The 51617-nt window shown below is 59.0% G+C and carries 49 protein-coding genes; 25 read left to right on the forward strand and 24 right to left on the reverse strand.

The features are described 5' to 3' along the window. Positions 1–172 precede the first annotated feature (172 nt). Positions 173–1198, forward strand: a complete 1026-nt coding sequence (gene tsaD, locus ACIQU2_RS11840) for a tRNA (adenosine(37)-N6)-threonylcarbamoyltransferase complex transferase subunit TsaD (protein ID WP_046045367.1) — start codon at positions 173–175, stop codon at positions 1196–1198. Positions 1199–1221: 23 nt separating this feature from the next. Here tsaD and plsY read toward each other — a convergent pair whose 3' ends face one another. Beyond that, positions 1222–1791 carry a glycerol-3-phosphate 1-O-acyltransferase PlsY gene (gene plsY, locus ACIQU2_RS11845; RefSeq protein ID WP_403140735.1) on the reverse strand — a complete coding sequence of 190 codons (570 nt, stop codon included), beginning with the start codon at positions 1789–1791 and terminating at the stop codon, positions 1222–1224. A gap of 74 nt (positions 1792–1865) precedes the next feature. Here plsY and folB point away from each other — a divergent pair, with 74 nt between their 5' ends. Then, positions 1866–2222 carry a dihydroneopterin aldolase gene (gene folB, locus ACIQU2_RS11850; protein ID WP_008008297.1) on the forward strand — a complete coding sequence of 119 codons (357 nt, stop codon included), beginning with the start codon at positions 1866–1868 and terminating at the stop codon, positions 2220–2222. Next, complete coding sequence (gene folK, locus ACIQU2_RS11855) at positions 2213–2731, forward strand: 2-amino-4-hydroxy-6-hydroxymethyldihydropteridine diphosphokinase (RefSeq protein ID WP_282481823.1); 519 nt, start codon at positions 2213–2215, stop codon at positions 2729–2731. Before folB ends, folK begins: the two co-directional genes overlap by 10 nt. Before the next feature lie 108 nt (positions 2732–2839). Here the strand turns inward: folK and ACIQU2_RS11860 are convergent, their stop codons facing one another. From ACIQU2_RS11860 to ACIQU2_RS11910, 11 genes are all read right to left on the reverse strand, one after another. Continuing rightward, on the reverse strand, positions 2840–4069 hold the full coding sequence (locus ACIQU2_RS11860) for a multifunctional CCA addition/repair protein (protein ID WP_347803165.1): 1230 nt from the start codon (positions 4067–4069) through the stop codon (positions 2840–2842). A gap of 63 nt (positions 4070–4132) precedes the next feature. Next, on the reverse strand, positions 4133–5695 hold the full coding sequence (locus ACIQU2_RS11865) for a SpoVR family protein (RefSeq protein WP_347803164.1): 1563 nt from the start codon (positions 5693–5695) through the stop codon (positions 4133–4135). Further along, on the reverse strand, positions 5692–6963 hold the full coding sequence (locus ACIQU2_RS11870; RefSeq protein ID WP_095127215.1) for a YeaH/YhbH family protein: 1272 nt from the start codon (positions 6961–6963) through the stop codon (positions 5692–5694). The genes ACIQU2_RS11865 and ACIQU2_RS11870 overlap by 4 nt, the downstream gene beginning before the upstream one ends. 202 nt (positions 6964–7165) lie before the next feature. Then, a complete protein-coding gene (locus ACIQU2_RS11875) occupies positions 7166–9088 on the reverse strand; it encodes a PrkA family serine protein kinase (protein WP_033056218.1) in 1923 nt (640 codons plus the stop codon). Positions 9089–9384: 296 nt separating this feature from the next. Beyond that, entirely contained in the window at positions 9385–9714 is a 330-nt protein-coding gene (glpE, locus tag ACIQU2_RS11880) for a thiosulfate sulfurtransferase GlpE (protein ID WP_347803163.1), read from the reverse strand. 33 nt (positions 9715–9747) lie between these two features. Further along, positions 9748–10629 carry a symmetrical bis(5'-nucleosyl)-tetraphosphatase gene (locus ACIQU2_RS11885; protein WP_403140742.1) on the reverse strand — a complete coding sequence of 294 codons (882 nt, stop codon included), beginning with the start codon at positions 10627–10629 and terminating at the stop codon, positions 9748–9750. Continuing rightward, complete coding sequence (apaG, locus tag ACIQU2_RS11890) at positions 10629–11009, reverse strand: Co2+/Mg2+ efflux protein ApaG (RefSeq protein ID WP_008147202.1); 381 nt, start codon at positions 11007–11009, stop codon at positions 10629–10631. Before apaG ends, ACIQU2_RS11885 begins: the two co-directional genes overlap by 1 nt. A gap of 121 nt (positions 11010–11130) precedes the next feature. Continuing rightward, the gene (gene rsmA / locus ACIQU2_RS11895; RefSeq protein WP_347803160.1) at positions 11131–11949 is read right to left on the reverse strand and encodes a 16S rRNA (adenine(1518)-N(6)/adenine(1519)-N(6))-dimethyltransferase RsmA; all 819 of its coding nucleotides are present in this window, start codon (positions 11947–11949) and stop codon (positions 11131–11133) included. Further along, positions 11946–12935, reverse strand: coding sequence for a 4-hydroxythreonine-4-phosphate dehydrogenase PdxA (pdxA, locus tag ACIQU2_RS11900; protein ID WP_403140746.1), 990 nt, complete (start codon positions 12933–12935; stop codon positions 11946–11948). The genes rsmA and pdxA overlap by 4 nt, the downstream gene beginning before the upstream one ends. After that, a complete protein-coding gene (gene surA / locus ACIQU2_RS11905) occupies positions 12932–14248 on the reverse strand; it encodes a peptidylprolyl isomerase SurA (protein ID WP_403140747.1) in 1317 nt (438 codons plus the stop codon). Before surA ends, pdxA begins: the two co-directional genes overlap by 4 nt. After that, positions 14229–17030, reverse strand: a complete 2802-nt coding sequence (locus ACIQU2_RS11910; RefSeq protein ID WP_403140748.1) for an LPS-assembly protein LptD — start codon at positions 17028–17030, stop codon at positions 14229–14231. Before ACIQU2_RS11910 ends, surA begins: the two co-directional genes overlap by 20 nt. Positions 17031–17160: 130 nt before the next feature. Here ACIQU2_RS11910 and ACIQU2_RS11915 point away from each other — a divergent pair, with 130 nt between their 5' ends. Genes ACIQU2_RS11915 through ACIQU2_RS11925 form a run of 3 tightly spaced genes read left to right on the forward strand, consistent with a single transcriptional unit; the run spans position 17161 to position 19617 of the window. After that, positions 17161–18180 carry an aminoglycoside phosphotransferase family protein gene (locus ACIQU2_RS11915; protein WP_403140751.1) on the forward strand — a complete coding sequence of 340 codons (1020 nt, stop codon included), beginning with the start codon at positions 17161–17163 and terminating at the stop codon, positions 18178–18180. Then, positions 18177–18848 (forward strand): N-acetylmuramate alpha-1-phosphate uridylyltransferase MurU, encoded by a 672-nt coding sequence (gene murU, locus ACIQU2_RS11920; protein WP_403140754.1) that lies wholly within the window; start codon positions 18177–18179, stop codon positions 18846–18848. The genes ACIQU2_RS11915 and murU overlap by 4 nt, the downstream gene beginning before the upstream one ends. Position 18849: 1 nt before the next feature. Beyond that, the gene (locus ACIQU2_RS11925; RefSeq protein ID WP_347803154.1) at positions 18850–19617 is read left to right on the forward strand and encodes a TerB family tellurite resistance protein; all 768 of its coding nucleotides are present in this window, start codon (positions 18850–18852) and stop codon (positions 19615–19617) included. Between the two features lie 100 nt (positions 19618–19717). On the opposite strand, the gene ACIQU2_RS11930 is transcribed toward ACIQU2_RS11925, so the two are convergent. Continuing rightward, complete coding sequence (locus ACIQU2_RS11930; RefSeq protein ID WP_403140757.1) at positions 19718–20707, reverse strand: alpha/beta hydrolase family protein; 990 nt, start codon at positions 20705–20707, stop codon at positions 19718–19720. 73 nt (positions 20708–20780) lie between these two features. Between ACIQU2_RS11930 and ACIQU2_RS11935 the strand changes: the two genes are divergently transcribed. From ACIQU2_RS11935 to trpE, 10 genes are all read left to right on the forward strand, one after another. Further along, positions 20781–23180, forward strand: a complete 2400-nt coding sequence (locus ACIQU2_RS11935; RefSeq protein ID WP_403140760.1) for a PAS domain S-box protein — start codon at positions 20781–20783, stop codon at positions 23178–23180. Beyond that, positions 23181–23810: a response regulator transcription factor gene (locus ACIQU2_RS11940; RefSeq protein WP_003210977.1), complete on the forward strand. Its 630-nt coding sequence runs from the start codon at positions 23181–23183 to the stop codon at positions 23808–23810. Positions 23811–24149: 339 nt separating this feature from the next. Further along, complete coding sequence (locus tag ACIQU2_RS11945) at positions 24150–25274, forward strand: ABC transporter ATP-binding protein (protein WP_403140762.1); 1125 nt, start codon at positions 24150–24152, stop codon at positions 25272–25274. Positions 25275–25325: 51 nt separating this feature from the next. Beyond that, positions 25326–26369: an ABC transporter substrate-binding protein gene (locus ACIQU2_RS11950; RefSeq protein WP_347804980.1), complete on the forward strand. Its 1044-nt coding sequence runs from the start codon at positions 25326–25328 to the stop codon at positions 26367–26369. A 169-nt stretch (positions 26370–26538) separates the two neighbouring features. Next, positions 26539–27786, forward strand: a complete 1248-nt coding sequence (locus tag ACIQU2_RS11955) for an ABC transporter permease (RefSeq protein ID WP_347804979.1) — start codon at positions 26539–26541, stop codon at positions 27784–27786. A gap of 12 nt (positions 27787–27798) precedes the next feature. After that, positions 27799–28623 carry an ABC transporter permease gene (locus ACIQU2_RS11960; protein WP_347804978.1) on the forward strand — a complete coding sequence of 275 codons (825 nt, stop codon included), beginning with the start codon at positions 27799–27801 and terminating at the stop codon, positions 28621–28623. A 218-nt stretch (positions 28624–28841) separates the two neighbouring features. Continuing rightward, on the forward strand, positions 28842–29990 hold the full coding sequence (locus ACIQU2_RS11965; RefSeq protein WP_403140766.1) for an iron-containing alcohol dehydrogenase: 1149 nt from the start codon (positions 28842–28844) through the stop codon (positions 29988–29990). Between the two features lie 79 nt (positions 29991–30069). Then, the gene (rpe, locus tag ACIQU2_RS11970; protein WP_008027088.1) at positions 30070–30744 is read left to right on the forward strand and encodes a ribulose-phosphate 3-epimerase; all 675 of its coding nucleotides are present in this window, start codon (positions 30070–30072) and stop codon (positions 30742–30744) included. Beyond that, positions 30741–31559, forward strand: a complete 819-nt coding sequence (locus tag ACIQU2_RS11975) for a phosphoglycolate phosphatase (protein ID WP_347804976.1) — start codon at positions 30741–30743, stop codon at positions 31557–31559. The genes rpe and ACIQU2_RS11975 overlap by 4 nt, the downstream gene beginning before the upstream one ends. A gap of 71 nt (positions 31560–31630) precedes the next feature. Then, complete coding sequence (trpE, locus tag ACIQU2_RS11980) at positions 31631–33112, forward strand: anthranilate synthase component I (protein WP_403140770.1); 1482 nt, start codon at positions 31631–31633, stop codon at positions 33110–33112. Positions 33113–33193: 81 nt separating this feature from the next. Here the strand turns inward: trpE and estP are convergent, their stop codons facing one another. Both estP and ACIQU2_RS11990 read right to left on the reverse strand, forming a co-directional pair. Then, positions 33194–35101 carry an esterase EstP gene (gene estP, locus ACIQU2_RS11985; RefSeq protein WP_403140771.1) on the reverse strand — a complete coding sequence of 636 codons (1908 nt, stop codon included), beginning with the start codon at positions 35099–35101 and terminating at the stop codon, positions 33194–33196. Further along, entirely contained in the window at positions 35098–35460 is a 363-nt protein-coding gene (locus tag ACIQU2_RS11990; RefSeq protein WP_403140772.1) for a hypothetical protein, read from the reverse strand. The genes estP and ACIQU2_RS11990 overlap by 4 nt, the downstream gene beginning before the upstream one ends. A 46-nt stretch (positions 35461–35506) precedes the next feature. On the opposite strand from ACIQU2_RS11990, the gene ACIQU2_RS11995 reads away from it, so the two are divergent. The 4 genes from ACIQU2_RS11995 (at position 35507) to ACIQU2_RS12010 (ending at position 38792) form a co-directional block, all read left to right on the forward strand. Next, positions 35507–36100: an aminodeoxychorismate/anthranilate synthase component II gene (locus ACIQU2_RS11995; protein ID WP_033056198.1), complete on the forward strand. Its 594-nt coding sequence runs from the start codon at positions 35507–35509 to the stop codon at positions 36098–36100. Positions 36101–36109: 9 nt separating this feature from the next. Further along, positions 36110–37159 carry an anthranilate phosphoribosyltransferase gene (trpD, locus tag ACIQU2_RS12000; RefSeq protein WP_056741323.1) on the forward strand — a complete coding sequence of 350 codons (1050 nt, stop codon included), beginning with the start codon at positions 36110–36112 and terminating at the stop codon, positions 37157–37159. Next, positions 37156–37992: an indole-3-glycerol phosphate synthase TrpC gene (trpC, locus tag ACIQU2_RS12005; RefSeq protein ID WP_347804973.1), complete on the forward strand. Its 837-nt coding sequence runs from the start codon at positions 37156–37158 to the stop codon at positions 37990–37992. Before trpD ends, trpC begins: the two co-directional genes overlap by 4 nt. Before the next feature lie 98 nt (positions 37993–38090). Continuing rightward, positions 38091–38792, forward strand: a complete 702-nt coding sequence (locus ACIQU2_RS12010; RefSeq protein WP_347804972.1) for a lipoyl protein ligase domain-containing protein — start codon at positions 38091–38093, stop codon at positions 38790–38792. On the opposite strand, the gene crp is transcribed toward ACIQU2_RS12010, so the two are convergent. Next, complete coding sequence (crp, locus tag ACIQU2_RS12015; RefSeq protein WP_347804971.1) at positions 38789–39433, reverse strand: cAMP-activated global transcriptional regulator CRP; 645 nt, start codon at positions 39431–39433, stop codon at positions 38789–38791. The two genes, ACIQU2_RS12010 and crp, sit on opposite strands and share 4 nt — an antisense overlap. Before the next feature lie 231 nt (positions 39434–39664). Here crp and ACIQU2_RS12020 point away from each other — a divergent pair, with 231 nt between their 5' ends. Then, positions 39665–40087 carry an OsmC family protein gene (locus tag ACIQU2_RS12020; protein WP_007941657.1) on the forward strand — a complete coding sequence of 141 codons (423 nt, stop codon included), beginning with the start codon at positions 39665–39667 and terminating at the stop codon, positions 40085–40087. 237 nt (positions 40088–40324) lie between these two features. Then, on the forward strand, positions 40325–41119 hold the full coding sequence (gene speD, locus ACIQU2_RS12025; protein ID WP_347804970.1) for an adenosylmethionine decarboxylase: 795 nt from the start codon (positions 40325–40327) through the stop codon (positions 41117–41119). A gap of 73 nt (positions 41120–41192) precedes the next feature. Here speD and coq7 read toward each other — a convergent pair whose 3' ends face one another. The 6 genes from coq7 to hemJ all read right to left on the reverse strand — a co-directional run bounded on the left by coq7 (position 41193) and on the right by hemJ (position 45690). Then, positions 41193–41840: a 2-polyprenyl-3-methyl-6-methoxy-1,4-benzoquinone monooxygenase gene (gene coq7, locus ACIQU2_RS12030; protein WP_403140776.1), complete on the reverse strand. Its 648-nt coding sequence runs from the start codon at positions 41838–41840 to the stop codon at positions 41193–41195. A gap of 126 nt (positions 41841–41966) precedes the next feature. Further along, positions 41967–42305: a histidine triad nucleotide-binding protein gene (locus ACIQU2_RS12035; protein ID WP_008147240.1), complete on the reverse strand. Its 339-nt coding sequence runs from the start codon at positions 42303–42305 to the stop codon at positions 41967–41969. 81 nt (positions 42306–42386) lie between these two features. After that, entirely contained in the window at positions 42387–43175 is a 789-nt protein-coding gene (locus ACIQU2_RS12040; protein WP_403140780.1) for an SDR family NAD(P)-dependent oxidoreductase, read from the reverse strand. A 62-nt stretch (positions 43176–43237) separates the two neighbouring features. After that, a complete protein-coding gene (locus tag ACIQU2_RS12045; RefSeq protein ID WP_403140783.1) occupies positions 43238–44203 on the reverse strand; it encodes a DUF805 domain-containing protein in 966 nt (321 codons plus the stop codon). A 56-nt stretch (positions 44204–44259) separates the two neighbouring features. Next, a complete protein-coding gene (locus tag ACIQU2_RS12050) occupies positions 44260–45228 on the reverse strand; it encodes a nitronate monooxygenase family protein (RefSeq protein WP_347804968.1) in 969 nt (322 codons plus the stop codon). A 33-nt stretch (positions 45229–45261) separates the two neighbouring features. Continuing rightward, a complete protein-coding gene (gene hemJ / locus ACIQU2_RS12055; RefSeq protein WP_403140786.1) occupies positions 45262–45690 on the reverse strand; it encodes a protoporphyrinogen oxidase HemJ in 429 nt (142 codons plus the stop codon). 136 nt (positions 45691–45826) lie between these two features. Here hemJ and argC point away from each other — a divergent pair, with 136 nt between their 5' ends. Continuing rightward, complete coding sequence (gene argC, locus ACIQU2_RS12060; protein WP_403140789.1) at positions 45827–46861, forward strand: N-acetyl-gamma-glutamyl-phosphate reductase; 1035 nt, start codon at positions 45827–45829, stop codon at positions 46859–46861. A 168-nt stretch (positions 46862–47029) separates the two neighbouring features. Next, a complete protein-coding gene (erpA, locus tag ACIQU2_RS12065; protein ID WP_007947969.1) occupies positions 47030–47380 on the forward strand; it encodes an iron-sulfur cluster insertion protein ErpA in 351 nt (116 codons plus the stop codon). Positions 47381–47447: 67 nt separating this feature from the next. On the opposite strand, the gene ACIQU2_RS12070 is transcribed toward erpA, so the two are convergent. Together ACIQU2_RS12070 and ACIQU2_RS12075 are read right to left on the reverse strand one after the other, a co-directional pair. After that, positions 47448–48539 carry an anhydro-N-acetylmuramic acid kinase gene (locus ACIQU2_RS12070; protein ID WP_403140792.1) on the reverse strand — a complete coding sequence of 364 codons (1092 nt, stop codon included), beginning with the start codon at positions 48537–48539 and terminating at the stop codon, positions 47448–47450. Between the two features lie 3 nt (positions 48540–48542). Further along, positions 48543–49967, reverse strand: coding sequence for an OapA family protein (locus ACIQU2_RS12075; RefSeq protein ID WP_403140794.1), 1425 nt, complete (start codon positions 49965–49967; stop codon positions 48543–48545). Positions 49968–50179: 212 nt separating this feature from the next. On the opposite strand from ACIQU2_RS12075, the gene tyrS reads away from it, so the two are divergent. Then, a complete protein-coding gene (gene tyrS / locus ACIQU2_RS12080; RefSeq protein WP_056741332.1) occupies positions 50180–51379 on the forward strand; it encodes a tyrosine--tRNA ligase in 1200 nt (399 codons plus the stop codon). Positions 51380–51617: the final 238 nt, after the last annotated feature.

Genomic DNA, 51617 nt, shown 5'->3' on the forward strand with positions numbered 1-51617 from the left:
GTCAACATCCTCGTGGCCAAAGAGCCCTTGAAGACGTCGGTTTTTAAGGGTTGCGGATGTTAACCCCTCATCGCTCGGAATGCAAAGCCTCTGATCGAAAACCGCTGGTCGGGGCATCCCATGGCGACTATTATGCGCGCCTTCGAATTCAGCCTAAACAAGGCGCAAACCCATGCTAGTACTGGGATTAGAAACCTCCTGCGACGAAACCGGTGTCGCATTATATGACAGCGAACGCGGCCTGCTGGCCGACGCGCTGTTCAGCCAGATCGACCTGCACCGCGCCTATGGCGGGGTCGTGCCGGAGCTGGCCTCGCGTGACCACGTCAAACGCATGCTGCCCTTGATTCGTCAGGTGTTGGCCGAAGCTGACTGTGTGCCGACCGAGATCGACGCCATCGCTTATACCGCGGGTCCTGGCCTGGTCGGTGCCTTGCTGGTGGGCGCCTCTTGCGCTCAGGCGCTGGCCTTCGCCTGGGGGATTCCGGCGCTGGGTGTGCACCACATGGAAGGTCACCTGCTGGCGCCGATGCTGGAGTCGCAACCACCGGAATTCCCGTTCGTCGCTTTGTTGGTGTCTGGCGGTCATACGCAACTGGTTCAGGTCGACGGGATCGGTCAATACACGCTCTTGGGCGAGACCCTCGACGATGCCGCCGGTGAAGCTTTTGACAAGACCGCGAAGATGATGGGGCTCAATTATCCGGGTGGTCCGGAAATCGCTCGGCTGGCGGAGCAAGGAGTTGCAGGGCGTTTCACTTTCCCGCGCCCGATGTGCGACCGTCCAGGACTGGCTTTCAGTTTCAGTGGCTTGAAAACCTTCGCCCTGAACACCTGGCAGCAGAGCGTCAGCGCCGGGGACGACAGCGAGCAAGCCCGTTGCGACATCTCGCTGGCGTTCCAGCAGGCCGTGGTGGAGACTTTGACCATCAAGTGCAAGCGTGCCCTGAAACAGGCCGGTATGAAGCGTCTGGTGATCGCTGGCGGCGTCAGCGCCAACAAGGCACTGCGTACCTCACTGGAGAAGATGCTCGGCGACATGAAGGGCGATGTTTTTTATGCTCGTCCGGAGTTCTGCACCGACAACGGCGCGATGATTGCCTTTGCCGGCTGCCAGCGTTTGCAGGCCGGTCAGCATGAAAGCCTGGCGATCAGCGTGCAGGCGCGTTGGCCGATGGAGCAATTGTCGGCGCTGTGATGAGCGGCGCTCATGCCCGGTAATTAAAAATGCCGTTCGCGCCCGGCAAACAGGTCGCGTAGATTGCCCCGATGACGCCAGACAATCAGTCCCGTGAGTGCGCTCATGGGCAGCAGTGCCGCCGGTTCTTGCCAGGCCAGCAGCGGCAGGGTCAGGGGTGTGGCGATCAAGGCCGCCAGTGAGCTGGTGCGAGTAAGGTAGAACGTCAGCAGCCAGGTGCAGACCGCCAGCAGTGCGGCGGGCGGGTAGAGGCCCAGCAACATGCCGGCAGCAGTGGCGACACCCTTGCCACCGCGAAAGCGAAAGTACAGCGGGAACAGGTGACCGATAACGGCACAGACGCCGATCCAGGCCTGTTCTTGAGGCGAAAGGTCCGCAACGCCGGCGATCAGTACGGGTAGCAGGCCTTTGAAGAGGTCCCCGAGCAAGGTCAGGACGGCGAGTTTTTTGCCGGCCAGGCGCAACATGTTGGTGGCACCGGCATTGCCCGAGCCACTCATTCGCGGATCGGGGTTACCGGTCAGGCGGCTGAGCAAAATGGCGAAGGACAGAGAGCCGAGCAGGTAGGCGAGGGTCGCCAGTAACCAAAACATGCTAACTATTCCGGGCGAGGACGCCCTGATTCTAACGGCGCATTGCGCCCTTGTCGTGCAGCGGAGAAGAGTGCTTGGACAGAGTGTTTATCGAGGGCCTGGAAGTCGACACCGTGATTGGTGCCTACGACTGGGAGCGAGGCATCCGACAGTGCTTGCGTCTTGATCTGAGTTTCGCCTGGGATAATCGCCCGGCCGCCGCCGGTGATGACCTGACGCTGGCGCTCGATTACGCCAGTGTGTCGTCGCGTATCCAGGCTTTTGCCGAGCAGGCGCAGTTCCAGCTGGTCGAGACCTTCGCCGAGCGTCTGGCTGAAGTGCTGATGAGCGAATTCAACATCACCTGGATGCGGCTCAAGCTGACCAAGCCAGGCGCCATCCCGGCTGCCACGGGTGGTGTGGGCGTGGAGATCGAGCGCGGATGTCGCTGACTCAGGTGTTTCTCGGGCTCGGTAGCAATATTGAGCGCGAATCCCATTTGCAGGCTGGCCTGGAAGCCTTGGCAGGTTTTCTGGTGGATATACGCTGCTCGGCGGTGTTCGAAAGCCAGCCGGTGGGGATCAAGAGCGGGCCATTCTTCAATTTTGTGGTGTCGGCTTTTACCGATTTGCCGCTGATGGAGCTCGATCGCCGGCTGAAATTCATCGAGGCGGACAACGGCCGTTATGCGCCGGACCGCAAGGGTTTGCCGCTGGATATCGACGTGCTGCTGTTCGGCGATCTGGTAGGCAACTTCGATGGCTTGATTCTGCCGCGGGCAGAAATTCTGAAAAATGCCTTCGTGCTGTGGCCGTTGTCGCTGATTGCGCCGGATCGCGTGCATCCGGGTGTAGGCAAGAGCTTTGCGGCGTTGTGGCGCGAGGCGCAGATTGACCAGGTGTTGGCGCCGGTGGCGTTTGAATGGCGCGGTGAGCAGTTGACCCCTTCAAATTTATTGTGAAGCGGGTGACGCCATCGCGAGCAAGCTCGCTCCCACCCTGGATTGTGTGAGCACCAGAGATCCAATGTGGGAGCGAGCTTGCTCCGGGCGGCGATCCGACGATGCTTTTCAGGCAGGCGCAGCGTCTTTGTAGGCCTTCAGCGCCTTGAGCCGCTCACGCTTGATCGCCTCGCCCAGCTCCGGCCCTTTGAATCCCTTCTCCAGCAACGGCTGAACTGCCACGGTCCGAGCAGCATTCGCCGCCCCCCGCAAATAATCAGCCTGTGGATAACTTCGCTGTTCCAGGCCTTTACGTCCACGCGCGTCCATCTCGCACGCGGCGATAAATTCCTCGAACCGCTGCGGCCGACGGTAAACGTCGAAACTCTGCAGCAACTCTAGCAACGTCGACGGCTTCAGCTCCAGGGCGCGATGGCCGTGGGTGTGATATTCGCCCACCAGCAGAGCCAGTTCCTGACAGTCCTTCGGTGCCTTGAAGCGTTCGTTGACCGCTTTGATCAGCTTCAAGCCCTTGTGCTCGTGAGCAATGTGTCGCGGCCACTCCTCCTCGGGCGTCAGTCCCTTGCCGAGGTCGTGCAGCAGGCAGGCCCAGCGCACGGTGAGTGATTGTTTGTGCTGCGCCGCTTGCTCCAGCACGCTCAAGGTGTGCACGCCCGTGTCGATTTCCGGGTGGTGGGCCTCCGGTTGCGGTACGCCGAACAAGGCATCGACTTCCGGCATCAATACCTTGAGAGCGCCACACTCGCGCAGCACTTCGATGAACACCTGTGGCTGATCTTCCATCAGGGCGCGGGAAATTTCCTTCCAGCTGCGTTCGGCGGTCAAGGCTTCCAGCTCACCTGACTCGCTGAGTTGGCGCATCAGTTCCACTGTCTCTGGCGCAACGGTGAAACCAAGCCCCGCATAACGAGCAGCGAAGCGGGCAACACGCAAAACCCGGAGCGGATCTTCGGCGAACGCGGGGGAAACGTGACGAAGCAAGCGCGCCTCGAGATCGCGCTGGCCGTGGTAAGGATCGGTCAGGTTCTGCTGATCGTCTTCGGCCATGGCATTGATGGTCAGGTCACGACGGATCAGGTCTTCTTCGAGGGTAACTTCGGGGCTGGCGTGAAAGGTAAAGCCGCCGTAACCGCGTCCGCTTTTGCGCTCGGTGCGGGCGAGGGCGTATTCCTCACCGCTTTTGGGGTGAAGAAACACCGGGAAGTCCGCGCCCACCGGGCGAAAGCCCTTGGCGAGCATTTCTTCCGTGGTGGCGCCAACCACAACCCAGTCGATGTCGGTGACAGGCTTGCCCAGCAGGCGATCACGTACCGCGCCGCCGACTTTATAAATCTGCATAAAAAACCTCCGTTAGCCCGACAGAATAACCTTTGCGTCGAACCTCCGGAGGCAGAAACAGGATCAAAGATGGATGACAGCGAGGTCCAGTCGGCCGTAATCCCCCTCGCTGTGTTCACCTCTGGGTGGGACATGATGGACTTTCATCACCTGGTCCCCTTGCAGGGTTTCCAGATGAATATCGAAGCCCCAGAGGCGATGCAGGTGTTTGAGCACTTCCTCGGTGGACTCGCCCAGCGGTTTGCGGTCGTGTTGCTGGTGACGCAAGGTCAGCGAGCGGTCACCACGCCGGTCGATGCTGTAGATCTGCACGTTGGGTTCACGATTGCCGAGGTTGTATTGCGCCGCCAGGGTTTCACGGATGATGCGGTAGCCACCTTCGTCATGAATGGCCGGGACCAGCAGATCGTCCTTCTGGTCGTCATCAAGAATGCTGAACAACTTCAGGTCACGGATCACCTGGGGTGACAGGTACTGCAGGATGAAGCTCTCATCCTTGAAGCTGCTCATGGCGAACTTGATGCTCGACAGCCAGTCGGTGCCGGCAATCTCAGGGAACCAGCGGTAGTCCTCTTCGGTCGGGTGTTCACACATGCGGCGGATATCCCGGTACATGGCAAAACCCAGGGTGTAGGGGTTGATGCCATTGTAGTAGGGGCTGTCGAAGCCGGGTTGATAGACCACGCTGGTGTGGGACGTCAAAAACTCCATCATGAAGCCGTCGGTCACCAGGCCTTCGTCATACAGGTCGTTCATCAGGGTGTAATGCCAGAACGTGGCCCAACCCTCGTTCATCACCTGAGTCTGACGTTGCGGGTAGAAATACTGAGCGATCTTGCGCACGATCCGCACGATTTCCCGCTGCCATGGCTCCAGCAGCGGTGCGTGTTTTTCGATGAAGTAGAGGATATTTTCCTGAGGTTCGGCGGGGAAGCGCGCGTTGTCCTTGTCGCTGTACTTGTCCGCACCTTTTGGAATGGTCCGCCACAGATCGTTGATCTGTTTCTGCAAATGCTCTTCCCGATCCTTTTGCCGGCGACGTTCTTCTTCGGCGGAAATCGGATAGGGGCGTTTGTAGCGATCGACCCCGTAGTTCATCAGGGCGTGGCAGGAATCCAGCAGGTCTTCGACCGCGTCGATACCGTGGCGCTCTTCGCACTGCATGATGTATTGCTTGGCGAAGACCAGGTAATCGATGATCGAACTGGCGTCAGTCCAGGTGCGGAACAGGTAGTTGCCTTTGAAAAAGCTGTTATGCCCGTAGCAGGCATGGGCGACGACCAAAGCCTGCATGCAGATGGTGTTTTCTTCCATCAAATAGGCGATGCACGGGTCCGAGTTGATCACGATTTCGTACGCCAGCCCCATCTGGCCGCGAGAGTAGGATTTCTCGGTGCTGAGGAAGTGTTTGCCGTAGGACCAATGGTGATAACCCAGGGGCATGCCGACGGAGGCGTAGGCGTCCATCATCTGCTCGGCGGTGATCACTTCAATCTGGTTGGGGTAAGTATCGAGCGCGTAGCGAGCCGCCAGACGACTGATTTCTTTGTCGTAGGCCTGAATCAGCTCGAACGTCCATTCGGAGCCGGTGGAAATGGGTTGGCGCTTCTGCTCTTTGGCGGTCATGTCACTAACCTGCGCTGGAAGAGTTCACGGAAGACCGGATAGATATCCCCGGCCGAGACCAGTTGTTGCTGGGCAAAAGTGTCAGAGAAGGCTTCGGCGATGCGTTCGTACTCGAACCACAAGGCCTGGTGTTCGCGCGGGGTGATCTCAACGTAAGTGTAGTACTGCACGAACGGCATGATCTGGTTGATCAGAATGTCGCGGCAGATTGGCGAATCGTCGTTCCAGTTATCGCCGTCGGAGGCCTGGGCGGCATAGATATTCCACTCATTGCTCGGATAGCGTTCGGCCATGATCTCCTGCATCAGTTTCAAGGCGCTGGAAACGATGGTGCCGCCGGTTTCGCGAGAATAGAAAAACTCCTCTTCGTCCACTTCCCTGGCACTGGTGTGGTGGCGGATGAACACGACGTCGATCTTGTCGTAGTTACGCTTGAGAAACAGGTACAGCAGGATAAAGAAACGCTTGGCGATGTCCTTGGTCGCTTGGGTCATGGAGCCGGACACGTCCATCAGGCAGAACATCACTGCTTTGGAGCTGGGGTTGGGTTGCTTGATGAGCAGGTTGTACTTGAGGTCGAAGGTATCGAGGAACGGTACGCGATGAATGCGCGCGCTGAGTTTTTCGATTTCTGCTTCGATTTTCTGAATATCGCCGAAGTTGTCCGGTTCATCCCGCTTCAATCGCAGCAGTTCTTCTTTGGCTTCGCGTAATTTTGCCCGGCTGCTGCCAGACAGGGCGATTCGCCGTGCATGGGCCGAGCGCAAGGTGCGGATGATGTTGATCCGCGACGGATTGCCCTCGTTACTGATCCCGGCACGAACGGTCTTGAAGGTGTCGGTGCCAGTCAGGTTGCGCTTGACCAGGTTCGGCAGCTCAAGGTCCTCGAACATGAATTCAAGGAATTCCTCCTGGGTGATCTGGAAGACGAACTCGTCCATCCCTTCGCCCGAGTTGCCGGCCTTGCCGGGGCCTCTGCCGCCGCCACCTCCGGGCGGGCGGGCAATGTGCTCGCCGCTGGTGAACTCCTTGTTGCCCGGGTGCACGACGGTCTGCTTGCCACCGCGACCGTGGTGAAGCACCGGCTCGTCAATGTCGCGGCCGGGGATGCTGATCTGTTCGCCGTGTTCCATATCGGTAATGGAGCGCCGGCTGACCGCCTCTTCGACAGCCTTTTTGATGTGATCACGGTAGCGCCGCAGAAACCGCTGACGGTTCACCGTGCTCTTGTTCTTGCCATTGAGACGTCGGTCGATCACATAGCTCATGACTGCTCCTTAGAAGCTGTCCTGAAAGGGGCGAGCGGTTATGCAGCATCGACGGTGCCAAGGGATGTTCACGCTCCCCCAAGCGCTTTTGGACGCTGCCTGAACCTCGCTACCGACTTTCGAACACCTCCCAGAAGTCTGTGTAACAGAAAATGAGTACACAGGCCTCTGGCTGACGACAACCGGTCTGACCGGCAGCGGGTTATTGTGATTTTCTGACCCGCAGGTACCACTCGGACAGCAGTCGAACCTGTTTGTCGGTGTAACCCCGCTCGACCATCCGTGTGACGAAGTCGTTGTGCTTCTGCTGGTCCTCTTTGCTGGCCTTGGCGTTGAAGCTGATGACGGGCAGGAGGTCCTCGGTGTTGGAGAACATTTTCTTCTCGATGACCACCCGCAGTTTTTCGTAGCTGAGCCAGGTCGGGTTCTTGCCGTTGTTATTGGCCCGGGCGCGCAGTACGAAGTTGACGATTTCATTGCGGAAATCCTTCGGATTGCTGATTCCGGCCGGTTTTTCGATTTTCTCCAGTTCTTCGTTCAGCGCTACGCGGTTGAGGATCTCGCCGGTTTCCGGGTCGCGGTATTCCTGGTCCTGGATCCAGAAGTCGGCGTACAGCACATAGCGATCGAAGATGTTCTGGCCATACTCGCTGTAAGACTCGAGGTAGGCGGTCTGGATTTCCTTGCCGATGAACTCGATATAACGCGGTGCCAGGTACTCCTTGAGGAAGCGCAGATAGCGTTCGCGGGTTTCCGCCTGGAATTGTTCCTGTTCGATCTGTTGTTCCAGCACGTAAAGCAAGTGCACCGGGTTGGCAGCAATTTCGTGCGGATCAAAGTTGAACACTTTCGACAGGATCTTGAACGCGAAGCGGGTCGACAAGCCGTTCATGCCTTCGTCGACACCCGCGTTGTCGCGGTATTCCTGGATCGACTTGGCCTTCGGATCGGTGTCCTTGAGGTTTTCGCCGTCATACACGCGCATCTTGGAGTAGATGTTGGAGTTTTCCGGCTCTTTCAGTCGCGAGAGTACGGTGAACTGGGCAAGCATCTTCAGGGTGTCAGGCGCGCAGTGAGCCTTGGCCAGGGAACTGTTGAACAAGAGCTTGTCGTAGATCTTCACTTCGTCGCTGACCCGCAGGCAGTACGGCACTTTGACGATGTAGATCCGGTCGATGAAGGCTTCGTTGTTCTTGTTGTTGCGGAAGGTGTGCCATTCCGATTCGTTGGAGTGGGCCAGCAGGATCCCGGTAAACGGAATTGCCCCCAGACCTTCGGTACTGTTGTAGTTGCCTTCCTGAGTGGCGGTCAGCAGTGGGTGAAGCACCTTGATCGGTGCCTTGAACATTTCGACGAATTCCATCAGGCCCTGGTTGGCCCGGCACAGTGCGCCCGAGTAGCTGTAGGCGTCGGCATCGTTCTGCGGGAACTCTTCGAGTTTGCGGATATCGACCTTGCCCACCAGCGCCGAGATGTCCTGGTTGTTTTCATCTCCCGGCTCGGTTTTGGCCACTGCGATCTGGTTGAGGATCGACGGATACAGCTTCACCACACGGAACTGGCTGATGTCGCCGCCGAATTCGGCGAGGCGTTTGGTAGCCCATGGCGACATGATGGTGTTGAGGTAGCGCCGTGGAATGCCGAAGTCTTCCTCGAGGATCGCGCCATCTTCAGTGGCGTTGAACAGACCCAGAGGTGATTCGAATACCGGCGAGCCCTTGATCGCGTAGAAGGGCACTTTCTCGATCAGCTGTTTCAGCTTCTCGGCCAGGGACGATTTACCGCCACCCACAGGGCCGAGCAAATAGAGAATCTGTTTCTTCTCTTCCAGGCCCTGAGCGGCATGGCGGAAATACGACACGATCTGGTCAATGCATTCTTCCATCCCGTGGAAGTCTTCAAAGGCCGGATAGCGGCGGATTACCTTGTTGGAAAAGATTCGCGACAGCCTCGAGTTGGCCGAGGTGTCGAGGAGCTCCGGTTCACCGATGGCCAGTAACAGACGCTCGGCGGCGGAGGCGTAGGCGCTACGGTCGCTTTTGCACAGCTCAAGATACTCTTGCAGCGAGAGTTCTTCCTGGCGTGTGGACTCGAAGCGTTGTTGGAAGTGGCTAAAGATACTCATGACGTCACCTCGCTCGATACGTGGAGCCGACGCCGGATCATTCAGTCGATGCTGGCAGCGACCGAATATGCAGTCGCTGTTTACCCCCCAGAACTCTTTCGAAGCTGACTACCCCGAAAGCTACTCCCGATGACCCGCGCGCCGGTGTACCGGCTCTCCCCTGTTTTGGATGGCCTGCGCTTAAGGATAGTTGGGAATTCGGGAGGTAAAGGCGAGATACGTAATTAGTTGTGGCAGACCGTTCGTCTGCCACCGCGCGAGCCCGCGGGGACCGGGGCTTGCGCGTTACAAAAAAATTATTCGCAAGTGCCTTGCGCCGTTTCCGAAGGGTAAGTCGTACGCCACAGCTCAAAACCGCCATCCATGCTGTAGACGTCGGAGAAGCCCTGACTAATGAGGTACGCAGCGGCGCTCTGGCTGGAATTGCCGTGGTAGCAGACGACCACGGTCGGTGCGTCGAGGTCGGCAGCGCGGATGAAATCCGAGATGGAGTGGTTATCCAGATGCTTCGAGCCGGCGATGTGCAGTGCGGCAAAGGTCGCTGGGTCGCGAACATCGACCACCACCGCGCCTAGTTCGCGCAGGGCCTGGGCCTGTTCCGGGGGGATACGTTTGAATTCGCTCATTGCGGGCTCCTGTGGCTCGGCTGAAAGCGCAGTCTAGCGCGGGGCGCTTGCTGACGATGGTTCGGGGATAAGTGCGGCGACTGGCGGCAGGGCAAGGCCATGCTCGTCGCATTTGCAAGACAGGCGTTCACCGCTGTCGACATTCATGAGGGTCAGTGCGCCACCCCAGACACAACCGGTGTCGAGGGCCGAGATGCCCGGCTCATTGCATCGGCCTTCCAGAGCGGCCCAGTGGCCGAAGATGATCTTCAGGCCCTTGGTCTTGCGCTCTTTGTGCTGAAACCAGGGTTTGTAGCCCGGTGGCGCATTGTCGAGGCCTTCCTTGCTTTTGAGGTCAAGCTTGCCCTCGGCGGTACAAAACCGCATGCGGGTGAAATAGTTGGTGATCACCCGCAGGCGTGTCACGCCTTTGAGGTCGTTGTCCCATTTCGCCGGATCGTTGCCGTACATGCCATCGAGGTAGGGCGGCAACAGGTTGTCATCGCGCAATGCAGTCTCGACTTCGGCGGCATACTTCAAGGCCTTGCGCAGTGACCACTGGGGCGGAATGCCAGCATGTACCAGGGCGACATCGCGCTGTTCGTCGTAATGCATGAGCTTTTGCTGACGCAGCCACTCCAGCAGTTCCGCGCAATCGGGCGCCGCGAGAATCTCGAGCAGGGTGTCGGACTTCTTCAAGCGTTCGATGTTTTTCCCTGCCGCCAGCAAGTGCAGGTCGTGGTTGCCGAGCACGCATACCAGCGATTCGCGGATGCTATGGAGGAAGCGCAAGGTTTCCAGGGACTGCGGCCCACGGTTGACCAGGTCGCCTACCAGCCACAGACGATCCCGTGTCGGGTCGAAGGCGACCTGCTTGAGCAGGCATTGCAATGCTTGAAGGCAGCCTTGCAGATCGCCGATGGCGTACGTTGCCATCAGTGCAGGGCTCCGGGCACCGCCAGGCGGAATGGGGCGATGATGGCGTCGAAGTGTTTGCCGTCGTCGGCAACCATTTCATAAGTGCCCTGCATCGTGCCGACCTTGGAGGTCATGACGGTGCCGCTGCTGTAGGTGTGGCTCTCGCCCACCTCGATTAATGGTTGCTGGCCAACAACGCCGGCGCCGCGAACCTCCTCGACATGCCCGTCACCGTCGGTGATCACCCAGTGCCGCGACAACAGCTTGGCCGGTAGCTCGCCATTGTTGTGCACGGTGATGGTGTAGGCGAAGGCAAAGCGGTTTTGCTCGGGTTGCGATTGTTCTGCCAGATAGCGGGTGACGACGCTGACGTCGACCTGGTAACGAGGATCGGACATGCAAGAGGCCTTAAACGAAGCGGAACGCGGGGCGTAGCTGATGGAGATCAGTCTAGGCCAAGTATCGGGTAGTAAACCAGACATGAAGGCTGGTGTCCTACCCGATAACGCTCATAGCCTGTCAGTCGGCGTCGGGCTTCTGTAGGACTTGTTCGCTGAGCTTGTCGGCCAGGCGCACGAAGGCGGCCAGGTCGAGTTGTTCGGGGCGCAGGCTGCCATCAACGCCGGCGGCTTCGATTTCAGCGTTGCTCAGCAGCAGCTTGAGGGTGTTGCGCAGGGTCTTGCGGCGCTGGTTGAAAGCTTCGCGAACGACGCGCTCCAACAGCTTGTGATCTTTTGCCGGGTGCGGAAGTACCGCGTGAGGCACCAGGCGCACGATCGCCGAATCGACTTTGGGCGGCGGATTGAACGCGCCCGGGCCAACGTTGAACAGATGTTCAACCCGGCAGTGATACTGAACCATGATCGACAAGCGACCCCAGTCACCGCCACCAGGGCCTGCTGCCAGGCGCTCGACCACTTCCTTTTGCAGCATGAAATGCATGTCGCGAATCAGGCTGGCGTTATGCAGAAGGTGAAAAATCAGCGGCGTAGAGATGTTGTACGGCAGGTTGCCGACCACCCGCAGGCTGTTCGGCGCGGCGTTCAGGCTGGTGAAGTCGAACTTCAGCGCGTCGCCCTGATGCAGGTTGAAATTGCTCTTGCCGGCGAACTGCTGGTTAAGGATCGGGATCAGATCCTTGTCCAGTTCCACCACGTCCAACTGGGCGCCGCTGTTCAGCAGGCCTTGAGTCAGCGCACCCTGGCCAGGGCCGATTTCCAGTAGACGGTCTTCGGGCTTGGCGTGGATGGCGCGCAGGATGCGGTCGATAACGCCGGCATCGTGCAGGAAGTTCTGGCCGAAGCGCTTGCGCGCACGGTGTTGGTAATGCTCGGTCATAAACGGGTCTCGGCCATCTGGTAGGCGGTTTCCAGGGCGACTTGCAGGCTGCCGGTATCGATTTTGCCGCTGCCGGCCAGGTCCAGGGCAGTGCCGTGGTCGACCGATGTGCGGATGATCGGCAAGCCGAGGGTCACGTTGACTGCCGCACCGAAGCCTTTGTACTTCAGCACAGGCAGGCCCTGGTCGTGGTACATCGCCAGCACTGCATCACAGTGCTCCAGATACTTGGGGGTAAACAGAGTGTCGGCGGGCAGGGGGCCACGAAGGTCCATTCCTTCGCCGCGCAGGCGCTCTAATGTAGGTTCGATAATGTCGATTTCTTCATGGCCCAGGTGTCCGCCTTCGCCAGCATGGGGGTTGAGCCCACACACGAGGATGCGTGGCTGGGCAATGCCGAATTTTTCTTGTAGATCGGCGTGCAGAATTCGCGTGACCCGTTCCAGACGCTCCGGCGTGATCGCATCGGCAATCTCGCGAAGAGGCAGGTGAGTGGTGACCAGCGCCACGCGCAATCCGCGAGTAGCGAGCATCATCACCACTTGTGCGGTATGGGTCAGGTCGGCGAGAAACTCTGTGTGCCCGGAAAAGGCGATCCCGGATTCATTGATCACGCCCTTGTGCACAGGGGCTGTGATCATGCCGGCAAAATGCCCGTCCAGGCAGCCTTGGCCAGCTCGAGTCAGGGTTTCGAGAACGAAAGCCGCGTTGGCCTTGTCCAGTTGCCCGGCAGTGACCTTGGCGTTGAGCGGTGTATCCCAGACATACAGGCTGTTGGCTGGCGCGGGTACATCCGGCCAGCTGCCCGGGTTTACCGGCAGCAAATCGACAACCACACCCAGCTGCACGGCCCGCTCAAGGAGCAGGTCGCGGTTGGTAATGGCAATCAGGGGATGTGGCTGGGCTTGCGAGGCGAGCAGCAGGCACAGGTCAGGACCTATGCCGGCCGGTTCGCCGGGTGTCAGCGCGAAACGTTTGGGTTTCACTGCGCTGCCTGGTCTGCACCAGGGAGTTTGATCTCTACGTACGCTTCGTCACGGATCTGACGCAGCCAGGTTTGCAGCTCTTCGTCATATTTGCGGTTACGCAATACGGTCATTGCTTGCTGCTCGCGGGCCTGGGTGGTGCTGTCAGTGGCACGACGGCCAAGGACTTCCAGAACATGCCAGCCATATTGGGTCTGGAACGGCTTGGACAGCTGACCTTGTGGGGTCTTGGCCATCACTTCGCGGAACTCGGGAACCAGTGCATTCGGGTCGATCCAGTTCAGGTCGCCACCGTTGAGGGCGGAACCCGGATCTTCCGAGAAGCTTTTCGCCAGTTCGCCGAAATCTTCGCCCGCTTCGATTCGGGTGTAGAGGGACTCAGCGAGGGCTTTGGTTTTTGCTTCGTCGCGGATCGGACTCGGTTTGACCAGGATATGACGCACGTGCACTTCATCGCGTGTCTGGGTCTCACCGCCACGCTTGTCGAGGATCTTCAGGATGATGAAGCCGCCCGGTGTGCGCATCGGTTGAGTGATGTCGCCGACAGTCATGGTGCTAAGCATGCGATCGAACGGAGGTGGCAGTTGACCGGCTTTACGCCAGCCCATGTCGCCACCTTCCAGTGCGGTTTCGCTGGCGGATTTGGCGATTGCCAACTGACCGAAGTCAGCGCCTTGCTTGAGCTGCTGGTAAACCGCGTCGGCTTGTTTGGCGGCATTCTGAATGGCGTCGGAGTTAGCGCTTTCCGGCGTAGGAATCAGGATGTTGGCCAAGCGGAACTCTTCGGACAACTGCATTTTGCCAAGGTCGGAAGCGAGGAAGTTCTTCACTTCCTGTTCGGAAACCTGGATGCGCTCGGCCACACGACGCTGACGCACACGGCTGATGACCATCTCGCGACGAATCTGGTCGCGGGCGTCTTCATAAGACAGACCATCGCGAGTCAGGGCGGTGCGGAATTGATCCACAGACATGTTGTTGCGCTGGGCAATGGTGCCGACAGCCTGGTTCAGCTCTTCATCGGTAATGCGGATGCCGGAACGTTCGCCGATCTGCAGTTGCAGGTTTTCGACGATCAGGCGCTCAAGCACCTGCTGGTCCAGCACGCCGGCCGGCGGCACGGCTGAACCGCGCTTGGCGATGGTTTGCTGAACTTCATGGACGCGTTGGTCCAGTTGGCTCTGCATGACCACGTCGTTGTCGACAATGGCCACCACTTTATCGATGGACTGTACCGCGGCGTTCGCCGCGGTACCCAGGAACAGCGCGCCCAGCATCAGCGGGCGCAGACAATCAGAAAGCTTGGTCTTCACGTTCACGATAACCTTGGATGCCTTTGTCGAGGAAGCTCTCTACTTTGGCGCCGGTGAGGCCGCCGAGTCCCTTCAGAACAATTTGTAGGAAGATGCCGTGGTCGCCTTTTTCGTTTTCCGGGGCGTTCTGACTGAACTCGTCATACGAAACCCAGTAACGGTTGATCAGGCGCAGTTTCCAGCAGCAGTTGTCGTACTCGAAACCACCGAAAGCTTCCAGGGTACGGTTGCGGTTGTAGTCATACTGCCAGCGGCTGATGGCGTTCCATTGCGGCACGATCGGCCAGATCACCGAGAAGTCGTGCTGCTGAATCTTGTAGTAGTCCTTCACGTAGCCAGGAGTGCCCGGGGTGCCGTAGTCACCACCGCCCACTTGCCACTTACCGGTGTTCTGGTCGTAACGGACCTGGTCATTACGATAGCGATAGCCAGCGTTGATGACCTTGTTCGGGTTGTCTTCAGGCTGGTAGTGGAACATTGCGCTGCCCGAGCGCGGGCTGCGGCTGTCCGGGTCCCAGTTGTAATCGGCCGTGGTGCGCCAATCGCGGTTCCAGCGATATTCGTATTCCAGCGCGTATGGCGAGACATTAGCCTGCGCGTCGTCGCGGGTTTTTGCATCGATGCCCGGCAACTGAACTTCACGATCCTTGAAGTACACGGCCTGGCCAACGCTGATGCGTTGGCGTTCGAAGCCATTGTCTTCGATCCAGCGGTTGGTTATGCCCAGAGACAGTTTGTTCTCGTCGCCGACGCGGTCGGAGCCGGAGAAGCGGTTGTCACGGAACAGCGACGCGTAGTTGAAGGTGTATTCGCTGGTGTCGAATACCGGAATGTCTTCCTGGTCCGTTTCAGGTACGTACAGGTAGAACAGGCGCGGTTCGAGGGTCTGGCGATAGTTCTTGCCGAACCATTGGGTGTTGCGATCGAAGTACAGGCCGCTGTCGATGCTTGCAATCGGCACGCCACGGTTCTGGCTGCTGCTGAAGGTACCGTTGAGCTTTTGCTGCTCCGCGGTTTGCGCGTCAATCTGGCTTTTGCCGGTACCGTCTAGGTCCAGTTGGTACTGGGTGTATTGGTACTTGAGCGATGGCTTCACGAAGCCATAAGTCCAGTCCAAAGGCAGGCTGACACCCGGTTTGAGATTCAAACGGTCGCCGTTGGCACGTGCCAGGCCTTGAACGTTGTTATCAAGGCGCGGTTCAGCGGTGCCATCTTCGTTTACGAACTCACCGTCCTTCAAGTCACGGTCAAACCGTACGACTTCTGTCTCGTAGTCGAAGTTCAGTCCGCCAGGGTGAGTCGGCAACTGACCGTTGAAAGTGATCTGCGGCAAGCGATCGTACGGAGTAATCTCCGAAACGGTCGCGAGCTGATAAGCCTGTGCATTCAAGCGAGCGGTGTAGCTGTCGCCACGATAGGTGACAGAACCCTGCTGATTCACGAAGTCAGCGCTTTTTACCCCGATCTGATCTGTTTCCAGATCCTGGAAGTAATACGGATCGCTGATCTTGGTGTAATCGACTTGTGTCAGAACGCGCGAGTCGAGACCGCCCTTGTGCTGCCAGTTATACATGTAGCGGTTTTTCTGGTAGTCGGTCTGCTTGCTGCGATCAGTGTCTTCGTCGTTGAGGTACGCGGCGCCGAACTGACCTTCGCTGGACGGGGTCAGGTAACGGAATTCGCCTTCCATCAACAAGCCGTGCTTGCTCATGTAGCGCGGGTACAACGTGGCATCGTAGTTCGGTGCCAGGTTGAAGTAATACGGTGTGACCAGCAGGAAGCCGGTATCGGTGCCAGTGCCGATGGTCGGCGGCAGGAAACCGGACTGGCGACGGTCATCGATCGGGAAATAGATGTACGGCGTGTACAGAACCGGAATGTCCTTGACCCGCAGCGTCACGTTGGTCGCGGTACCGAAACCGGTGGCCGGGTTCAAGGTGATGTTGTTGCCCTTGAGCTGCCAGGCGTTGCTGTCCGGTTCGCACGTGGTGTACGTACCATCCTTGAGGCGGATGATCGCGTTTTCGGCACGCTTGGCGTACAGCGCATTACCGCGGATACGGGATTTATGCATCACGTATTCGGCGTTGTCGACCTTGGCTTCACCGGTGTCGAGCTGCACGTCGGCGTGGTCGCCCACGATCAGGGCGCCGTTGTCGCGAACACGGACGTTGCCACTCAGTTCGCCACGGCTCTCGGCCTGGTAGAGGTTCGCTTCGTCGGCTTCGACCTGCATGCTGCCTTGACGCATGACCACGTCACCCGCCAGGGTCGCGACCTGCTCATCCTGCTTATAACGAGAGGCTTTGGCGCCGAGAAAGGTCGGAGCGTCACTTTTATTCGTCTTGTCATTCATGCCAGGACGAATCGGTTCGATATAGGAACCAGCGCAGTAAGGACCGGTTTCGGCCAATTGCGCTGCAGTGAGCTTCTCGCGTGGAACCCAATCGAGGTGACTGTAGTCTTCGCTACGCGACTTCAGGCCACGGCCCTTGGATTCGGTCACCAGCACAGGCTTGGCGCCGGTGTCTTGACTAAAACCGCTGTCAGCCGGAGTCTCGCCGCTCGTGCTTACCGCCGCACTGCCGTCATGGACGGGGCGAGGTGGCAGCGCAGCTGCTGGAGATTTTGGCGCACAGTTCCAGGCACCCGAAGCAGAGACTGAGCAGTCATACTGTTCCGCGGCAACCACGAACGAAGTGGCTAGAGGTTGCAGGGCCAGCAGACTGCCGGTAACCAACAACGGAAATTTTTTACGAAACGCGGGGGATTTCAATGCCATCTTATTAGTCCGGGCTTCCTGCGTGCCATCTGCCCGCGGTGTGGGCCGCACGCCTCTCGATGGTCTGAAAAAGATGCTGGATAATAAAGCATGACCCGCTTGACGGCTAGCGCCGTCGGAGACCCTTGCAATGCCTGACCAAGATGTACGTTTGCAACACCTGAAAGTTTGGCTCGATGAGCAATTGGCTGCCCTCTTTGCAGAACAGGGTTGGGGTGCCGTACCCCCGGCCACGTTGATCGCGGCCAGTAGCGATGCGAGTTTTCGACGTTATTTTCGCTGGGAAGGCGAGGGCAGAAGCTTCGTCGTGATGGACGCGCCACCGCCCCAGGAAAACTGTAAACCCTTCGTGGATATCGCTTTTTTGCTGGCGAAATCCGGAATAAATGTTCCGAAAATTTATGCCGAAGACCTCGAACGTGGTTTTCTTTTGCTCAATGACCTGGGCAACAAGACTTACCTTGACGTGATCGACAGCGAAAATGCCGACGATTTGTTCAAGGATGCCCTGCAAGCGCTGCTGGCTTTTCAGCAGTTGCCGATGGTTGCACCGTTGCCAAGTTATGACGTGGCGCTGCTGCGACGCGAGCTGGAATTGTTCCCTGAGTGGTACGTGAAGCGCGAGTTGGGCATCGAGTTCGACTCGGCGCAGCAAATGCTCTGGCAGAACGTGACCGAGCTATTGATCGACAGCGCACTGGCCCAGCCTAAAGTGCTGGTGCACCGCGATTACATGCCGCGCAACCTGATGCTCAGCGAGCCAAATCCCGGCGTGCTGGATTTCCAGGACGCCGTCTATGGCCCCGTGACCTACGACGTGACCTGCCTGTTCAAGGATGCGTTCCTCAGCTGGCCCGAGGAGCGTGTGCGCGGCTGGCTGGAAGTTTACTGGCAGCAAGCGGGTGATCTCGGGATCCCGGTTCAGCCCGACTTCGAAGAGTTCCTGCGTGCCAGCGACCTGATGGGCGTGCAGCGGCACCTGAAAGTGATCGGCATCTTTGCCCGCATCTGCCACCGTGACGGAAAGCCACGCTATCTCGGCGATGTGCCACGCTTCTTTGCTTATATAGACGCCGTGATCGCCCGCCGTCCTGAACTGGCCGAGCTGGATGTGTTGCTGCTGAGTCTGCGTGCTGGAGCGAATGCATGAAGGCAATGATTCTGGCAGCAGGCAAAGGCGAGCGCATGCGCCCGCTGACCCTGACCACGCCGAAACCGCTGGTTCGCGCGGGCGGTATACCGTTGATCGAGTATCACTTGAAAGCCTTGGCGGTGGCGGGGTTTACCGAGGTGGTGATCAACCATGCCTGGCTCGGCCAACTGATCGAAAACTACCTGGGTGATGGCTCGCAATACGGCGTACGTATTCAGTACTCGCCGGAAGGTGAGCCACTGGAAACCGGAGGCGGGATTTTCCGTGCGCTGCCGTTGCTGGGTGACGAGGCCTTTATGGTGGTCAACGGTGACATCTGGACCGACTACGACTTCAGCGTGTTGCACCAACCCATCACCGGGCTGGCGCATTTGGTGTTGGCGGATAACCCGGCCCATCATCCGGCCGGCGATTTCAGCCTGATCGACGGGCAAGTACGCGACGGTCAGCCAGATACTGCAACCCTGACCTACAGCGGCATCGCGGTCCTGCACCCGCAGCTGTTCGACGGTTGCTCTGCCGGGGCGTTCAAGCTTGCACCGCTGCTGCGCAAGGCCATGGCCGATGGACACGTCACCGGCGAGCACTTGAATGGACATTGGGTGGATGTTGGCACTCACGAACGTCTGGCTGAAGTCGAAACCCTGTTAGAAGCGAGACGCTGACATGTTGTGGCCAGGGACTCTGATTGGAGCCGGAGCGGGCTTTTACATCGCCAGCATTCCGGGGGCCATGCTTGGCGCCTTGTTGGGGCAGGTGCTGGACCGGCACTTGCACTTGCAGAGCTGGGCGCACTTGCGAGAAAAGCTCGGTGGCCGCTCGGTGCTGCGCAACGATGAACTGCTGTTTGTGTTGTTGGGGCGGCTGGCCAAGTGCGATGGACGGGTGGTGGAAGGCCACATCCAGCAGGCCCGTCAGGAAATGCGTTCGCTGGAAATGACCGAGTCGGCCCAGCGTCGGGCCATTGCCGCGTTCAATCGTGGCAAGTCGGGAGATGACCGGTTGCGCGGTTATTTGCGCCGCTTGAGCGCTCAGCCCCATGCGGCCGAAGGCGTCTTGCGCGCCTGTTGGCGGATGATTTGGGCTGATGGCCGCGCCGGTAGCGCTGAGCGAGAGCTGATCAGACAGTGGGGTAAATGGCTGGGCTGGACGTCACGACAGGTGCAGGCGCTGTCGGCCGATTACGAGCAGCACAAGTTTGCACAGGCCAGCAGCGCGCTGACCTATCAAGATGCTCTGCGGCTTTTGGGCGTTTCGGCGACCAGCGAGCCGGCGCAAATCAAGCGTGCTTATCGACGCCTGCTGAGTCGCCATCACCCGGACAAGATCGCCGGCAGCGGTGCGACGGCGCTGCAGGTGCGTGAAGCCACAGACAAGACTCGCGAACTGCATAGCGCCTACACATTGATTCGCGAGCGGCGGGATTTTCGGTAGCGGCCCGGAAGATCAAAAGATCGCAGCCTGCGGCAGCTCCTACACCGGGTTATGCGTACACCTGTAGGAGCTGCCGCAGGCTGCGATCTTTTGCTTTTGCTTAATTCGCGTTCTGCGGACTCAACCAGCCCCGCACCCGACGGAACAGCTGCTCTTGCTCAGCCTTGGAATTACCCGGCAAAGCCTTGAGCGAGACCTGACTGAACCCCGAAGTCTTCAAACGTTTGCTGGCTTGCAAGCGTTCCAGCGCCAGGTTGCGATCCAGCGGCTTGTCCATATAGAAGATGTCTGCGGTGGGCAGCTTCAGGCTCGGTGTCAGTTCGGCCAGCTCTGGTTTGGCTTTCGCCGGCATCTGAGCGGCGACCATCACAAACTTCTCCACTTGCGAGGGCTGCTTTTCGCTCAGGTAGCGCGCGGCCCAGTAAGCGCCAGTGCCATGCCCCAGAACGACAATGCTGCGAGCGCGTTGCTGTTCGGCGTAGGCGATGGCGGCGTCGATGCGGGCGAAGATTCGTTCGGCGTCGGCTTTGGCCTGTTCCTCGGTGGTTTCGGCGATCGCCTTGTCCGCCACCTCCGCTTCACCGCCCGCCGCTTGTTCGATGGGCGCGGCGGTGGTCGAGTCTTTGCTGCCGGTGTCAGGGGCTTTGGGTGTGGGTGCCACTTCTACGATACGCGGCGCAATGGCATCGCTTTGCAGGTCCGGCAAGGTGATACTCAGGCTGCTCCATTCGGCGTCCGGCAATTTACGTCGCAATGGACCGATTGCTTGCGGCCAGTCAACGGTTTCGCCGGCGCCCGGGATGATAATCACCGCGCCTTTGGGTTCGCCGGTATTGGCCGGTTTCCACAAGGCCAGAAACGTGTCGCTGCCCGCTTGCAGTTGCTGCTGTTCCTGAGCCGGGATCTGTCGCTCAAGTGCAGACGCTTCTTCCTGACTACGCTCAAGCAGCGGCTGGCGCTCGACCGGTTTTTCTTCGGCGGGTGTTCCCGTAGTGGCAGGCGCCGGGTCGGCGGCCTCGACGGAAAAGGCACAAGGCAGGATCAGCGACAGGCACAATGCTGGCAGTGCCAGGCGGTAGACAGGGGGCATCGGATATTCCAGGCCAGAAGTTATTCCGGCAGCCTAATGGGTTGGTCAGTATTTGTCAGTGTGTGAGATTTCGATGATGCGTTTTCGCTGCCTGTGGGTTATCGGCTGTTTGTGGTTTCCCTTGATGGGCTGGGCGGCTCCCGCGCCACCGGTGCACGTCGCGCAATTGTCCGCGGGCCAGCAGCAATGGCTGGCGCAACATGGCGAATTGCGCGTAGGGCTGGTGTTGCAGGTGCCCTACGCCCAATACGATCGCCGCTTGCAGCGTTTGTCCGGGGTCAATGTCGAACTGATGAAGTGGCTGGCCAAGGCGCTCAAAGTCGAGCTGAGCTGGCGCAACTTTCCTGACCTGACGCAACTGGAAGCCGCCGCGCGCGAGGGTGAGATCGACATCGCTCCGGGGCTGACCCAAACCCCCGGTGGCCTGCGGCTCTGGCAGTTTTCCGACCCGTATATGCGGGTGCCGCAACTGGTGGTCAGCGACCAGAAAAGCACCGGCGTGGTGGAGCTGGAAAAACTCGACAGCCAGACCCGCGTCGCCGTGCGCATGCCCGGCGCCACCGCCGATTACCTGCGCAGCAATTACCCGCACCTGAACCTTCAAGGCGTACCGATCGAGCGTCAGGCACTGCAACTGTTATTGAGTCAGCAGGCCAGTTATGCCGTGGTCGACGAAGCGCAGCTGGGGCGTTTGTCCGTCGAACCTGAGTTCGCCGGGCTGGTGGTGGTCGGGGATATCGGCCTGCCGCAACTGTTGCGGGTGGCCACGCGCCGGGACTGGCCGGAACTGGCCGGCATCGTCGAAAGCGCGCTGCGGGCGATCCCGGCCAAGGACCTGGAGCAACTGCACAACCAATGGCTGCAACCCAAATACCCGAGGCTGACCGAGTCCCCGGGGTTCTGGCAAAACCTCTGCCTGCTGTTGGTGGTGTTGCTGCTCAGCAGCATGGCCATCGTGTTCTGGCAGCGTCGGCAGCAGCACAGTCTTGAGCATCGTTTGCGGGCCGCGCGCGAAGACATTGCGTTGCGTGCCGCCAGCGAAGAAGCCTTGAGCCTCACGCAGTTTTCCATCGACCAGAGCACCGTCGGTATCCTTTGGGTCAACTGGGACAGCCATGTGCGCTACGCCAATCGCGCGGCCGAAACCATGCTGGGTTATCCGGCGGGCGGGATCATTGATCGGCCGCTGATCGACTTCGAACCCGGCTTGCACATGGACCGCTGGCTGAACCTGTGGAAACGCGCCCGGGCCAGTGAGGACGGCCCGCAAAGTTTCGAAACCAATTGCGTGCGGGCGGATGGCAGCAATCTGCCGGCGGATGTTTCGCTGAGCTTTTTGCGGTTTCGTGACGGTGAATACCTGGTGGTTTACCTCAACGACGTCACCGAGCGCCGCCGTGCATTGGCCGCGTTGCAGGAAAGCGAAGCGCGCCTGCAAGGGATCGCCGCCAACGTTCCAGGACTGGTCTTTCGTCTGGAGCGGGCGCCGGTGACGGGGCAGATCGACTTTGCCTATATCAGTGAAGGCAGCGAGAGCCTGGTGGGTTACTCACCGGCCACCCTGGCGCATCGCGACAAAGGCCTGCGCAGCCTGGTGCACCCGGACGACAAGGCCAGTTATCACCAAACCCAGGACCATGCGCTGGATACCGACAGTGACTGGTCGTGGCAGGGACGGATTCTCACCCGTTCGGGCGAACAGCGCTGGGCCGAAATCAAGGCCATCACCCGCCGACTCGAAGACGGCGCCTATGTCTGGGACGGGATCGTCTGGGACATCAGCGAGAGCAAGCGCATCGAACTGGAACTGGCCAGCTCTCGCGAGCAGCTGCGTGAGTTGTCCGCACACCTGGAGAGCGTGCGGGAAGAGGAAAAAGCCCGTATCGCCCGGGAAGTTCACGACGAACTGGGTCAGATGCTCACGGTGCTGAAGCTGGAAACCTCCATGTGCGAACTGGCCTACGCCCAGCTCGACCCCGGTCTGAACGAACGCTTGAACAGCATGAAGCGACTGATCGCTCAGCTATTCCAACTGGTTCGCGATGTAGCCACGGCACTGCGGCCGCCGATTCTCGACGCCGGGATCGCCTCGGCCATCGAGTGGCAGGCTCGCCGATTCGAGGCGCGCACACAGATTCCGTGTCTGGTGCAGGTGCCGGAGAACCTGCCGGTGCTCAGTGATGCCAAGGCGATTGGCCTGTTCCGGATCCTTCAGGAAGCGCTGACCAATGTCATGCGCCATGCCCAGGCGCATACTGTCGAACTGACATTGGCGCTGGAAGGCGACGAGTTGTGTCTGACCGTCAGCGATGATGGCGTAGGATTTGTCCCCGCCACCGGTAGGTCAACCTCCTTCGGGGTGGTCGGCATGCGCGAGCGAGTGTTGATCATGGGCGGGCAGTTGTCGCTTGAGAGTGAACCGGGTGAAGGCACGACCCTGAGCGTGCGAGTGCCGCTGGATGAGGAGAAGTAAGTGATCCGTGTACTGGTAGCCGAAGACCACACCATCGTCCGCGAAGGCATCAAGCAATTGATCGGCCTGGCCAAGGATTTGCTGGTGGTAGGGGAGGCGAGTAATGGCGAGCAATTGCTCGAGACCTTGCGCCATGTTCCCTGCGAAGTGGTCTTGCTGGACATCTCCATGCCCGGGGTTAACGGGCTGGAGGCGATTCCGCGGATTCGTGCGCTGAACAATCCGCCGGCGATTCTGGTGTTGTCGATGCATGACGAAGCGCAAATGGCCGCTCGTGCGTTGAAGGTCGGCGCCGCGGGTTATGCGACCAAGGATAGCGATCCGGCACTGCTGCTGACGGCGATCCGCAAGGTCGCGGCGGGCGGGCGTTACATCGACCCGGACCTGGCCGACCGTATGGTCTTCGAAGTCGGCCTGACCGATTCGCGGCCGTTGCACTCGTTGTTGTCTGAGCGCGAATTCTCGGTGTTCGAACGCCTGGCCCAGGGCGCCAACGTCAACGACATCGCCCAGCAACTGGCCTTAAGCAGTAAAACCATCAGCACCCACAAGGCGCGGCTGATGCAGAAACTCAACATCACCTCCCTGGCGGAACTGGTGAAGTACGCGATGGAGCACAAACTCCTCTAAAGAACACCGCAGTCCCTGTGGGAGCGAGCTTGCTCGCGATGACGGCAGCACATTCAACATTTCTGTGACTGACCCGCCGCTATCGCGAGCAAGCTCGCTCCCACAGGGCCGTGGTGGCATGTCCATTTACGACATCCTGCAAAGCCGCTTTTGCCCGTTCTTGCGGCTTGCAGCTTCAAGATTGCCGCTGGCCCTATCCATCCCCGCCATCCTTGTAGGGCAATCCCTACCCCCAACCTTCCATCCGGCTGAGGCCATTCTCTCCTGCGCCCCGATTTGCGTGGTCGGCAGCGTCCACTAGGCTTAGTCCACAGCAGTCATCACAACAAAGGTGTGGGTATGAGCCAGGTCGATACAAACGCAGGGGCCAGCGATATTCTGGTCAGCTTTCGTGGAGTACAAAAAAGCTACGACGGCGAGAACCTGATCGTCAAAGACCTCAACCTGGAGATTCGCAAAGGCGAATTCCTCACCTTGCTCGGCCCGTCCGGCTCCGGCAAGACCACCAGCCTGATGATGCTCGCCGGTTTCGAAACGCCGACCGCAGGCGAAATCCAGCTGGCCGGGCGTTCCATCAACAACGTGCCGCCGCACAAACGCGACATCGGCATGGTGTTCCAGAACTACGCATTGTTCCCGCACATGACGGTGGCCGAGAACCTGGCGTTCCCGCTGACTGTGCGCGGCTTGAACAAGAGCGATGTCAGCGACAAGGTCAAAAAAGTCCTGAGCATGGTTCAGCTCGACACCTTCGCCCAGCGTTACCCGGCGCAACTGTCCGGTGGTCAGCAACAGCGTGTGGCCCTGGCCCGCGCGTTGGTGTTCGAACCGCAACTGGTGCTGATGGACGAACCCCTCGGCGCACTGGACAAACAGCTGCGTGAACACATGCAGATGGAAATCAAGCACCTGCACCAGCGCCTCGGCGTGACCGTGGTCTACGTGACCCACGACCAGGGCGAAGCCCTGACCATGTCCGATCGCGTGGCCGTGTTCCACCAGGGCGAAATCCAGCAGATCGCGCCGCCGCGCACTCTGTACGAAGAGCCGAAAAACACCTTCGTCGCCAACTTCATCGGCGAGAACAACCGCCTCAATGGCCGCTTGCACAGTCACACCGGCGACCGCTGCGTGGTTGAGTTGGGGCGCGGTGAAAAGGTTGAAGCCCTGGCGGTCAACGTCGGCAAGACCGGCGAACCGGTCACGCTGTCGATTCGCCCGGAACGCGTGAGCCTCAATGGTTCGAGCGAATCCTGCGTCAACCGCTTCTCAGGGAGGGTGGCGGAATTCATCTATCTGGGCGACCACGTCCGGGTTCGCCTGGAAGTCTGCGGCAAGACCGATTTCTTTGTGAAACAACCGATTGCCGAGCTCGATCCCGCGCTGGCCGTCGGCGACGTAGTACCGCTTGGCTGGCAGGTCGAACACGTTCGCGCGCTCGACCCACTTCTAGAGGCGCATTGATCGCCCCCCCTGCTTCAACAACACCAACCCTGCACGTGGAGAGAACAATAAATGTTGAGATCCCTGAAATTCACCGCTTTGGTCATGGGCATGATCGGTGCGGCACACGCAATGGCGGCGGGCCCGGACCTGACCGTGGTGTCCTTTGGCGGGGCGAACAAGGCAGCGCAGGTCAAAGCCTTCTATGCACCGTGGGAAGCGGCAGGCAACGGCAAGATCGTGGCAGGCGAGTACAACGGTGAGATGGCCAAGGTCAAAGCCATGGTCGACACCAAGAGCGTGTCCTGGGACCTGGTAGAAGTTGAATCGCCAGAACTGTCCCGTGGTTGCGATGAAGACATGTTCGAGCAGCTTGATCCGAAGTTGTTCGGCAAGTCCGAAGACTACGTCAAAGGCGCCATCCAGCCATGCGGCGTGGGCTTCTTCGTGTGGTCGACCGTGCTGGCCTACAACGCCGACAAACTGGCTTCCGCACCGACCGGCTGGGTGGATTTCTGGGACACCAAGAAATTCCCGGGCAAACGTGGCCTGCGCAAAGGCGCCAAGTACACCCTGGAATTCGCTCTGATGGCCGACGGCGTTGCGCCGAAAGACGTCTACAAAGTACTGGCCGGCAAGGATGGTCAGGACCGCGCGTTCAAGAAGCTTGATGAGCTGAAACCAAGCATCCAGTGGTGGGAAGCCGGCGCGCAACCGCCGCAGTACCTCGCTTCCGGCGACGTGGTCATGAGCTCGGCCTACAACGGCCGGATCGCTGCCGTGCAGAAAGAAAGCAACCTGAAAGTCGTGTGGAACGGCGGTATCTACGACTTTGACGCATGGGCCATCCCGAAAGGTCTGGATAAAGCACGCGCTGAAGCGGCGAAGAAATTCATCGCTTTCTCGGTGGCGCCGCAGCAGCAAAAGACCTACTCGGAAAACATCGCCTACGGCCCGGCCAACATTCAAGCCGTACCGTTGCTGGCCAAGGATGTCCTGAAAGACATGCCGACCACCCCGGAAAACATCGCCAACCAGGTGCAGATCGACGTCAGCTTCTGGGCTGACAACGGTGAGCAACTGGAACAGCGCTTCAATTCCTGGGCTGCGAAGTAAGCAATACCCTGTGGTTTGAACACCGCAATCCTTGTGGGAGCGAGCTTGCTCGCGATAGCAGTGGGTCAGTCAACATTGATGTTGAATGTAATGCCCCCATCGCGAGCAAGCTCGCTCCCACAGGTTGTTTGTATGCCTCTGCAACGATCAAAGATTTCCGGAGTACGCCATGGCCACCGCCATTCCCCTGAACGCGGGCACCGACCCCACCTTGAAGCAGCGGCTCAAGCACGCCGAGCGGATCAACCGCTGGAAAGCACAAGCCTTGATCGCGCCGTTGGTGCTGTTTCTGTTGCTGGTGTTCCTGGTGCCCATCGTGGCGCTGCTCTACAAAAGTGTCGGTAACCCGGAAGTGGTGGGCGGCATGCCGCGCACCGTGTCGGCTATCGCCAGTTGGGATGGCCGAGGCCTGCCCGCTGAACCGGTTTACAAGGCCGCCAGCGAAGACCTGGCTGAAGCCCGCAAGAATCAGACCTTGGGCGACCTGTCCAAGCGCTTGAACATGGAGTTGGCCGGCTACCGCAGCCTGCTGACCAAAACTGCACGTGCCTTACCGTTCGCCACCGAGCCGGCCTCTTATAAAGAAGCGCTGGAAGGTCTCGACGAGCGCTGGGGCGACCCGGCCTACTGGCAAGCGGTGCGCCGTAACACCAGCAGCATTACCCCGTACTACCTGCTGGCGGCGGTCGACCACCGTATCGACGACCTCGGTGAAGTGGCCCCGGCTACCCCGGACCAAGCGATCTACCTCGACATCTTCGCCCGCACGTTCTGGATGGGTTTGATCATCACCGTGATCTGCCTGGTGCTGGCTTATCCGTTGGCGTACTTGCTGGCGAACCTGCCATCACGCCAAAGCAACCTGCTGATGATTCTGGTGCTGTTGCCGTTCTGGACCTCGATCCTGGTGCGGGTCGCCGCGTGGATCGTGTTGCTGCAATCGGGTGGCTTGATCAACAGCGGGCTGATGGCCATGGGCATCATCGATAAACCGCTGGAGCTGGTGTTCAACCGCACCGGGGTTTACATCTCCATGGTGCACATCCTGCTGCCGTTCATGATTCTGCCGATCTACAGCGTAATGAAAGGCATCTCGCCGACTTACATGCGCGCCGCGATTTCCCTCGGCTGCCATCCGTTCGCCAGTTTCTGGCGGGTGTACTTCCCGCAGACCTATGCCGGTGTCGGCGCCGGTTGCCTGTTGGTGTTCATCCTCGCCATCGGCTACTACATCACCCCGGCCTTGCTGGGCAGCCCGAACGATCAGATGGTCAGTTACTTCGTCGCCTTCTACACCAACACCAGCATCAACTGGGGCATGGCGACCGCACTCGGTGGGCTGCTGCTGTTGGCGACCGTGGTGCTTTATCTGATTTACAGCTGGCTGGTGGGCGCCAGTCGCCTGCGCCTGAGCTAAGGGGAGAACGAAATGCTGAGTCCTTATATGTCGCCCATTGAACGGGTGTGGTTCTACAGCTTGCGGATTCTCTGCGGCTTGATTCTGTTGTTCCTGATCCTGCCAGTGCTGGTGATCATTCCGCTGTCGTTCAACTCAGGCAGTTTCCTGGTGTACCCGCTGCAAGGTTTCTCGCTGCAGTGGTACCACGACTTTTTCGCTTCGGCGGAATGGATGCGTGCGTTGAAGAACAGCATCATCGTCGCCCCGGCGGCCACGGTGCTGGCGATGATTTTCGGTACGTTGGCGGCCATTGGTCTGACCCGCGGCGACTTTCGCGGCAAGGCGCTGGTGATGGCGCTGGTGATTTCGCCGATGGTGGTGCCGGTGGTGATCATTGGTGTGGCGAGCTATCTGTTCTTCGCGCCACTGGGGCTGGGTAACAGCTTCTTCTCGCTGATCGTGGTGCATGCGGTGTTGGGTGTGCCGTTTGTGATCATCACGGTGTCGGCGACGTTGCAGGGGTTTAACCAGAACCTGGTGCGCGCTGCTGCCAGCCTCGGTGCTTCGCCGCTCACGGCGTTCCGTCGGGTGACACTGCCGCTGATTGCCCCCGGCGTGATCTCCGGTGCGCTGTTTGCCTTCGCGACTTCGTTCGATGAAGTGGTGGTGACGCTGTTCCTCGCCGGACCTGAACAAGCGACATTGCCACGGCAGATGTTCAGCGGCATCCGCGAAAACCTCAGCCCGACCATCGCGGCGGCGGCGACGTTGCTGATTGCCTTCTCGGTGATCCTGCTGCTGACCCTGGAATGGCTGCGCGGCCGTAGCGAAAAACTGCGTACCGCCCAGGTCTGACGCTGTCCCTGTAGGAGCTGTCGAGTAAAACGAGGCTGCGATCTTTTGATCTTGATTTCTTAAGATCACAAGATCGCAGCCTCGTTTTACTCGACAGCTCCTACAGGGGTTTTGTGCGGTGTTCGAGATCTCTGGTCATTCATGGCCTGAATAGCAGACAAACCCCAATCCCCAGCTACTCTTGTGCCCAGCTCCCCTATCTATAAGAGGCTGCGCACATGAGTCTTTCCTCTTTCAAAATCGCTCACAAACTGATCACCGGCGCAGGTGCCATCGAGCAGTTGGCGGCTGAACTGACACGCCTGGACATCGACAACCCTCTGATCGTCACCGATGCCGCACTGGTCAAGTCCGGCACGGTCGAGCTGGCGCTGGCGCAGCTGGGCGACCGAACCTACGAAATTTTCGACCGTGTATTGCCAGACCCGGAAATCGCCATCGTCGAAGACTGCATGCGGGTCTACCGCGAGGGCGGGCACGACGGACTGATCGGCCTGGGCGGCGGCAGTGCCATCGACATCGCTAAAAGTGTCGCGGCCTACGCCGGCTATCACGGGGCGCTGGAGGATCTGTTCGGCATCGATCAGGTACCGCGCAAAGGCCCGCCGCTGATCGCCATCCCGACCACCGCCGGTACCGGCTCGGAAGTCACCAACGTGGCGATCCTTTCCGACAAGGTCGCGCAGCTGAAGAAAGGCATCGTCAGCGATTATCTATTACCGGACGTGGCGCTGGTCAGTCCACAAATGACCCTGACCTGTCCGCGCAGTGTCACTGCCGCCAGTGGCGTCGATGCACTGGTGCACGCCATCGAATCCTATCTGTCGCTCAACGCCTCACCGATTACCGACGCGCTGGCCATCGGCGCCATCAAGCTCATCGCCAAGGCGCTGCCGAAGGCTTACGCCAATCCGTCCAATCTCCAGGCCCGCGAAGACATGGCCACCGCCAGCCTGATGGCCGGTATGGCGTTCGGTAATGCCGGGGTCGGCGCGGTGCATGCGCTGGCGTATCCGCTGGGCGGGCGGTTCAACATCGCCCACGGCGTCAGCAATGCCTTGCTGCTGCCGTATGTCATGACCTGGAACAAAATGGCCTGCGTGGAGCGCATGCAGGATATTGCCGAGGCCATGGGGGTGAAGACCGCTCATCTGAGTGCCAACGACGCGGCGGACAAGGCCGTAGAGGCGATGACCGAGCTGTGCGCCGCGGTGGAAATCCCGCCGGGCCTGCGCAGCTTCGGCGTTCCCGAAGACGCCATCCCGGCCATGGCCGTGGAAGCGGCGGGAATTGAGCGCCTGATGCGCAACAATCCGCGCAAATTGAGTGCCGTCGATATCGAGAAGATCTACCGCGCGGCCTACTGATTATCGCGTCACGGTGCGCGCTTCAAAGCATGCGGTATACAATGCGCGCCATCGTGATTCTGCTCAAAAAAGGTGCGTCATGCAGCCCTTCGTCATTGCTCCGTCGATTCTCTCCGCCGACTTCGCCCGCCTGGGTGAAGAAGTGGACAACGTCCTGGCCGCCGGTGCCGACTTCGTGCACTTCGATGTCATGGACAACCACTACGTGCCGAACCTGACCATCGGCCCGATGGTCTGTGCCGCACTGCGTAAGTACGGCGTGACCGCGCCGATCGACGCGCACCTGATGGTCAGCCCGGTGGACCGCATCGTGGGTGATTTCATCGAGGCCGGCGCGACGTACATCACCTTCCACCCGGAAGCCAGCCAGCATGTTGACCGTTCCCTGCAACTGATCCGCGAGGGCGGCTGCAAGTCGGGCCTGGTGTTCAATCCGGCGACCCCACTGGACGTGCTCAAGTACGTGATGGACAAGGTCGACATGATCCTGCTGATGAGCGTCAACCCGGGCTTCGGCGGGCAGAAGTTCATCCCCGGCACCCTCGACAAGCTGCGTGAAGCGCGGGCACTGATCGATGCTTCCGGCCGTGACATCCGCCTGGAAATCGACGGCGGCGTGAACGTGAACAACATTCGTGAAATCGCCGCTGCTGGCGCTGACACCTTCGTCGCCGGCTCGGCGATCTTCAATGCACCGAACTACCAAGAGGTGATTGAAAAGATGCGTTCCGAACTGGCGCTGGCTCGCCCATGAGTGGCTTTGAGCAGCTGTTCCCGGGGTCTCTGCCGCGGTTGGTGATGTTCGATCTGGATGGCACGCTGGTCGATTCGGTCCCCGACCTCGCAGCGGCTGTGGATAACATGCTGCTCAAACTCGGGCGTCAACCTGCTGGTATCGCATCGGTGCGTGAGTGGGTGGGCAACGGCGTGCACGTACTGGTGCGCCGGGCCTTGGCCAACCACATCGACGCCGAGGGTGTCGATGAGGTCGAAGCCGAGCATGCCCTGACGTTGTTCAACGGCTTTTATGAGGACGGTCACGCGCTGACGGTGGTCTACCCCGGCGTGCGCGACACCCTGAAATGGCTGCACAAGCAGGGTGTAGAGATGGCGCTGATCACCAACAAGCCGGAGCGCTTCGTCGCGCCGCTGCTGGACCAGATGAAAATCGGTCGTTATTTCCGCTTGATCATCGGCGGCGACACCCTGCCACAGAAAAAGCCGGACCCGGCAGCGCTGTTCTTCGTGATGAAAATGACCAACATCCCGGCGTCGCAATCCTTGTTCGTCGGCGATTCGCGCAGCGATGTGCTGGCGGCAAAAGCGGCGGGGGTCAAATGCGTGGCACTGAGTTACGGCTATAACCATGGCCGGCCGATTGCCGAAGAGTCGCCGGCGCTGGTGATCGACGATCTGCGCAAGTTAATTCCCGGTTGCCTGGATCCGGCCGCTGAGATAACGTTGCCCGACGCTGTTCAACCCCCTTCTGGAAACGCCATCGTGGTGGTCACTCGCAAACTCTGGATGAAAGTCATCAAGGCCCTGGCCCGCTGGCGTTGGCGCGCCTGACTTGTTCCTGGCCGGCATACCGGCGCGTTTGCATACCTGACTGTTAGACCCTCAAGCCACGAGGCTACCCCATGATCCGCGAAGAATTCCTGCGTTTGGCCGCTGCCGGCTATAACCGCATCCCGCTTGCCTGCGAAACCCTGGCCGACTTCGACACACCGCTGTCGATCTACCTGAAACTGGCCGACGAGCCCAACTCCTACCTGCTGGAATCGGTGCAGGGCGGGGAGAAGTGGGGCCGTTACTCGATCATCGGCCTTCCGTGCCGTACCGTGCTGCGGGTTCACGACCATCACATCAGCGTGACCCATGACGGCGTCGAGATCGAAAGCCACGAAGCTGAAGATCCACTGGCCTTCGTCGAAGCATTCAAAGCTCGCTACAACGTGCCAACCATCCCTGGCCTGCCGCGTTTCAATGGCGGTCTGGTGGGTTACTTCGGTTACGACTGCGTGCGCTACGTGGAGAAGCGTCTGGGCAAGTGCCCGAACCCGGATCCGTTGGGCGTGCCGGACATTCTGCTGATGGTTTCTGACGCGGTAGTGGTATTCGACAACCTCGCCGGCAAGATGCATGCGATTGTCCTGGCCGATCCGTCGCAGGACGATGCTTTCGAGCAAGGTCAGGCGCGTCTGGAGGAGCTGCTGGAAAAACTCCGTCAGCCGATTACCCCGCGCCGTGGCCTGGATTTCAGCAAGCAACAGTCTGCTGATCCGGTGTTTCGTTCGAGCTTCACCCAGGACGATTACGAAAAAGCCGTCGACACCATCAAGGAATACATCCTGGCCGGCGACTGCATGCAGGTCGTGCCGTCCCAGCGCATGTCGATCGACTTCAAGGCCGCGCCGATCGATTTGTACCGGGCGCTGCGTTGCTTCAACCCGACGCCTTATATGTACTTCTTCAACTTCGGCGACTTCCACGTCGTCGGCAGTTCGCCGGAAGTGCTGGTGCGGGTCGAAGACAACCTGATCACCGTGCGCCCCATCGCCGGCACCCGTCCGCGCGGCGCCAACGAAGAGGCCGACCTGGCACTGGAAAAAGACCTGCTGTCCGACGACAAAGAAATTGCCGAGCACTTGATGCTGATCGACCTGGGCCGAAACGACACCGGTCGGGTCTCGGAAATCGGTTCGGTGAAACTCACCGAAAAAATGGTGATCGAGCGTTATTCCAACGTGATGCACATCGTGTCCAACGTCACCGGTCAATTGAAGGTCGGGCTGACGGCGATGGACGCACTGCGGGCGATTCTGCCGGCGGGCACCTTGTCTGGCGCACCGAAGATTCGCGCGATGGAAATCATCGACGAACTGGAGCCGGTCAAACGTGGTGTCTACGGCGGCGCCGTCGGCTATTTCGCCTGGAATGGCAACATGGACACCGCGATCGCGATCCGCACCGCGGTGATCAAGAACGGCGAACTGCACGTGCAGGCCGGTGGCGGCATCGTTGCCGACTCGGTACCGGCGCTGGAATGGGAAGAAACCCTGAACAAGCGCCGCGCGATGTTCCGTGCCGTGGCTCTCGCCGAGCAAACCCCGGTAAGCTGAGCTCCCACAAAGACCTCACCACCATAAAAAAACGCGGCACCTGTGAGGGCGCCGCGTTTTTTGTGCCTGCTGTTTGCCGGATCAGAAGTCCAGCGCAACCCCAACGGTAAGCCCTTGCTGGGTAAAGTCATCATCCTTGCGGAACGTGTATCCGCCACGCAGCGCCAGATCGGCCGTCAACTTGTGGCTGACCCCCAGGCTCACGCGATTCAAGTGGCTTTGCGGTGTATAGCCATCCAGCTTGAAGTCGAGGGATGGCAGGCTGTTGAGGGCGATGTTCACTTTCTGCACGTCATCTTCATACTCACGCTCGTAGGCATATTCGCCGAACACTTGAGTCTGCGGGGTGATCTGATACTTACCCTGCAGACCGGCGCCCAAGCGCTTTGAATCGCGAGTCTGATCATCAAAGGTCAGCGCTGTGGAACGAGTGCTGTTTTCCGAGTAGCCGTCGACTTCCACTTTTGCGTAATCGGCGCTGATGAACGGCGACAGGTGCCACTCGCTGCCCGGTTGCGCAATGTCGTAGCCAAGGCGAGTGCTGAAGGCCCAGAGATCGCCATCGGTATCGCCTTTCTCCGCGCCTTCGCTGGCACCCAGGTCGAATTTGCGTTTGAGGTTGTCGTAATCCAGCTTACCGCCGGTCAACGCGGCATCGGCCCACCAGCGATTCTGCTGGAACTGGGCGAAGGCGGTGGCCAGGTAGCTGTTGAGTTTGTAGTCCGAATCGTTGCTGCCTGCCTCCAGATTCTGACGATAGAAACCCGCCGCCACACCGACGCGCCAGGCGTCATTGAGACGATAGCTGCCGCCGATATTCAAGTTGTAACCGTCGCCGTCGGCGCTGGCTCCGCTGCTTTGGCTATCGACATCCAGATGCTGGCCGCCACCGGCGACAATCGCGCGCCATTGGCCGATCGCTTGCCAGTTATCCCAGTCCGATTGCCATTGGCTGCGCAGTTCATCCTGGTGCGCACGCAAGGTAGCGTGGGCCATTTCCGGCAACAACGTCAGCTCCCAAGGCGCTGCCAGTAAGGAATAGGCATAGTCGGAAATCAGCTTTTGCCCGGCTTCGGTCGGATGAACCCCATCGTTATAAATCAGCTTGCTGGGGTCCGGGGTGGCACTGTTGATGCCATACGTAGCGTTTTCGGTGCAGCTGTTACCGCTGAAGCAAGTCGCCGTCAGGTTCTGGCCTGTAGCAAAACCGAATCGAGCCGGATCGGCGAAGGTTTCCTGCAACAGCAGCGGAATGTTCAACGGGATGATTTCGGCATCGATCCCCGCGAGACGGGTGACCAGTTGCCGGTTGAAGGCAGAGCTCAGTAGTGAGGTGGGTGCCTGCTGGGGCGTGCCATTGATGGCGGGCGTCAAACCCAGGTCGGGCAGCAGCCAGACCATAATGTACCGGGCTCCGGCGGTTTGCAGAACCTGGACGCTGTTGGCCAGTCGATCCGCAGCGGCATTCGCCTGAGCGCCACTTTGTACACGTCCTTGAAGAAAATCGTTACCACCCCCGGAAATGTAATACAGCGCATTCGGATCGGCGCTGAAGTTGTTTGTCGGCAGATAGCCCGAGCGTGTGCGTTCCCCCGTGGCGGATACGCTGGTGATCGAGGTGAGGATCTGGTCGGTGCGATATCCGCCAACGGCCCAGTTGTTACCGTCCGGCAGACCCTGGTTCGCGCGTGCCGCCGAGGTTGAAGCAGCCGTCTGGTCCGGTGAAAACCCCAGCCTTCCACCCAGCAATTGCGTCGAGTTGGCGGAATAGACTTCGCCGCTGCCGTTCTGGTAAACCGGTCCGGTCCGGTTGGTGAAGCGCAGGGTCGAGCCGGGAGGGCCGCCCGTGTCGGTAAACTGCCCGGCATCGTTGAGGCTATCGCCGAAGACGATGAAATTCGAATAGGGGTTGGGCGCCGCGATCGCCTGGGTGCAGGCCATAGCGAGCAAGCAGCCGGCAAGCGGTACAGCCAATGTCTGTCTGATCATGAGCAAGTCCGTTTGTTATTGTTGTAGTGAGCAAAACGACAGTGCCAAAAACTATAGAGCCTGTTGCCGTTCGGCGCGAACCCGTCAATTGTTTCAAGAGCTTCGATCGCCCCATATTGCACGCTCTGCCCAGCTAAGTTACTGTGCCGAGACGTATAAATGAGACCTTCCCCGTGTTGATCGTCAGCAAACTTCTGGATCAAGTCATCAAGGCACACGCCCGTTGGCGTTGGCGCGCCTGAATCCTTCTGCCGGCCCGGCCGGATCTTTACCGCTTTGCCTTCTTTATCCGCAAGACAACCCGCTTTGCAGCGCGACGCCAGCGACTGACAAAGTGCAGGACGTTGCGGGTAAATCATTCGAAGGCTGTATTAAAGTCAGTGAATTCAAGAGGTTCTTAACGCCATGTTGCTGATGATCGATAACTACGACTCTTTTACTTACAACGTTGTGCAATACCTCGGTGAGCTCGGCTCCCAGGTCAAAGTCGTGCGCAACGATGAGCTCACCATTGCCGAAATCGAAGCCCTCAACCCTGAGCGGATCGTCGTTTCACCCGGCCCTTGCACGCCGAACGAAGCCGGCGTGTCGATTGATGTGATCAAACATTTTGGCGGTAAATTGCCGATTCTGGGCGTCTGCCTGGGTCATCAGTCCATCGGCCAGGCCTTTGGTGGCGATGTGGTCCGCGCCCGTCAGGTCATGCACGGCAAAACCAGCCCGGTGTTCCACGAGGACAAAGGCGTATTTGAAGGTCTGAACCATCCGCTGACGGTCACCCGCTATCATTCACTGATCGTCAAACGCGAAACCCTGCCCGATTGCCTGGAGCTGACCGCCTGGACCCAGCTTGAAGACGGTTCGGTCGACGAGATCATGGGCCTGCGCCACAAGACACTGAACATCGAGGGCGTCCAGTTTCACCCTGAGTCGATCCTCACCGAACAGGGCCACGAACTGTTCGCTAATTTCCTCAAACAAACCGGCGGCACGCGCTAAGGACTTTTCATGAATATCAAGACAGCCCTGAGCCGTATCGTCGAACAGCTCGACCTCAGCACCGATGAGATGCGCGATGTCATGCGCGAAATCATGACCGGTCAATGCACGGATGCGCAGATCGGCGCGTTCATGATGGCCATGCGTATGAAGAGTGAGAGCATCGACGAAATCGTCGGCGCCGTGTCGGTCATGCGCGAGCTGGCGGACAAGGTCGAACTCAAGACCCTCGACGGCGTCGTCGATGTGGTCGGTACCGGTGGTGACGGTGCCAATATCTTCAACGTCTCGACTGCTTCCTCGTTCGTGGTTGCGGCCGCGGGTTGCACTGTCGCCAAGCACGGTAACCGTGCGGTCTCGGGCAAAAGCGGCAGCGCCGATCTGCTGGAGGCGGCGGGTATCTATCTGAACCTGACCCCGGTTCAGGTCGCACGCTGCATCGACAACGTCGGCATCGGTTTCATGTTCGCCCAGACCCATCACAGCGCCATGAAGCACGCCGCCGGCCCGCGCCGGGAGCTGGGCTTGCGCACGCTGTTCAACATGCTCGGCCCGCTTACGAATCCGGCCGGCGTGAAGCACCAGGTGGTGGGTGTGTTCAATCAGGCGTTGTGCCGGCCGCTGGCTGAAGTCTTGCAACGTATGGGCAGCAAGCACGTGCTGGTGGTGCACTCGAAGGATGGCCTGGACGAGTTCAGTCTGGCAGCGCCGACCTTCGTGGCGGAATTGAAGGATGACCAGATCACCGAGTATTGGGTCGAGCCAGAAGACCTGGGGATGAAGAGCCAGAGCCTGCACGGTCTGGCAGTGGATAGCCCGGCAGCTTCCCTGGAGCTGATTCGCGATGCCCTGGGCAAGCGCAAGACCGAGAACGGTCAGAAAGCCGCGGAAATGATTATGCTCAATGCCGGTGCCGCGCTGTACGCCGCCGACCATGCCAGCAGTTTGAAAGAAGGCGTTGCCCTGGCGCACGATGCGCTGCACACAGGCCTCGCTCGGGAAAAACTGGAGGAGTTGGGTGCATTTACCGCGGTATTCAAAGTGGAGAATGAGGGATGAGTGTACCGACGGTTCTGGAAAACATTCTGGCCCGTAAAGTCCAGGAAGTCGCCGAGCGTAGCGCTCGCGTAAGCCTGGCGGAGCTGGAAAGTCTGGCCAAGGCGGCCGATGCACCCCGTGGTTTTGCCAAGGCATTGTTGGCTCAGGCCAAGCTCAAGCAGCCAGCGGTCATTGCAGAAATCAAGAAAGCTTCACCGAGCAAAGGTGTTATCCGCGAGAACTTCGTTCCCGCCGACATCGCCAAGAGTTACGAGAAGGGCGGCGCGACCTGTCTGTCAGTGCTCACCGATATCGATTACTTCCAGGGCGCCGATGCGTATCTGCAACAGGCGCGGGCGGCGTGCAAACTGCCGGTGATCCGCAAGGACTTCATGATCGATCCGTACCAGATCGTCGAAGCCCGAGCATTGGGCGCCGACTGCGTGCTATTGATCGTCTCCGCACTGGATGACGTGAAAATGGCCGAGTTGGCGGCCGTGGCCAAAAGTGTCGGCCTCGATGTGCTGGTGGAAGTTCACGATGGCGACGAGCTGGAGCGGGCCTTGAAAACCCTGGACACTCCGCTGGTGGGCGTGAACAACCGCAACCTGCACACCTTCGAAGTCAATCTGGAAACCACCCTCGATCTGTTGCCGCGTATCCCGCGTGATCGCTTGGTGATCACCGAAAGTGGCATTCTCAACCGGGCCGATGTCGAGCTGATGGAAATCAGCGATGTGTACGCGTTCCTGGTTGGCGAAGCGTTCATGCGCGCCGAAAGCCCGGGCACCGAACTGCAGCGTCTGTTCTTTCCAGAGCGTGGCGGTCCGGTCAGCGGCTCGACCCTCGACTGAAAACATCTTCGCAGGCAACCCGATCCCCTGTGGGAGCGGGCTTGCCCGCGAAGAGGCCATCAAGTGCCCCAAAGACTTCATGTCTTACGGAGTTATTCATGCCTCAGCCAATCTCTCTGACCGTCGAAGCCGGCTTGCTCGCCGAACAGGATCTGTTGGCCCATGTGTGCACCGGCGATTCGGAGTTTGGTCTGCTGTTCTGGCAACCCAGTGATCGGGCGCTGGTCATGCCTCGACGGTTGAATCGCCTGCCTGGGTTCGAGGCCGCGTGCGAGGTATCGGCTGCGGCGGGTTGGCCGGTGTTATTGCGTGAAACCGGCGGTGAACCAGTGCCGCAATCGGCCTCAACCATCAATATCGCGCTGGTCTACGCGCCACCGCGTAACGAGGGTGACCAGAACCGGATCGAAATCGCTTATCGTCGACTCTGCGACCCGATTTGTCAGTTGCTTGATGAGATGGGCGGCGTTTCGTCCTTGGGCGAAGTTGATGGCGCGTTTTGCGATGGCCGATTCAACGTCAATCTCGATGGGCGCAAGATGGTTGGCACCGCGCAGCGCTGGCGCCAGAGCAAGGGCGGTACGCGTCCGGTAGGGTTGGTGCACGGGGCTTTGTTGCTCGATAACGAGCGTGAGTCGATGGTTGCGGCGGTCAACCGGTTCAATGAAGCCTGTGGCCTGGAGCAGCGAGTTCGCGCCGAGAGCCACATTGCTCTTCATGAAAAATATGCAGCACCTGATGCGTTGGGGCGACTCGACACGTTGTACCGCCAGTTGCTGGCAGACATGTTCAGGGTTTAGCGCGTACCGAAGACCACCATGGTCTTGCCTTTGACGTCCACCAGGTTGCGTTCTTCCAGGTCCTTGAGTACGCGACCGACCATCTCGCGGGAACAACCGACAATCCGCCCGATTTCCTGACGGGTCACCTTGATCTGCATGCCGTCCGGGTGAGTCATCGCATCCGGCTGCTTGCACAGTTCCAGCAGGCAGCGTGCGACACGGCCGGTAACGTCGAAGAAGGCCAGGTCACCCACTTTGCGGGTGGTATTGCGCAGGCGCTGTGCGATTTGTCCGCTGAGCACGTAAAGAATGTCTGGATCCTGTCGGGACAGCTCGCGGAATTTCGCGTAGCTGATCTCCGCGACTTCGCATTCGATCTTGGCGCGCACCCAGGCGCTGCGTTCCTGTTCCAGGCCGGCCTGTTCGAACAGGCCCAATTCGCCGAAAAAGTCTCCGGAGTTCAAGTAGGCGATGATCATTTCGCGGCCATCGTCATCCTCGATCAGGATGGTGACTGAACCCTTGATGATGAAGAACAGCGTGTCCGAGCGCTCGCCGGCACAAATGATGTTGCTTTTGGCCGCATAACGACGGCGCTGGCAGTGCATCAGCAGCTTGTCCAGGTTCTTGATTTTGGGTGTTGGGGTAATAGCAACCATGGTTGTATCCCGAAAAGACTTCACGGTGTGTTTGGTTTTCTTATGAGTCGCTGAGGTTGCTACAAAGCTGGCCATGCGCCAGTCAATTGGCGCCAGCTTAACAGACACTTCCTGCAATATTCGAGAATTTACCTACAGCGCAGCGGCATGCGTCGTAGGAAGGCGAGACGCCGTCAATCAAGGCCCCTGTGCTAAGCTGGCGACCCTTTTTTATACAGTGGAGTCTTGGCGATGAAGGCACGCATCCAATGGGCTGGCGAAGCCATGTTCCTCGGCGAATCCGGCAGCGGTCATGTCGTGGTCATGGACGGTCCGCCCGATGCCGGCGGTCGCAACCTGGGTGTCCGGCCGATGGAAATGCTCCTGCTGGGTGTTGGCGGTTGCAGCAATTTCGACGTGGTCAGCATCCTCAAGAAGTCCCGTCAGGCCGTTGAAAGCTGCGAAGCCTTCCTCGAAGCCGAGCGTGCCACCGAAGATCCGAAGGTATTCACCAAGATCCACATGCACTTCGTGGTCAAGGGCCGCGGCTTGAAAGAAGCCCAGGTCAAACGCGCCATCGAGCTGTCTGCCGAGAAGTATTGCTCGGCGTCGATCATGCTTGGTGCGGCTGGCGTGGCAATTACTCATGACTACGAGATCATCGAGCTCGGTTAAATCGACATTCAACTATCATAAAGGCAGTGCAGACTGTGGCGATCCCAAGCTGACGTCTGCACAATGCGCCACTTTTTTCAGGGGAGTGGCCTGTCCCCGACAGGCCGCACACCCCAACAGACAACCAGAATCGCCATTGTGCAGAGGTGTTAACCGTCCTACGCAGGTGCGTCGTTCGCATCTGACGGGCATGCTTGATCATGCGGCCGGGCCGCAATACATAGAGAGTCTTTAACGGTGAAAAGCAAACTCAAGCTCCACGGGTTCAATAACCTGACAAAGACCTTGAGCTTCAACATCTATGACATCTGCTACGCGCAAACCCCGCAAGACCAACAGGCTTACGTCGAGTACATCAATAAAGAATACAACGCGAAGCGCCTGACGCAGATCCTCACAGAAGTTGTCGATATCATTGGTGCCAACATCCTGAACATCGCCAGTCAGGACTATGAACCCCAGGGCGCCAGTGTCACGATTCTGATCTCCGAAGAGCCGGTGACCCCGACCGACAGTCAGATCGAAGAGTCCCCGGGCCCGCTGCCTGAAATTATCCTGGCCCACCTCGACAAGAGCCACATCACGGTGCACACCTACCCGGAAATCCATCCGGACGATGGCATCGCGACATTCCGTGTGGACATTGATGTGTCGACCTGTGGCGTCATTTCACCGCTCAAGGCGCTCAACTTCCTGATCCACCAGTTCGATTCGGATATCGTGACCGTGGATTATCGTGTGCGCGGTTTCACCCGTGACGTGGAAGGCAAAAAGCACTTCATCGACCACGAGATCAACTCGATTCAGAACTACCTTTCCGAAGACACCCGCGACGCGTACCAGATGACCGACGTGAACGTGTACCAGGAAAACCTGTTCCACACCAAAATGCTGCTGAAGAACTTCGAACTGGATAACTACCTGTTCGGCGACGCTACCAGCAACCTGTCGTCTGAGCAGCGTGCTCAGGTGACCGAGCGTGTGAAACACGAAATGCTGGAAATCTTCTACGCGCGCAACATGCCGAGCTGATTCCCGCGAGCAAAAAGAAAGGGCGCTGAAAAGCGCCCTTTTTTGTGCCCGGGATTTTTTTCGAGGGGGGGGATCAGATCCGATAAGTACTCTTGGTCATGACCTTGGCCATCAGGCTCATGCCGAACTTCACCGGTGCCGGGAAGCGGAAACCCCCAGCCTCCAGCGCGCTTTCGGCGTGGTGTTCTTCATCAATGCGCATCTGCTCGAGAATCGCCCGGGACTTTTCGTCCTCGGCTGGCAGTTGCTCAAGGTGTTCGTTGAGGTGTTTGCACACCTGATGCTCGGTCGCAGCAACGAAACCCAGGCTGACTTTATCGCTGATCAACCCTGCCACCGCGCCAATCCCGAACGACATGCCGTAGAACAGCGGATTGAGAATGCTGGTGTGGCTGCCCAACTGTTTTATGCGTTGTTCGCACCAGACCAGGTGGTCGATTTCTTCTTCGGCGGCATGCTCCATGGCGGCGCGCACTTGCGGCAGCTTGGCGGTCAGGGCCTGACCCTGATACAGCGCCTGGGCACAGACTTCACCGGTATGGTTGATGCGCATCAGACCGGCGACGTGCCGGGTCTCCTCGTCGCTCATTTGCGCATCCGGCTGAACGATAGCGGGCGAAGGACGGTACGGCTGACCACTGAAGGGCAACAAGGTACGCATCGCGGCATCGGCTTGCAGCAGAAGACGGTCAATCGGCGAGTAGTGACGTTGGGTAGTCATGCTGACCTCCGGGAAGAATCTCGGCGGCCAGTTTAACCCAATCGGCCGGGGAAGGTTTGCGCTGGGTCATTGCGACGCAGGTGTTTGTGGGCGCGGGATTGCCCACCCCCACAGGGCTTGCTGAAATCAGCCCGGCGGCCAATGCATCTGGCGCTGACCCAATACATGCATATGTATGTGATAGACGGTCTGCCCACCCAGTGGATTGCAATTCATGACCACGCGGAAGCCTTCTTCGCAACCCAGTTCCAGAGCCAGACGCTGGGCGGTGAACAGAATATGTCCAGCCAATGCCTTGTCGTCCTCGGTCAGGTCGTTAAGCGTGCGCACCGCTTTTTTCGGGATCACCAGAAAATGCACCGGTGCCTGTGGGGCGATGTCGTGGAAGGCCAGTACCTGGTCGTCCTCGTAAATGATCTTCGCCGGGATTTCCCGGTTGATGATCTTGGTGAACAGAGTATCCACAGCTTTTTCTCCGTTGTTTGGGCTGGCCTGAGTGTAACCATGGGTTATGCCCGAGCCCAGCCTTTTACCTTGAGGGTGCGATCAGCGCGGGCAGTAAGCCTTGTTGACCATGCCGGCGATTGTCCGGGTCAGCCAGCGCGAGCCGATCCGCGGCAGGAAGGCGCGCCAGCGGTTGCGTCGACCCGGAATAATGATGGCGCGATTTTTCTCGAGAGCCCGCACGGTATAGAGCGCGACTTCCTCGGGGCTCATCAGCATTTTGCTGTCGATCAGTTTTCCAGCGTCCAATTGCGCGGTGCGGAAAAACGCCGTGCGGGTAGGGCCGGGGCAGAGCACCGAGACCTTGACCGCGCATTTTTTCAGTTCGACGCGCAACCCTTCGGAAAAGTGCAACACATAAGCCTTGCTGGCGTAATAAGTACTCATCCACGGGCCGGGATGGAACGCCGCCACCGAGGCGACATTCAAAATCTGCCCGCCGCCCTGCAGCGCCATACTGTTGCCGATCGCGTGACACAGGCGAGTGAGTGCGAGGATGTTCACTTCGATCAGGTCCTGCTCGGTCATCCAGTCCTGAGCCAGAAAAGGGCCGCAGGTGCCGATGCCGGCGCAGTTGACCAGCAAATCGATCTGTCGGTCACCTTCCTCCAGCTCCAGCAGAAAACCGGACAGCCTTAGCGGCTCGCCGAGGTCGCAGGCTCGGAACAACACTTCCACGCCAAAACGTTGAGTCAGTTCAATCGCAATACTTTCCAGCTGATCACGCTGACGGGCCACCAGAATCAGGCTGCGGCCGCGCCGGGCCAGGGCTTCGGCCATCGCCAGGCCGATGCCGCTGGAAGCGCCAGTGATCAGAGCGTAACGGGTCATGCATTTCTCCATCGCAACAGCTCCGCGCCGGCGACGCAGGTGTCACGGACGGGGAGCGCTGTTCATTCTTTCGCAGAGTCTACAGGGGGCTGGGCTGCTTCGGCTGCTTCGTCAGCTGAATTTGGCGCTGGCTCTGCTTCCACGGCGGTTTGATCTTCGATCTCTTCGGTGGTCACGGAGTCACTTTCATAGCTGCTCTGGGTGGCGCTTTCGTATTCGCTCTGAATGGTAGTAAGGCCGCCGGTCAGTCCGCCGATGAACAGGATCGCGATAAACACCAGCCACAGTGACGACAGGATCTTGACCGCGGTGCTGTTGGGCGGTGGTGGCGCACCGTATCGATTGGCGGTGTTATTGCCCGGCACAATCACCATGACGAACGGAAAGATGCTGCCCACGAACGGCACGAGGGTCAGCAGCCAGAGCCAACCAGACCAGCCAGCATCATGCAGGCGCTGGACACTGAACTGGATGCTGACGAGGCAGAGCGCCACGAAGCCGATCAAGGCCAGCAGGCCCCCGAGAATGAGGGCGATGGTCGAGTCCGTGTTGATGAGGGCCAAGGCAAAAACAGCAAGCAAAGAGCCAATGCTAAGGGTCACCAGCGTCAGCGACATCGTCCAGGCCAGATAACGCAAGCGACCGATCCGACCCTCGAAGCTGAACGGCTTGAGTGTGGAAAACGCAGGCAAAGCTTCGCCAACGGTAGCCTGGGGTGGTGCGTAAGGGGATTCGGGATCTGCCGCGGCGGCAGGGGCGTGTTGATGAGCGTCGGACAGGTTCAGCTCGATCGAGGGTTCGGATTCAATCCGGGCATCGATACCGGTTTTGGTCAGCGCCTGGAGATAAGTCTGCGCATCGACCTGCGACAGGTCGCGTTTGAGCGCAACCGGCTTGCCACTGAACAGCCGCTCGATGGCAGCCACATCGCTTTTGAACAACTCGGCGAGATTGAGCTTGGCGGTGGTGACGTCAACACCTGGCAGCAGAGCGCCGTCGAACACGATCTTGAAACGGTTTTCGCTCATTGCGAGGCATCCTTGTCGTGTAAAGCCAGCCGGAATGGACTGGCCAAGTTTTCCTGTCAGCGTGGCCAGCGCTTGGGCAGCGCTGCCGCCAGCTCCAGTGCTTTTCGGTACTCGGCATCGAGGCGAGCGACCAATTGATCAACACTCGGCAGGTCATCGATCTCGCCGACGCCCTGGCCTGCGGACCAGACGGTTTTCCAGGCTTTGGCTTCATCGCTTATGGGCTTGAGTTTGGAGCCGAAGTTCACCTCGCCCTTGCCTTGCAGCGCGGCCATGTCGAAACCTGCAGCCTCAAGACTCTGACGCATAAAGCTCGCCGGTACTCCCGACACCGCTGGAGTATGGACGATGTCCGCGGCTCTGGAAGTCAGCAGCATCTCTTTATAGGCGTCAGGCGCATGACTTTCGGTGGTGCCGATAAATCGCGTACCGAAGTAGGCCAGATCCGCACCGAGCAATTGTGCAGCGAGAATCTCGTGACCGTGGTTCAGGCACCCGGCCAGCAGCAGGGTCTTGTCGAAGAATTGGCGGATCTCGGCAATCAGCGAGAACGGGCTCCAGGTTCCGGCGTGTCCACCGGCGCCTGCTGCCACGGCGATCAAACCGTCGACCCCGGCCTCGGCGGCTTTCTCTGCATGGCGACGAGTCGTCACGTCATGGAACACCAGACCGCCATAGCTGTGCACTGCATCGACCAGTTCTTTCACGGCGCCGAGACTGGTGATCACAATCGGCACTTTGTGCTCGATGCAGATCGCCAGGTCCGCTTGCAGCCGCGGGTTGCTGTTGTGGACGATCAGGTTCACCGCATAAGGCGCCGGATTCTCCAATGTCGCCAATCCTGCTTCAATCTCTTCCAGCCAGGCCTTGAAGCCGCTGCTCTCGCGCTGGTTCAGCGCAGGAAAGCTGCCCACCACGCCATTACGGCAGCAGGCGAGCACCAGTTGTGGGTTGGAGATCAGGAACATTGGCGCTGCCACCACTGGCAGACGCAAGCGTTGTTCGAGCAGAGCGGGCAGCGACATTGGAAGTACCCCGGTGAGTTGTGCTTAGTGGAGTTAGAACGGCCGAACGACGACCAGAATTACAATGGCCAGCAATATCAGAACCGGCACTTCATTGAACCAGCGATAAAAGACATGGCTGCGGGTGTTCTCGCCACGGGCAAAACGTTTCACCTGAGCGCCGCACATGTGGTGGTAGCCGATCAGGATCACCACCAGGGTCAACTTGGCGTGCATCCACGCCCCCTGACTGAATATGCTTGGGTTCAGGCCGATCAGTGCGATGCCGAAAATCAAGGTGGCGATCATCGCCGGCCCCATGATGCCGCGGTACAGCTTGCGCTCCATGATGCTGAAGCGTTCTTTACTGACAGTGTCTTCACTTTGCGCGTGATAAACGAACAGGCGCGGCAGGTAGAACAGGCCGGCAAACCAGCAGACCATGCTGACGATGTGAAGCGCTTTGAGCCACAGATAAAGCATTTTTTAGTTATTCCCAGGTTCACGGTAGGTTGGATAGTAGAGGCTTGAGGCTCCGCACGTCACCTTGCCGGTTGTCGCAGGACGATACGGGCCCTATTATCGACGGCTTTCCAGTGGGTTCGTTGAGGGCAGGTTTATGGTCAAGGTCGGTATCGTCGGCGGCACGGGTTACACCGGTGTCGAACTGCTGCGTCTGTTGGCACAGCATCCGCAAGCTGAAGTGGTCGTCATCACTTCCCGATCCGAGGCCGGTCTGGCCGTGGCTGATATGTATCCGAACCTGCGCGGTCATTACGACGGTCTGACGTTCAGCGTTCCAGACATCAAGACGCTGGGCGCTTGCGACGTGGTGTTCTTCGCAACGCCTCACGGTGTTGCCCATGCGCTGGCTGGCGAACTGTTGGCGGCCGGGACCAAAGTCATTGACCTGTCGGCGGACTTCCGTCTGCAAGACGCCGATGAGTGGGCCAAGTGGTACGGTCAGCCGCACGGCGCGCCGGAACTGCTGGAAGAGGCGGTTTACGGCTTGCCGGAAGTCAACCGCGAGCAGATCAAGCAGGCTCGTCTGATCGCCGTGCCGGGTTGCTACCCGACTGCTACGCAATTGGGTTTTCTGCCATTGCTTGAAGCAGGTCTGGCCGATACCACCCGCTTGATTGCTGACTGCAAATCCGGCGTCAGTGGTGCCGGTCGTGGCGCGTCTGTAGGTTCGCTGTACTCCGAGACGTCGGAAAGCATGAAGGCTTACGCCGTCAAAGGTCACCGTCACTTGCCGGAAATCCGCCAGGGTCTGCGTCGTGCCGCGGGCAAGGACGTCGGTCTGACGTTCGTTCCGCACCTGACGCCAATGATTCGAGGCATCCACTCGACGCTCTACGCGACGGTCGTGGACCGCTCGGTTGATCTGCAGGCGCTGTTTGAAAAGCGCTATGCCAACGAACCGTTCGTCGATGTCATGCCGGCCGGCAGCCATCCGGAAACCCGCAGCGTGCGCGGTGCCAACGTTTGCCGTATTGCGGTGCATCGTCCGCAGGATGGTGATCTGGTGGTGGTGTTGTCGGTGATCGACAACCTGGTCAAAGGTGCGTCGGGTCAGGCGGTGCAGAACCTGAACATCCTGTTTGGTCTGGATGAGCGCTTGGGTCTGTCTCATGCAGGCATGCTGCCGTAAGGTTTTATCCTGCTCAGTAAAAAGGCCCGTCTGACGGGCCTTTTTGCATTCCGGGCTTACGATTGGGTTGATTGATATACCGTAACAATAGTTGACCGATTTTCTAGGAGAAGCGGATAATGCGCGTCATCACGCATTATGGCGGCGTAACGCCGGGAGATAGTTAGCATGAGCGTCGAATCCTTCACCCCCACGGCTTTGCAATTCACCCACGGTGCCGCGCACAAGGTGAAGAGCCTGGTCGATGAAGAGGGGAATGATCGCTTGAAGCTGCGCGTATTCGTTACGGGCGGCGGTTGTTCAGGTTTTCAGTACGGCTTCACCTTCGATGAGGAAGTGGCCGATGACGACACCATTGTCGAGCGCGAAGGGGTGAGTCTGGTCGTTGATCCGATGAGCTTCCAGTACCTGGCAGGTGCCGAGGTGGATTATCAGGAAGGTCTGGAAGGTTCGCGCTTCGTGATCAAGAATCCGAACGCCAGCACCACGTGTGGCTGCGGCTCTTCGTTCTCGATCTGATCGCAAGTTACCGCATCACCAAGCGCCGCATGGCCTCAGGGCTCTGCGGCGTTTTGCTGTGTGCAGATTAAGCGGGGTAGATGGCGCCGAGTACGCGCAGGCCGCGGGCGCCAGTGACACTTGGGCGATTGGCAGCGATGCCTTCAAGGCAGCAATGGGCCAGCCAGGCGAAGGCCATGGCTTCGACCCAGTCGGGGTTTACACCGTAAGCCGCGGTGCTGCTGACCTTGGCGTTCGGCAGCAAGCTGGCCAAGCGGTTCATCAGCGTGGCGTTGTGGGCGCCGCCGCCGCAGACCAACAGTTCCTGGGTATCTGATTGAGCGCTTTGCAGTGACTCGACGATGGTCAGGGCGGTCAGTTCGAGCAGGGTTGCCTGCACGTCTTCGGCGGCGAAGGTCGACAGTTTCGATAGATGCTGTGTCAGCCATGCAAGGTTGAATACTTCGCGGCCGGTGCTCTTTGGGCCTTTGGTCACGAAAAATGGATCACTCAGCAGTTCGTTCAGCAGAACCGGTTGGACCTTGCCGCTGGCAGCCCATTGGCCATCGCGATCAAAGTTGTCGCCGCGTTGCTGGTGAATCCAGGCATCCAGCAGAACATTGCCCGGGCCACAGTCGAAACCGGCTACCGGTTTGCCGGGCTCGATCAGGCTAAGGTTGCTGAAACCGCCGACGTTCAATACCGCGCGATTGCCTGCGCGCTCTTCAAACAACGCTTCGTGAAAGGCAGGGACCAGTGGGGCGCCTTGTCCGCCAGCCGCAACATCGCGGCTGCGGAAGTCGCTGACCACGGTGATGCCGGTCAACTCGGTCAGAAGGGCAGGGTTGCCGATCTGCACGGTGAAACCGCGCGCCGGTTCGTGGCGAATGGTCTGGCCGTGGTTGCCAATCGCACGAATGTCTTCGGGCTTCAGGTTTTGTTGGTCGAGGAGGGTATGAATGCCCTGTGCTGCCAATTTCACCCAGTTTTGTTGAGCGAGGGCGGAGCGCGCAATCTCGTCCGGGCCGCTGGCGCACAAGCCAAGCAGCTCGGCGCGCAGGGCGTCAGGCATTGGGGTGTAGTGCGTGGCAATCAGGTTGATCGCTGGAGTCAGCTCGATCAACGCAATGTCCAGGCCGTCGAGGCTGGTCCCGGACATCACACCTATATAGAGCGTCATGACTTAGCGCTTGCTCGAAGCCAGCTGCGTGGATTTCTCTTGATCCATGCGCGCCATCAGCGGTTGGCTCTGCGCGAGGAAACGTGCGCGTTCAGCTTTGGAGATCGGATCGGCCATCGCCACTTTCTGGCCTAGTGGGTCGACGTGCACGCCATTGACCTGGAACTCGTAATGCAAATGCGGTCCGGTGGAAAGTCCGGTGGTGCCGATGTAGCCGATCACCTGGCCTTGTTTGACGCTACTGCCAGTCTGCACGCCTTTGGCAAAGCCCTGCATGTGGCCGTACAGCGTACGGTAGGTATTGCCGTGCTGGATGATCACGGTGTTGCCGTAGCCGCCACGGCGACCGGCCAACAACACTTTGCCGTCACCGGCTGCCTTGATTGGAGTGCCACGCGGCGCTGCATAGTCGACGCCTTTGTGAGCGCGGATCTTGTTCAGGATCGGGTGCTTGCGGCCCATTGAGAATTTCGAGCTGATGCGGGCGAAGTCCACCGGGGTACGGATAAACGCCTTGCGCATGCTGTTGCCGTCAGCAGTGTAGTAGCTGCTGTTGCCTTGTTTATTGGTGTAACGCACGGCGGTGTAGGTCTTGCCGCGGTTAGTGAAGCGAGCGGAAAGGATCGGGCCATTGCCGACAGCCTTGCCGTTGACGACTTTCTGTTCGTAGATCACGTCGAACTCGTCGCCCTGGCGAATATCCTGGGCGAAGTCGACGTCATAGCCAAACACGCTGGCCATGTCCATGGTCAGGCTGTGGGACAAACCGGCGCGTGCAGCGGACTGCGACAGCGAACTGTTGATCACGCCATGAACGTAGGCAGAGCGCACGGTCGGCTTGGCGGTAATGCGGTTGAATGCATAACCCTTGTCATTCTTGATCAAGGTGATGCTTTCGACGTCGCTGACCTTGCTGTGCAGATTGGTCAGCTGGCCATCGGGGCTCAGTTCGAATTCGAGTTTCTGGCCATGTTTGAGTTGGCTGAACTGTTTGGCTTGTTTGTCGCTGGCCAGCACTTCATGCACCGAAGCTGCTGGAAGGCCGACTTTTTCAAACAGGGTGGAGAGGGTATCGCCTTTAGAAACGATCACTTCCCTGTGGTTTGGAGACTTTTTTTCTTCGATCACAGGCACTGGCGCTGGCGCGGTCTGAGCGGTTTCCTGGGGTTCTTCGGCGCTGTTTTCGATCTGCGCGAAAGGGGAAGCTGCTGGCTCATTTGTGGCTTGGACCGCTTCGGCAGCGTCTTGATCTTGTGTCAGTTGTTCAGCAGGGCTTTCCAGTTCAAGACTCAGGGTCGTCTTTTTGGCTTCAACATCACTGGAAGGAAATACCAGAAGCGCCAGGCTCAGAAGGGCGGCGATGCCACTTGCTGCGAGCAGGTGGGTCTTCGGGTAAAGCGGCGGCGCTTTAGACGATTCTTTGGTCATAGGTAATTTTTGACTTTGAAAAAGATGAATTGGAAAAGATGAATGACATGATGAAGATGAAATAACTGTATAAAATATAACCAAATCATCTCTGAAGCAAGTCCGCGAACGCTGTGTCCGTGGATTGGCATCCGTGCGCCGGGCAGAACTTGTATTTGACGCGCGATCTTGTATGGTTGGTTCCCTTTGAATTCGAGCCTTGCGGGTCTGTTATGAAGTCGGTTGAAGAGCAGCTAGCGCTGATTAAACGTGGTGCGGAAGAACTGTTGGTCGAGTCCGAGCTGATCGAAAAGCTCAAGCGTGGCCAGCCGCTGCGTATTAAGGCAGGCTTCGATCCGACCGCGCCGGATTTGCACCTGGGTCATACCGTGCTTATTAATAAGCTTCGCCAGTTCCAGGAGCTGGGGCATCAGGTGATCTTCCTCATAGGTGACTTCACCGGGATGATCGGCGATCCGAGTGGCAAGAGTGCGACGCGTCCTCCTCTTACCCGCGAGCAGGTTCTCGAGAATGCCGAGACCTACAAGACCCAGGTTTTCAAGATTCTTGATCCGGCGAAAACCGAAGTTGCGTTCAACTCCACCTGGATGGATCAGATGGGGCCGGCCGATTTCATTCGCCTGACTTCTCAGTACACCGTGGCTCGCATGCTCGAGCGCGACGACTTCTATAAGCGCTACACCACCAATCAGCCAATCGCCATTCATGAGTTTCTCTACCCGCTGGTTCAGGGTTACGACTCGGTAGCCTTGCGCGCGGATGTCGAGCTGGGTGGTACTGATCAGAAGTTCAATCTGTTGATGGGGCGTGAACTGCAGCGTGGATATGGTCAAGAGGCTCAGTGCATTCTGACCATGCCGCTGCTTGAAGGTCTGGATGGTGTGAAGAAGATGTCCAAGTCCTTGGGCAACTACGTGGGTATTCAGGAAGCGCCGGGTGTGATGTACGGCAAACTGGTTTCCATTCCGGATGCGCTGATGTGGCGCTACTTCGAATTGCTCAGTTTCCGCTCCATGGATGAGATCAATGCATTCCGTGCTGATGTAGAGGCGGGTGCCAATCCGCGTGATATCAAGATCAAGCTGGCCGAAGAGATCGTTGCGCGTTTCCATGGTGAAGAGGCTGCGGCTAATGCTCACCGTGCGGCGGGTAACCGTATGAAGGAAGGCGAACTACCGGACGATCTGCCAGAGATCGAATTGACTGCTACTGAAGACATGCCGATTGCTGCTGTCCTTAATAAGGCAGGTCTGGTCAAGAACTCGGCTGTCGCGCGGGACCTTCTAGGTTCTGGTGGTGTGCGTATAGATGGTGAGGTTGTCGATCGCACCTTTATATACGTACTGGGCGCGACCCATGTTTGCCAGGCCGGGAAGAAGGCATTTGCGCGTATTACGCTCAAATCCGAATAAAGCTCAAATTAGGGGTTGACGGCAGATTCTGGAAGTCTATAATTCGCCCCACTTCCGGCGCAGTCGAAACGGAAAACTCCTTGGTAAACAATGAGTTACGCAGTTTTCGACAGCGAGTTGCTTCAGGTCATCGAAGCCCAGAAGGAGTTGAAAGAGTGGTGTTGTTCGGCTCTTTTAACGATTCGATCTTCTCGGTCGAAAGCGGTGTAAAAGAGGTGTTGACAGCAGCGAGTAACGC

Origin of the sequence: Pseudomonas sp. NPDC098740 (assembly GCF_044760065.1) — a bacterium.
GTDB classification, from domain to species: domain Bacteria; phylum Pseudomonadota; class Gammaproteobacteria; order Pseudomonadales; family Pseudomonadaceae; genus Aquipseudomonas; species Aquipseudomonas rossensis.

Excerpts from the sequence above, each read along its gene's own strand:
- tsaD (WP_046045367.1), top strand. The coding sequence starts at position 173 with ATGCTAGTACTGGGATTAGAAACCTCCTGCGACGAAACCGGTGTCGCA.
- plsY (WP_403140735.1), bottom strand. The coding sequence starts at position 1,791 with ATGTTTTGGTTACTGGCGACCCTCGCCTACCTGCTCGGCTCTCTGTCC.
- folK (WP_282481823.1), top strand. The coding sequence starts at position 2,213 with ATGTCGCTGACTCAGGTGTTTCTCGGGCTCGGTAGCAATATTGAGCGC.
- ACIQU2_RS11860 (WP_347803165.1), bottom strand. The coding sequence starts at position 4,069 with ATGCAGATTTATAAAGTCGGCGGCGCGGTACGTGATCGCCTGCTGGGC.
- ACIQU2_RS11865 (WP_347803164.1), bottom strand. The coding sequence starts at position 5,695 with ATGACCGCCAAAGAGCAGAAGCGCCAACCCATTTCCACCGGCTCCGAA.
- ACIQU2_RS11870 (WP_095127215.1), bottom strand. The coding sequence starts at position 6,963 with ATGAGCTATGTGATCGACCGACGTCTCAATGGCAAGAACAAGAGCACG.
- ACIQU2_RS11875 (WP_033056218.1), bottom strand. The coding sequence starts at position 9,088 with ATGAGTATCTTTAGCCACTTCCAACAACGCTTCGAGTCCACACGCCAG.
- glpE (WP_347803163.1), bottom strand. The coding sequence starts at position 9,714 with ATGAGCGAATTCAAACGTATCCCCCCGGAACAGGCCCAGGCCCTGCGC.
- ACIQU2_RS11885 (WP_403140742.1), bottom strand. The coding sequence starts at position 10,629 with ATGGCAACGTACGCCATCGGCGATCTGCAAGGCTGCCTTCAAGCATTG.
- apaG (WP_008147202.1), bottom strand. The coding sequence starts at position 11,009 with ATGTCCGATCCTCGTTACCAGGTCGACGTCAGCGTCGTCACCCGCTAT.
- rsmA (WP_347803160.1), bottom strand. The coding sequence starts at position 11,949 with ATGACCGAGCATTACCAACACCGTGCGCGCAAGCGCTTCGGCCAGAAC.
- ACIQU2_RS11910 (WP_403140748.1), bottom strand. The coding sequence starts at position 17,030 with ATGGCATTGAAATCCCCCGCGTTTCGTAAAAAATTTCCGTTGTTGGTT.
- ACIQU2_RS11915 (WP_403140751.1), top strand. The coding sequence starts at position 17,161 with ATGCCTGACCAAGATGTACGTTTGCAACACCTGAAAGTTTGGCTCGAT.
- murU (WP_403140754.1), top strand. The coding sequence starts at position 18,177 with ATGAAGGCAATGATTCTGGCAGCAGGCAAAGGCGAGCGCATGCGCCCG.
- ACIQU2_RS11925 (WP_347803154.1), top strand. The coding sequence starts at position 18,850 with ATGTTGTGGCCAGGGACTCTGATTGGAGCCGGAGCGGGCTTTTACATC.
- ACIQU2_RS11930 (WP_403140757.1), bottom strand. The coding sequence starts at position 20,707 with ATGCCCCCTGTCTACCGCCTGGCACTGCCAGCATTGTGCCTGTCGCTG.
- ACIQU2_RS11935 (WP_403140760.1), top strand. The coding sequence starts at position 20,781 with ATGATGCGTTTTCGCTGCCTGTGGGTTATCGGCTGTTTGTGGTTTCCC.
- ACIQU2_RS11945 (WP_403140762.1), top strand. The coding sequence starts at position 24,150 with ATGAGCCAGGTCGATACAAACGCAGGGGCCAGCGATATTCTGGTCAGC.
- ACIQU2_RS11950 (WP_347804980.1), top strand. The coding sequence starts at position 25,326 with ATGTTGAGATCCCTGAAATTCACCGCTTTGGTCATGGGCATGATCGGT.
- ACIQU2_RS11955 (WP_347804979.1), top strand. The coding sequence starts at position 26,539 with ATGGCCACCGCCATTCCCCTGAACGCGGGCACCGACCCCACCTTGAAG.
- ACIQU2_RS11960 (WP_347804978.1), top strand. The coding sequence starts at position 27,799 with ATGCTGAGTCCTTATATGTCGCCCATTGAACGGGTGTGGTTCTACAGC.
- ACIQU2_RS11965 (WP_403140766.1), top strand. The coding sequence starts at position 28,842 with ATGAGTCTTTCCTCTTTCAAAATCGCTCACAAACTGATCACCGGCGCA.
- rpe (WP_008027088.1), top strand. The coding sequence starts at position 30,070 with ATGCAGCCCTTCGTCATTGCTCCGTCGATTCTCTCCGCCGACTTCGCC.
- ACIQU2_RS11975 (WP_347804976.1), top strand. The coding sequence starts at position 30,741 with ATGAGTGGCTTTGAGCAGCTGTTCCCGGGGTCTCTGCCGCGGTTGGTG.
- trpE (WP_403140770.1), top strand. The coding sequence starts at position 31,631 with ATGATCCGCGAAGAATTCCTGCGTTTGGCCGCTGCCGGCTATAACCGC.
- estP (WP_403140771.1), bottom strand. The coding sequence starts at position 35,101 with ATGATCAGACAGACATTGGCTGTACCGCTTGCCGGCTGCTTGCTCGCT.
- ACIQU2_RS11990 (WP_403140772.1), bottom strand. The coding sequence starts at position 35,460 with ATGATTTACCCGCAACGTCCTGCACTTTGTCAGTCGCTGGCGTCGCGC.
- ACIQU2_RS11995 (WP_033056198.1), top strand. The coding sequence starts at position 35,507 with ATGTTGCTGATGATCGATAACTACGACTCTTTTACTTACAACGTTGTG.
- trpD (WP_056741323.1), top strand. The coding sequence starts at position 36,110 with ATGAATATCAAGACAGCCCTGAGCCGTATCGTCGAACAGCTCGACCTC.
- trpC (WP_347804973.1), top strand. The coding sequence starts at position 37,156 with ATGAGTGTACCGACGGTTCTGGAAAACATTCTGGCCCGTAAAGTCCAG.
- ACIQU2_RS12010 (WP_347804972.1), top strand. The coding sequence starts at position 38,091 with ATGCCTCAGCCAATCTCTCTGACCGTCGAAGCCGGCTTGCTCGCCGAA.
- crp (WP_347804971.1), bottom strand. The coding sequence starts at position 39,433 with ATGGTTGCTATTACCCCAACACCCAAAATCAAGAACCTGGACAAGCTG.
- ACIQU2_RS12020 (WP_007941657.1), top strand. The coding sequence starts at position 39,665 with ATGAAGGCACGCATCCAATGGGCTGGCGAAGCCATGTTCCTCGGCGAA.
- coq7 (WP_403140776.1), bottom strand. The coding sequence starts at position 41,840 with ATGACTACCCAACGTCACTACTCGCCGATTGACCGTCTTCTGCTGCAA.
- ACIQU2_RS12040 (WP_403140780.1), bottom strand. The coding sequence starts at position 43,175 with ATGACCCGTTACGCTCTGATCACTGGCGCTTCCAGCGGCATCGGCCTG.
- ACIQU2_RS12045 (WP_403140783.1), bottom strand. The coding sequence starts at position 44,203 with ATGAGCGAAAACCGTTTCAAGATCGTGTTCGACGGCGCTCTGCTGCCA.
- ACIQU2_RS12050 (WP_347804968.1), bottom strand. The coding sequence starts at position 45,228 with ATGTCGCTGCCCGCTCTGCTCGAACAACGCTTGCGTCTGCCAGTGGTG.
- hemJ (WP_403140786.1), bottom strand. The coding sequence starts at position 45,690 with ATGCTTTATCTGTGGCTCAAAGCGCTTCACATCGTCAGCATGGTCTGC.
- argC (WP_403140789.1), top strand. The coding sequence starts at position 45,827 with ATGGTCAAGGTCGGTATCGTCGGCGGCACGGGTTACACCGGTGTCGAA.
- erpA (WP_007947969.1), top strand. The coding sequence starts at position 47,030 with ATGAGCGTCGAATCCTTCACCCCCACGGCTTTGCAATTCACCCACGGT.
- ACIQU2_RS12070 (WP_403140792.1), bottom strand. The coding sequence starts at position 48,539 with ATGACGCTCTATATAGGTGTGATGTCCGGGACCAGCCTCGACGGCCTG.
- ACIQU2_RS12075 (WP_403140794.1), bottom strand. The coding sequence starts at position 49,967 with ATGACCAAAGAATCGTCTAAAGCGCCGCCGCTTTACCCGAAGACCCAC.
- tyrS (WP_056741332.1), top strand. The coding sequence starts at position 50,180 with ATGAAGTCGGTTGAAGAGCAGCTAGCGCTGATTAAACGTGGTGCGGAA.